Origin of the sequence: Rubripirellula tenax (genome assembly GCF_007860125.1) — a bacterium.
In the GTDB taxonomy this organism is placed as follows: domain Bacteria; phylum Planctomycetota; class Planctomycetia; order Pirellulales; family Pirellulaceae; genus Rubripirellula; species Rubripirellula tenax.
This window is the reverse complement of record NZ_SJPW01000003.1, coordinates 346,027-403,697: the sequence shown is the minus strand read 5'-3', so window position 1 is coordinate 403,697 and position 57,671 is coordinate 346,027. Positions and strand designations below refer to the sequence as shown.

The window sequence follows — 57,671 nt, the reverse complement described above, 5'->3', positions numbered from 1 at the left end:
GACGGCAAGCAAAATCAAAAAGAAGGTGCCGCTGAAAACTTGGGCACCGCACGTTAAGGATTGGCAAGCGGGCAATCCGACTTGGAAAGACGGGAAAGGAAAAGGTTTGATCGGTGCGGTCAACTATCTTTCGGGCAAAGGCTGTAACGCGTTTTCGTTTTTGACGTACAACGCAGGTGGCGATGGCGACAACGTGTGGCCGTTCATTCATCGCGATGACAAGCTGCATTACGATTGCAGCAAGTTGGACCAGTGGGGTGTCGTTTTCGATCACGGAACGGCCAAAGGGATGTACTTGCACTTCAAGTTGCAAGAAACCGAAAACGACGACAAGATCCCCGAGTCGCTCGATGGCGGCAACTTAGGCGTCCAGCGAAAACTGTATTGCCGTGAACTGATCGCACGTTACGCGCACAACTTGGCCTTGAATTGGAACATCAGCGAAGAGAACACTCAGACGACACAGCAAATCCGCGCGATGGTTGACTACATCGCTTCGCTGGATGCGTATCAGCACAATCGAGTGACGCACACGTTTCCGGGTGAACAGGACAAGCAGTACCAACCGCTGCTCGGTAAAGGCTCTGCGATGACTGGCGCGTCCTTACAAAACAGCGCCATCGCGGATACTCATTGGCAGGTTGTCAAATGGGTCGATGCATCGGCCGCCGCTGGCAAGCCGTGGATCGTCGCGTTTGATGAATCAGGCAGCGCCGCGCACGGGCAATGCCCCGATCTCGGATACCGTGGTTTTGATGGCCACGACAAAACGGGAAAGATGGCCTATACCCAGCACGAGATCCGCAAGCAAACGCTGTGGGGAACGTTGATGGGAGGTGGCGCTGGTGTCGAGTACTACTTTGGCTATCAGTTCGAAGAGAATGATTTGGTTTGCGAAGACTGGCGAAGCCGCGATCAGAGTTGGGACTACTGCCGAATTGCGATCAACTTCTTTCACGACAACCAGATTCCGTTCTGGGAAATGTCCAATCGCGATGCCTTGGTCGGAAATGCAAAGCATGAAAACACCAAGTACTGTCTGGCAAAGCCGAACGATACCTATGTGGTGTATCTGTCATCGGGAGGGTCGGCCGATTTGGATCTTTCCGATGCGACCGGGCAGTTCCGCGTCCAATGGTTCAATCCTCGCGTCGGCGGTGCGATGCAGTCGGGCTCAGTGACAAGTGTCGACGGTGGATCGTCGGTAAATGTCGGCCAACCGCCGAGCGACGCAACCGAGGACTGGATCGTCTTACTTCGTCGTTAGGTCGTTGTTGTAGGACACGCTCTGCAATTCGCACCTCGCGTCGGAATGAATCGCTCGTAACGATTGTCTCGTCGTCGATCCGTTTTTTCGTCACGATCGCTTAGTTTTTCGCAACCCCGGCCCTTTGCGTAGTCCATTCATTTTCGTTGGACTCACTCAAAGGGCACTCACCGGGGATCGCGATATGACTACCGAACGACCAAACACAGAACGCAAAGCACTGGCCGTCAACTTGGACGCCCGCCGCTACGGATCATTCGCCGAAATCGGCGCCGGCCAAGAAGTCGTTCGTTGGTTCTTTCGAGTCGGTGCCGCCGCCGGAACGATCGCAAAGAGCATGTCGGCTTATGACATGTCCGTCAGCGACGCGATCTATGGGCATTGCGAACGGTATGTTTGCCGCCAACGTTTGCAAGACATGCTGGACCGCGAACATGCGTTGAACCTCGAGCGGCTGAAAGAAAGTCGCGGCGACACAACGGCATTCTTCGCGTTCGCCGATACCGTTTCGGCTCGCAACTTCCACGGCACCAACGAGTGTCATGGTTGGATGGGCATTCGCTTCCAAGCTCACCCACGCGACCAAGATAGCCAAATCATCATCCACGTCCGGATGTTGGACACCGAAAACGCGTTGCAACAAGAAGCTCTCGGCATCGTCGGCGTGAACTTATTGTACGGTGCGTTCTTCCTGAACCACGAACCGGACCAATTGATCGAATCGCTGCTTGATAATCTGAGCACGCGACGCATCGAGATCGACATGATCGAGTTCTCGGGGATCGCGTTCCGTCACGTGGACAATCGGGTGATGAGCTTGCGATTGGTTCAACTAGGACTTAGCAGCGCAGCGATGTTCTCGGCCGATGGCGAAGTGTTGCAGCCGTCGGAAGTGTTGTACAAGAAGCCCATTTTGGTCGAACGCGGTAGTTTCCGCCCGGTCACGAACGTCAATGTCGACATGCTGGATGCTGCCAAGGCAAAGTTCGTTGAAGAAGAAGGCGTCGACGCCGATCAAGTGGTTTCGCTGGCCGAGATCACGATGCGAAACTTGAAAGCGAACGGGGATATCGATCTTCGGGACTTCCTCGCTCGAGTCGATATGTTGGCGGCTTGCGGGATGACCGTTCTGATTTCCGATTACTTCGAATACTATCGATTGGCCGCCTACTTGGCTCGCTACTCGAAAAAGAAGATCGGCATCACGATGGGCGCGGCCAGCCTTGTCGAGCTGTTCGACGAAAAGTATTACACCAGCCTCGATGGCGGAATCCTCGAATCGTTCGGTCGGTTGTTTAAGAACGATTTGAAGTTGTACATCTATCCGTTGCTCAACCGCGAAAGCGGCGATCTGACGACGGTGGATAACTTGAAGGTGGCCGAAGAGATTCGCACGCTCTATCGATACTTGGTCGACAAGGGTTGTATCGAACAGCTCGACACGCACGATCCGTCGCACCTATCGACGTTCTCTCGTGAAGTCCTGCGGCAAATCGAAAAAGGCGATCCGAATTGGGTTGACCACGTTCCAACCGAAGTCGCGGAACTGATTCAGAATCGCGGCTTCTTCGGCTATCGTAAACCGGCGGTCGCGAAGATCGCGGCGAAGCCAGTTGCCAAGTTAGTCGCGAAATCAACTCCGCCGCTCGAAATGGCTCAGGAATTGTTGGAGTCGATCGAGTCTTCATCGATCGGTTAGTCGCTGGTCGATCGGCACTGGTGCTAGTTCGGTGTCGTGAAACGCCACCAATACGCGCCGTCGTTCAGCGGGCCTACCGGCCGACCATCGACGCGGATCCAACCCGGATCCCAGAGGACGTAGTACTGTTTTCCTGGTTCCAGCATCGGCAACTCGCCAAGATCGACTTGCCGTTTGCCCTGCGACGGGTGAGTGGCGTCGGGATCCAGAGTCCAAATCGGCGTCGCTTCGTCGGGCTCGCAGTAGACGCGAATCGATCGATTCTCGGTGCCGCGAAAATCGATCGCGCCGGCAAATTCGATGCGAAGGCGTACCGATGTCGATTCGGTTACCGATCCGTTTGCCGGTGTCATCGCAACGAGGCTCGGGCAAGCCATCTTCAATCGGTGCCATCCCCAACCGTGTTGGACGCTCGATACGGGTTCGGTCGCGTTTGGAATACCGGATTCGTCGGCGAACGCTATCCATCGATCCGAAAGTTGTTTCAATCGATGGGGATGTTGAGCAGCCAAGTCGATTGACTCGCCGCGATCGGACCGCAGGTCGAACAATTGCCAGGGTCCGTTGTAAAGGCTGACGGCCTTCCATTCGTCGTCGATCCACGACCGCGAGAAGTCGTAGTACTCGAAGACCGGTTTTGATTCGCGATGGCCGTTCGGTTTCATCAAAGGAACAAGTGACGATCCCGCCAGCGGGCGAGTCGCATGACCGGCGAACTCAGCCGGGTAAGTCGCACCCGCCAATTCGATCAGCGTCGGGTACAAGTCAACGATGCTGGCTGCTGCATCCACACGGTCGCCTGAGTCTAGAGAGATGCCAGCGGGCCATTGGATCACCATCGGTACGGCGATCCCACCTTCATGGCAGGCGTGCTTGTAGTATCGAAATGGAGTTGCCTTCACCGCTGCCCATCCGTTGCTTGATGACGGGTTGCCATGGGGTTTCCACGCGATCTGTTTCTCGTCGCCGTCGATCGAACCGTTGCTGTAGTCGCCGCCGTTATCCGACAAAAAAATGACGATCGTGTCGTCTTCGATTCCCGCATCACGCACAAAAGTCGTTAGCTTCCCCACCGCGATGTCGACTTCGTCAACGGCGGCCGCGTAGGCGGCCATTCGCCCGGCTTCGATGCGACGTCGGTGATCGCTCAGTTGATCCCAGACACGAACTTCATTTCCAAGCGGCGTCATGGTCCACGCCGGATCAATCAATCCCATTTCGATCTGCTTCGCACGACGTTGCTGGCGAATCGCATCGTACCCAACGCCGTATCGGTTCTCGTATTTTTTTACCGTTGCTTCAGGAGCCTGGCATGGATGGTGGGGCGCATTCAACGCCACATACATCAAGAACGGCTTCTTCATCGCCACCGACTCTTTCATAAACTCGATGCTTTTGTCGGCAAAAGCAGTGGTCGAATAGAAATCGTTGGCAAAGTCGTTGAACGGTTGATCGTCCAAGAACCAATCGTTGCCGCCAATGAAACAGTCGGTCATGCCGCCGAGAAATCCGAATGATCGATCAAACAAGTCTTTCGATCTGGGGTCGGGTTCGCCGGCATGCCACTTTCCCGTCATCATCGTTCGATAGCCGGCTTGCTTCATCACCATCGGAAGCGGTGCGGCATGTGAGTACGCGTGTCCGCCGGCATAGTCCATCGGCATTCCCGCCATCAACGCAATCCGCGACGTGACGCACATCGGAGTCCCGCGAAAACGAGTGAACTGCAATCCTGCGTTAGCCATCGCATTGATGTTGGGTGTCGCAATCTCGCCACCGTAGCAACCGATATCGGAGTATCCCAAGTCATCCGCCAGAATCACCAAAATATTCGGCTGACCAGCGACCGCCAAACGGGCCGAGACCAGTGCGAAAAGAGCGATAGCGAAAATGGTTTGAGATCGTTTCATTTCGGTAGCCTTAGAAATCGTCAGATCAGTGGTGCCGACAAAGAATGTGATTCTATTTCCGAATCACCGATTCGGTAAAAATGGACTCGACGATGGATCGCCTAAGATACCGCCACACAAGGTGACCACTCAATTCGGGGAAGTCGACGTGATCGGGTTGCGTGAGTGTACTCCATTGCTTGGAATCCACATCTTTGCCAATGATTTCGCCTTGTCCTCGGTTCTGGTCGATGGAGACCTTCACGACATTGTCGATTCGAATTGCGGGGTGGCCATTCGCGGTAAACAATCGGTTGGCAATCAGTTGGACGCCTGAACCGGTCGCTTCCGATGTCGATCCAATGATTCGCAACGCCGCATTCTTTCGAGTGATAACGAAGTTGCCTTCGATTCTTAAACTGTTGGGGACAGCCCTCTGATGTTCGCGCGAATAGATTCCGCAACCACCGGCATCGGCAATGAAGTTGTTGCGAATGATCGAATCCGCAGCGGCCTGGATGCCGTGATCACCGGTGTTCCAGATCAAATTGTGCTCAATCAGGTTTTGCGTTCGGCCGGCAGTTCCATAGACCGTGATCCCCGGGTATTTGGTGTCGTGAATGACATTGCTGACGATCCGGTTTCCGTAGCTTCCCTGTTTGATCTCGACACCGTCGCCTTGGCTGATGTTGTCTCCGTCGAGGTGGTGGATGTAATTGTCTTCGATCAACGAGTCAGAGATGATCGCGGTCCCGTTGTTGCCTCCTAAATAAAACGCTTCGCCATGACCACCGGTATGGTGAATATGGTTGCCGCGAAACGTCATTCGTTTGTAGTCGCCGGCTTCGTGGTTGCATGTCACCGCGACTCCACCGATATCGTGAATATGCAAACCTTCCAGGACCACGTCACTGGGTTGTCGGCCCTGGTAAGGTCCGATGCGAATCCCAGATGATCCGCCGGTAATCTCAAATCCGACTAGTTGCAAATGTTGGGTGCCTTCCAAATTGAGCGTGTTTTGCTTGGCATCGGGACGTTTGAAGACGACGGTTTCGTGTGTGGCGCACCGGATCGTGATTGGTTTTCCCAAGACGCCACAATGTCGGATCACCAAGCGTCGTGCATCGCTGTAGACACCCTGTCGCAATACGACTTCGTCGCCTGGCGCAAGACGATCGCCCGAAAGTATGCTGAACCAGTCTCCGTCGGGACCAAGTTCGATCGTTGCGGAAAATGCCGCCGACGGCAGGTTCAATGCGATCAGTACGGCGAGGCTGATTTTGTTTAACAGCACGATCGTTTCCGGTAGTGAGTTGTCGATTATTAGGGCGAGCAGCCTTTTCAGCGCAGGCCATCGGGCCAGTACGACGGACTAGAACCCCGCGTGGTTGATTGTGTCGGCCCGATGCCGATTCCCTGGATACGGTTGCCTTCGTTGGTCGGCGACCGCCTTTCCCAGGTGCAGCGAATCACCGGTGTCGCGATCGAAAAAATCTGGTGTAATCTTCTCGGGAATATCGTCTCCTGTTTTTTCTCGCCACGTTCGAAGCGTGCTGAGAAGACGCGATTGGATCACAGCATATTTCGGATCGTCGGCCAAGTTGTGAATTTGGTGTGGATCGCCTGCGGTGTCATAGAGTTCGGTTTCGGGTCGCGGTGCTGCCAATACGTCCGCCTGGATCGGAGTCAAGGGTTCCGCCGAAGCGGCGGCGGATCGCAATGCTTGGTGCGTCGGGCTGCGAACCGAGTCGGCTGGTCCTTGCATCGCGAACTGTGGGCGGAAGTTTTTGATCAACAGCCACCGGCCATCTCGCACGCTACGCGCAAGCGACTCGTAATCATGCCAGTTGTGTTCCGAGAACGCATACGGACGAATGGTTGACGTCAGGTCTTCGAACAACGGTAGCATCGATTCGCCCTGAAAACTCTCCGGCTTCTCAGCACCCGCCAATTGTGTGATCGTGGGTGCGATGTCAATCACGCTGACCAGCGAGTCGCAGACGGCACCGGGCCGTTGAATTTTTGGCCCCGTGGCAATCAGGTACGTTTGCATCCCGTCGTCATGCAGTCGTGTCTTGGCTCGCGGAAACGGACGTCCGTTGTCGGCCAACACAAAGATGTACGTGTTATCGAAAACGCCTTCGACTTTCAGACGGTCAATTACCCGACCGACAAAGTGATCGAATCGAGTGACCTCGTTCAGGTACGATGCGAAATCCTCGCGAGTCTCTGGGGTGTCCACAAACGCCGGCGGCAGATGCAGACGGTCGGGTTCATGCATCGGGCCGTACGACGCTTCGTCCCACTGTTGGTCGCTATCCCAGTCGCGATGCGCGTCCAACGAGGCGAACCAAAAACAAAACGGTTGATTCACCGGACGCTGCTCGATCGCGTTGATCCAGTTCGCGTGACCACCCGAGTTGCCCTTGTTGTTGGGTTGAAAAACTTTGTCGAACGGCTCCGTCGGCGCGGCCACGGTCGCGGCGTCATCCCACGTCATGTGGTGTTTGCCGGCCAGGCACGTGAAGTATCCGTTGTCACGCAGGGTTCCGGTGAACGAAGGCAAGTGCCCCGAGATTGCTTGATGAAGTTCGGCGGCTTGTCCATTGTTGTGTGGGTAGCGCCCGGTGATGATGCTGCTGCGGCTCGGGCTGCAACTACTGGCCGTTAGAAACGCATTCGAAAAACGCAGGCCTTCCATCGCAAGAGCATTGATTCTGGGGGTGCGGGCATCCAGGCTGCCAAAACAGCCGAGATCGTTGTAGCTGACGTCATCGGCGATCAAGATCACAAAGTTAGGTCGCTCGGCGAGGGCAGTCGTCACGTTGAGCGTCAGTGTGCCGGCGAGCAGGTAGAGGCAAAAAGCAAATGGATGAGGTGTCATGAGAATCTCTTGAGATAATCGGAAAAATCTCGCACATTCACCGCTCGCAGAACGACAAACAATACAGAACAGGAAGCAGATTGGAACTCTAAACCCAGGCATCCAATGTGCCTTGTCTCTGTTTGACAATCAATGCACTTGTGAGGTCGCTCGTTAAATCAGGTCGCGTTACCGATGGCTTGGGCAACGTATTCCCCCCCAGGACATTCGAAGTGAAACGAGTGTTGTTGATTCTAGCTGGTTTGAATCGGCTGATTTGATTTAAAGGATCAAAGCGATCGCGATCATGATCAGCAGTGCCCCCAACAACCGCATCGCCTGAACGCTGCGCGGCGCATGGTATTCTTCTCGCGAAAAAAACTGTCCCACGAATACGACGGCAAGCACACTCCACAAACCCCGAGAGCTGTAGACCACGTTGGTTGCCGCGGCATGTCCCCAAGTTCCGATCGCGTACGTAAGGAAAACGGATTGTAAACCTGTTAGTGCCGCACCGGGTAGCAACCATCGCCATGTCGGCCGAGGAATATCACGGAAGCGACCTTCCAACATCGGAATCATGCCGAGTGAAAAAGTGGCGGACGAAATCATGACCAATGGCAGAAAAGTTGCTGCGCAAAACCGAGGAGCCCAGACTTGTACCGTCGAATCGAAAGTTGCGTACGCCACGGCGGCCGCAATCGAGGTGATCACCGTATAGCTCAGTTTTCCCATCGCGAAACGAGAGGCCTTCGATCCATCGTCTTTCGCTGACCCAGGAACGAGAGATTGCCCTCGAAAACTAAGGCAGGCGACTGCAACGACCGCCAGTCCCGCCGCAGGCCAGGTTCTCGCCGATGGCGACTGGTCGGTAAAACAAGCCAATAGTACAGCCACGAACAGAATCTTCAGCCCAAGCATCGGCGTCGCAACAGAAACGTCTCCGCGCGTCAGCGCCAAAACGACCAACGTTTGTCCAGCAGCAAAGAACCCTCCCGAAACCACGGGTTGCCACCACAGCGACCAGTCATGGACCGGTTCGCCCCACCACAGCATCGGCAAGAATATGATCGCGGTGACCCAATTGCAAAACAGAGTGGTACGCCACGGTCCAGGCTTCCAGTCGGTCGACCGCTTCAGCATTAGAATGCCGAGTGTGTACAGAAGTGCTGCCGTCATCGCGCACCAAAATGTGCCACTTGGGATCAATAGAAGTCTTTCTTGACAACAGGAAAGCGGACATTCGTTTTCGAAAGCGAGACCTTTGGCCGATCACGCTACGCCGTTTCGCCACAATGACGAAGTTTCATTCAGGAATTCCAATCACACACACGTTGTGGCTCAGGTCGCTGGCGTAGTATGTCTCTACCGGAGCGTCTGGCAATGGCGTCAGCTCACCGTTGATCCATCCGTTGAATCCGTAAGTGTCTGAATCCAGCGTTGTCCGTAAGAAGTCGGCTACGAGGATTCGTTCGTCGGATCATCCTCGTATCGTCTTCTCGCGTTTCGGCGGTACGTGGCGGGTGGCACGTCCATCTCGCGTCGAAAGGAAACGCTCATGTATTCTTGGTTCTGGAATCCACATCGCTGGGAGATTTCCGCCAGCGTCAACTCTGTTTCGACTAACAGTTGCCGAACTCGATCGATTCGACGTCGGACGATCTCTTGGTGAGGCGTGCGGCCGATGATGGATTGAAAGCGATGCTCGAGTACGCGGCGCGAAAGTGGGACGGTCTTGAGCACATCTTTGACGTTGATGCCGTCACAGCAATGATCGCGAATGAAGCGAACAACGCATGCGATTTCGGGATCGTCAATTGCCAGCACGTCCGTGGATTGGCGAGTCGCGACGCCGAGCGGTTCAAGAAGTTTGGCCAGTGGTTCGACTGTCCCTCCGTTCATCAGCACATCTAGCATGGCGGCTGCTTCGCGACCGGTTTGATGGGCGGCCGGAATGATGCTCGATAGCGGAGGTGTACACAGATCGCACAGGAGTTCGTCATTGTCGACGCCCAGCAACGCAATTTCCATCGGAACCTTGATGCCGTATTCACGGCAGACGTCCAAGACTTGTTGAGCCTTGATGTCGTAACAAGCCAAGATCCCGGTGGGCCGCGGCAATGCCAGCAGCCATTTCGCCATTCGAGTTCGCTCGCGTTTGAGGGAGAGAGTCTTGGTGGGTTTGGTGTTTGGTGTGAACACGCTGCAACAAAATCCCGCGTCGTTCACGAAACGTTCGAACGCCTGTTGTCGCTGAATCGACCACATGAATTCCAGTTCACCGCAGAAAGCAAAGTGTACGAATCCGCGTTCACGAAAATGTTCAAAGGCGATTCGTGCGATCGCAGTGTCATTGGTTTCGACCCAGGGAATCTTTTTAACCTTGCGAGCGGCACTGACGTCGACCAACGGGATCTTTAGTTTTCTAACAACGTTTGCGATCGCATCGTTCTCGATTCTCGCGATCAGTCCGTCGCCGTTCCAATCCTTCAGCCAGGCCGGCGGGGGAGCGCCGCGTTCTTGTTCGATCATGTAGATCGACCAGAGCTCGTGTTCGTGAATGTAGGAGGCGATGCCGCTTAAAAGTCCCCGCGCATAGGCATTCGAAGACTCGATCAGCAACGCAACTGATTTTTGTTTTTCCATTGCTTCGGAGTGTATTCGAAGGTGCCTGTCGCAGTGGTGAAAGTTCACATGAAGAGTTTGTAAATTCACATTTTTTTCGTGTTCGTTGAACCTATACTCAGCAAAAGCAAACGAGTCCGAGGTCGGGTGCGTTGCGTGTTGGCAACTTGTTTGTGTGGTCAGCACTCTGACCTCAACTAAAAAGGAATCCGCGATAATGAGCGACCGTAGAGTCAGAATGGCGATGGTGGGGTTGGGTTTTGGATCCGAATTCATACCGATCTATCACGCACACCCGGATGCCGAGGTGATCGCGGTGTGCCGTCGCAACGAAGTTGAAATGAACAAAACGGCGGATCGATTCGGCATCGCCAGTCGCTATACAGACTTTGACGCGTTGCTGGCGGACCCAAATGTGGACGCGGTCCACATCAACAGCCCGATCGGCGATCACGCGTGGATGTCTCTGCGTGCACTCGATGCGGGCAAGCATGTCATGTGTACGGTGCCCATGGCCACGACGATTGATGAATGCCGACAGATCGTCGAAAAGGTCGAAGAGACGGGTCTGAAGTACATGATGGCCGAAACGGTTGTCTACAGCCGTGAGTATTTGTTCATCAAGGAGATGTTCGAACGAGGCGAGCTCGGTGATATCCAACACTTGGCGGCATCGCATCCGCAAGACATGGATGGCTGGCCGGAATACTGGCAAAAGATGGTCCCGATGCACTACGCGACACACGTGGTCAGCCCCTGTCTGGGATTGGTCGACGGGCTTGCCGAATACGTCAGTTGCTTTGGTTCGGGCACCGTTCGCGAAGACATCGCCAAGAAATCGGGATGCAAGTTTGCGGTCGAAACTTGCCATATCAAGATCCAAGACATGGATCTGACAGCTCACATTTGGAGAACCCTGTATGACGTCGCGCGACAGTACCGCGAGAGCTTTGACGTGTACGGGACGAAGAAGAGTTTCGAGTGGACATTGATTGAAAACCAGCCTCACGTTCTGCACACCGCAAAGATGCCGGAACCCGAGATCGCACAACCGATCGAGGTGCCCGACTTTGCGGACCGCTTGCCCGAGCCCATTCGACGGTTCACACAGGCACAAGAAATCCACGATGCCGAGCACCTTTCATTCGTGCAAGGTGGTGGTCACGGAGGTTCGCATCCTCACCTGGTCAACGAGTTTGTGCGTGCGGTGTTGGACGACCGATCACCTCGCCCCGATGCAGTCACATCGGCCAACTGGACGTGCGTTGGTATCTGTGCGCACGAATCGGCAATCAGCGGTGGCCAAATCGTTCACCTGCCCGAGTTCACACTCAAGCGTAGTTCACGGGTCTAGAAACTGATTCCGCTGGCAGCAAGTGTTACCAACGGTTTGTCGGTTATATGGTCCATCCCGAGTTCCTGATTCACCGTCAGCCGAAGGCCGTAGGGTCTCGGGTGATGCGAGCAGACCTGTCCGCTCACGCGTCGCGGTTCACTCAATCGACTCGACGATCCATCTTTTTGCAGCTCTATCCACGGCGAACTCACCATGAAGTCTCTCATCGCTATCGTTTTCGTATTGCATTGCATCGCGATGTCTCATTCGCCATCGATCGGGCAGTGCGAGGACATTCGTGTTCTGTTCTTGGGCGACCGTGGCGCTCACCAGCCGAAGGTGCGTTTCGACGAATTGAAACCGATCTTCGACGCGCGTGGGATCAAAATGACATACACCGACGATGTGTCGGACGTCACCCTTGCCAAGCTGAAACAGTTCGATGTCTTCGCGCTGTATGCCAACGTCGACGAAATCGACAAAGCGGGTGCCGATGCGTTGTTGGCTTACGTTGCCGAAGGTGGCGGCTTTGTTCCGCTGCACTGTGCGACGTACTGTTTTCGCAATCAGCCTGAGTTGGTGGCCTTGATGGGTGCCCAGTTCAAACGTCATGGTACCGGTGTCTTTCGCGCCGAAGATGCCAAGTCGGGTCACACGTTGATGTCGGGCTTCGGCGGATTCAAAAGCTGGGACGAAACCTACGTGCATCATTTGCACAATGAAAAAGATCGAACGGTGCTGGAATACCGAGTCGATGCCGAAGGCCGTGAGCCGTGGACTTGGGTTCGCAATCAAGGCAGCGGCCGTGTCTTCTATACCGCGTGGGGACACGACGGTCGGACTTGGACCAATCCAGGTTTCCAAAACTTGGTCGAGCGAGGCGTTCGTTGGGCCGCTGGGGATGATCCAAAAGAAGCGGGCGATTATCAATCCGATCGCCCGTTCGGGGTCCCAGAAATCACCGCGATGCCCAAAGACTTGAAGCCGTTTGACTACGTCGACGTTGGTGGTCAAATTCCTAACTACACACCGTCAAAGACTTGGGGCGACCAAGGCGAACCGCTCAGCACGATGCAGAAGCCGATCGAACCGGCCGAGTCGCTCAAGCACATCGTGGTTCCGGAAGGTCTGCATGTCGAGTTGTTTGCGTCGGAGCCCGATTTGGGTGGCAAACCGATCTGTATGGCGTGGGATGAACGTGGACGGTTGTGGGTCGCCGAAACGGTCGACTATCCGAACGAATTACAGCCCCGCGAAACAGCACGTGACCGGATTCGAATTTGTGAAGACACCAACGGTGACGGCAAAGCGGACAAGTTCACGGTCTTCGCCGAACAACTGAGCATCCCCACCAGCATCGCTTTCTCGCGCGGCGGTGTCATCGTACAAAATGCGACCGAGACGTTGTATTTGAAGGACACCGATGGCGACGACAAGGCCGACCAACGGAGCGTGTTGGTTTCGAACTGGCAACTCGGTGACACGCACGGCGGCGTCAGCAATTTTCAATACGGCTTAGACAACTGGATTTGGGCGATGCAGGGTTACAACACCTCGCGACCCGTCGCCGACGGAAAGCAGCAACAGAGTTTCCGCATGGGTTTCTTTCGCATGAAGCCCGATGGCAGTGAAGTGGAATTCATTCGATCGACCAACAACAACACGTGGGGCCTCGGTATCAGCGAGGAAGGATTGATCTTCGGATCCACAGCCAACGGTAACCCCAGCATCTATATGCCGATTGCCAATCGCTATTATGAACAAGTTCGCGGCTGGGCGACATCGCTGACACTCTCTTCGATTGCTGACACGAACGATTTTCATCCGATCACGGATAAAGTACGTCAGGTCGACCACCACGGTGGTTACACGGCAGCGGCCGGGCATGCGATCTACACGGCTCGTGAATACCCACAAGAGTATTGGAACCGAGTCAGCTTTGTCTGCGGACCGACCGGTCACCTTGTCGGCTCGTTTGTTTTGGATTCCAGCGGAAGCGACTTTCGTTCCACAAGTCCGTTCAACTTGTTTGCCAGTGATGACGAGTGGACCGCACCGATTATGGCAGAGGTCGGACCCGACGGACAAGTTTGGGTGATTGACTGGTATAACTACATCGTCCAGCACAATCCGACACCCAAGGGATTCACGAAGGGCAAGGGAGCGGCGTACGAAACCGAATTGCGAGACAAAAAGCACGGCCGAATTTATCGTTTGGTCGCCAACAATTCCCAGCATCGCTCGACAACTGACCTGTCCAAGGCGACGCCGCAACAGTTGGTCGACTCGCTCGCCGATCCAACCATGATCGTTCGGAAACATGCCCAGCGGTTGCTGATCGAACGCGGCGCCGCCGACGTGGTGCCATCGTTGTTCGCTTTGATCCGATCCGAATCGGTCGACGCCATCGGTTTGAATGTGGGGGCCATTCACGCACTATGGACGCTGCATGGCTTGGGGCGGCTCGATGGAACGGATGCCGAAGCGAATGAAGTCGTCTTCGCTGCCCTGCGTCATCCTTCGGCTGGTGTGCGCCGTAACGCGTTGCAAGTTCTTCCACCGATCGACACTTCAATCGCTGCGATCAAGACAGCTAACTCCCATCGTGATGCGAACGCTCAAGTTCGTTTGGCGGCTGTGCTGGCGATCGCGGATTTGCCCGCCAGCGTTGGTGGCGCTAAGATTGTGGTCGACGTGATCGGTGATGCTGGTGCGATGGCCGATCGCTGGATTCCCGATGCTGTGACCAGTGCTGCGGCACGCAATAGCGGATACTTGCTGCAGTCATTGGCAAGCGTCGCTGATCCATCGCCTCGTGCGATCGAAGTCGTCGGTCGGGTCGCCGACCACTACGCTCGTGGCGAGAACGTTCTTGATGCCGCCGACTTGTTGGCCAGCGCCGCGGCGGCAGATCCGCGCATGCTTGACACGGTCGTCCGCGGCTTCGCGGTCGGGTTCGGATCGACAGTGAAAGCGTCCAAGCAGGTCATCTTGTCCGATGCCATCGAGACTCGTCTGGAAGATGCGCTTCCGCGAGTCGCATCCGGTACACGAGGTTTGATGGTCAAGTTGGTAACCGGTTGGGGCAGCAAGCGGTTTGCCAAGTACGGTCAAGAAATTTCCGACTCGATGCTCGCAACCGTTCGCGATGAATCGGCTTCGGACCAAGACCGGATCGACGCGGCGAAGCAGATTGTTGAGTTTATGCCCGAGGATGCTGGCGTTGTGGTGTCGTTGCTGGACGAAGTGACCGCTCGGACTCCGCCCGCCGTCGCATTCGGATTGATCGAAGTGATGGGGTCGAGTCGTTCGGATGCTGTCGGTGACGGGATTGTTGAGCGTTTCGCCGGGATGACGCCGGCACTGAAAAAGTCGGCAATCCTACAGCTGCTCAAACGTCCTGCCTCGACGCTCGCACTGCTGCGAGGAATCGAGGGCGGCAAAGCGACACTCACCGATCTTGCGCTCGACCAAAAACAGGCTCTCACATCGCATTCGGACGTAGCGATTCGTGACTTTGCGAAAACACTGCTTGAACAAGGCGGTTCGCTGCCCAGTGCTGATCGCATGAAGGTTTTGGAAGAGTTGTCGTTTGTCACGACGACGACGGGTGATCCGGTCAAAGGCAAGCTCGCCTTCACCACGCACTGCTCGAAGTGTCACATGCACTCGGGCGCCGGTGCGACGGTGGGGCCCGACTTGACGGGAATGGCGGTTCACCCGAAAGAAGAATTGTTGACGCACATTCTTGATCCGAACCGGAACGTCGAAGGCAACTTTCGCGCGTACAGTGTGCTGACTTTGGACGGCGTCATCATCAACGGAATGTTGGCTTCGGAGTCGAAAACATCGATTGAGCTCTTTGACACCGAAGGTAAAAAAATCAGCGTGTTGCGAGACGATATCGATGAGTTCCGAATGTCGAAAAACTCGATCATGCCGGAAGGGTTCGAGAAGACGATGAAGCCCGAGGAGCTTACCGACTTGCTGGAGTTTCTTGTCAAGCGAGGCAAGTTCGTGCCGATCGATTTGGGCAAGGTGGCAACACTTCCCAGCGATCGCAGTCTGTTTGTGAACAAGAACAACACATCGGAGCGACTGATCTTTTCAAATTGGTCGCCAAAAACGTTCGCGGGTGTCCCGTTTCAACTGATCGATCCACGTGACGGAACGGTTCCCAATGTGATTGTTTTGCAAGGCGCTAATGGAGAAATTTGTCGAGCCATGCCTAGGTCGGTGTCGGTACCCTTCAACGGTTCCGCGAAAGCGATCCATATGCTCAGCGGTGTCGGGGGGTGGGCGTTTCCGTTCAGCGAGAAGGACGTGGTCGCGATGACCGTTCGATTGCACTACACCGATGGCGAAACGGAAGACCACGACCTCCGCAACGGAAAGGAGTTCGCGGACTACATGCGCCGCGTCGACGTGCCCGGTTCGGAATTTGCGTTTGACTTGCGTGGCCAGCAAATCCGTTACCTCGCAATCCATCCCAAACGCAACGAATCAATCACTCAGATCGATTTCGTGAAAGGCCCCGACGTCATCGCCCCTGTGATCATGGCCGTCACGGCGGAGTGACGGTTCGTTTCGTAGAGGCGACGCGATACACAACCGCAAATGCCGCTCTTGGATCAGCCTTTGGGATGCAATTGCAGTGCATCGTCACAGTGCCGGTGGATTTCGCGGAACTGGTCGGCGGTCGATGGTTCTTGGATGGGGACGTCGTAGGTCGGAATCATCTCTTTCATCCGCGCGGCAGCGTCGGCCGGCGCGATCAAGTCGGGAAGACAGTCCTGAATCACTTTCAGCATCAGCGCGACCGATACCGAAGCACCTGGCGATGCACCCAAAAGCGCTGCGATGCTCTTGTCTTTGTCGGTTACAATTTCGGTGCCGTAGTGAACGATGCCCGCTTCGCCGTCTTCGCGTTTGATCGCTTGGACTCGAATGCCGGCGTCCATCAGTCGCCAATCCTTGGCATCAGCGGCGGGGTAAAACGTTCGCAGTAGCTTGATGCGACTGGCCATGCTTTGCGTGCCCTGCTGGATCAGATATTTCACCAGCGGCAGGTTGTAGGCACCGACTTTCAACAGCGATGCGATATTGTCGGGACGAATCGAGAATGGCAAGTCGGTCAGACTGCCCTCTTCCTTTAAGAAGCGTGTCGTCCACGCCGCGAAAGGGCCGAACAGCAAGGCTTTTTTGCCATCGATCACGCGAGTGTCTAAGTGAGGCACGGCCATCGTTGGCGCTTCTTCCTGGGCTTGTCCGTAAACCTTGGCTTGGTGTTTGGAAACGATCGTCGGATCGTCGCACACCATCCACTGGCCACCGATGGGAAAGCCGCCGAAGCCCTTGCTTTCATCGATGCCCGATTTCTGAAGCAGGTTCAAACTGCCACCTCCGGCGCCGATGAACACAAACTTGGCGGATGAGGTGGTTTGCTTTCCGGTGGCGACGTCCTTGACGGTAACATCCCAGCCTCGTTGGGTTCGTTTCAATCCGATGACGCGATGTCCGGTCGCGACATCGCACCCTTCTTGCTTTGCCATCCAACCGATCAACTTGCGAGACACCGAACCGAAGTTCACGTCGGTACCGCCCGCCATGTACGTTGCACTGATCGGACCTTCACCGCGGTTTTCAACCAACAGCGGTGCCCATTGGCGAATCTGTTCGGGGTCCGTCGAGTACTGCATCTCTTCAAAGAAGTGATGCTTCGACATCGCGGCGTGCCGGGCCTTTAAAAAGTCGACTTGCTTTTGACCATGGACGAAGCTGATGTGGGGGACCGGATTGATGAACTCGCTCGGTTGATCGATCATTCCCGATTCAACCGCGTATGCCCAAAACTGACGCGACTGTTCGAATTGTTCGAAGATCGAGACGGCGTTGGAAACGTCAACGGTACCATCGGCGTTTTGATTGGGCGTGTAACTGAGTTCGCAGATGCCGGCGTGACCCGTACCCGCATTATTCCAAGCGTTGGAACTCTCTTGAGTGAGTTCCTTCGACACTTCGTAAAGCTGGATCTTCAGACTCGGCTGTAAACACTTCAGCAACGCGCCCAGGTTTGCGGACATGACGCCGCTGCCGACCAGGATGACGTCGGGATTCTCGATAGACATATCAGTTTAAGTTAAAAGCAGATTTAAGTTCATCAATCACGGTGTCGGGCATGGTAGCGACTTCACCGATCGACTTGGCATTGATCACGGCTTCGGCCGTCGATTCCAGCACTTCCAAACGGTCGAACGTGTCCAGCACGCTTCGCCCCGTCACGATCACGCCGTCGTTTTCTAGCATAGCTGCCGGTGACGATTCGGAAACATACGTTGCCAATTCGTTTTCGTCGCGGTACTGGGTTCCATAGGGAACGCGTTTGACGTCACGAAGGAACACATAGCTTTCCGGAATCGTCCGGACATCGAACGTCGAATCGGTCACGCTGAACGCGGTCGCATTGACCGGGTGTGCAAACACGATGGCTTGGACGGCGGGATGCTTTTTGTAGATCGCTTGGTGAGCGCGTGCCGCACGGCTGGCAAGCTTGCCATATTCGCGGTTGTCACCGTTGACCAGAACGAGGTCGTCGATGTCCAGCAGTTCGCGGTCTTTTTGCGTCGGAGTGATCAGGAAAGAATCGGCGTCGACGCGTGCTGAAAAGCTGCCCTCGGTGCTGATCAACAATCGTTGCCGGCAGCCGCGACGCACAAATTCGCACAACTGTCGTCGCAGCTCTTGCTCGTTCGCCGATGCGGCTGGCGGATCGTAGGACTGGAAGTCGACTCCGCGATTGGCTGCTTGCTGAAGATGTTTGTCTTCCAAGAACCGAACGCCGCCCAGTTGGCTTGCTTTGACCAACGTCTTGCCAGCGAACTCGAACGCTTCGAAACGCTCGAATGCGCTGGCCAACGATTGGCCGCCGACGACAACACCGTGGTTTTCTAGGATGACGCTGTCACAACCTTCGGCGAACGTGGCGGCGATACTGGCCCCGAGCGCCTCGCTGCCCGGACACGCATAGGGTGCAAAGCCTAGCTTCCCGCATACCGAGTGGGCTTGGTGGAACAGCCGCGTGTTGGGCGTTTGGCGACAGATGCTGAACGCAACCAATGCGACCGGGTGGGCGTGAACGATCGCCCGAATGTCGGGACGAGCCTTATAGATCGCTTTGTGAAACGGAAATTCCGACGACGGCGGATGAAGTCCATCGACAGAACCGTCGGCGCGAACGCAGACGATGTCCTTGCGAGTCAGGGCGCCCTTGTCCACTCTCGCAGGCGAGATCCAGATGTTTCCTTCGTCGTCTCGGATCGAAAGGTTGCCACCGGACGTGGTCGTCATTCGGTAGCGGTAGATTCGGTCCATCGTCCGCATGATTTCGTCACGCGGGTGTACAAGATTTCGAAGAGGATTCATGAAGCGAGCGCAGTTGGAAGGGTAAGGCGATGAATCGAAAGCACTAGGCAAGGGGCCGAACGACCGACGTGCTACGGTAGTAGTCCATCAAAGTTTCGACGGACAGTACTCCGCCGCCCATCCCGCTCTTGTTGACTCCGCCGTAGGGGACGCCGTGGGCGAACACGTTGTGGGCGTTGATCCAACTGTTGCCAGCCGTCATTGACTCGGCGACGCGAGCGGCGCGTTCCATGTCCTTTGTCCAAACGCTGTTGGCCAACCCGTAATCGGTATCGTTGACCATTTCGATCGCTTCAGCCTCGGTCGAAAACTTGACCAGATAGGCGACCGGGCCAAAAATTTCTTCCCGCGCGGCGACGTTGTTCAGCGTTCCGCTCAGCAAAGCCGGTTGAATGTAATTGCCTTTGAATCCATCGACCGCTGCTTGGCCGCCGCCGACCAAGCACTCTGCGCCTTCGGCTTGTCCTTTTTCAAGATAGCTGAGGACTCGGGTGCATTGCTTGGGATTCACAACGGGACCCATTTGGCTGTTCGGGTCCAGCGGGTGACCGACGCGAACGTTCTTCATCAGATCGACACAGTAGCCCACGAATTCGTCGTAGATCTTTTCGTGAATCATCCAACGCGTCGCGTCACAACAGACTTGGCCAGAGTGAAACGTGATCGCGCCGACCAGTGCTTCGGCCGTCGCTTTTACATCCACGTCATCGAAAACGACCGCGGCACCCTTGCCACCGAGTTCTAGCTTGACGGGAACCAAATTTCGACCGCACGTTTCACCGACCAACTGGCCGACTTCGGGCGAACCGGTAAACGACATGCGTTTGATTTTGGTGTTGTTCGTCAATGCGGCACCGGCGGTGGCGCCGCGTCCGGTGACAACGTTGATCACGCCATCGGGAACACCCGCTTCTTTGGCCAGTTCGGCTAAGTAGATGGCCGACAGCGATGTGTCTTCGGCGGGCTTGATCACGACCGTGTTGCCGGCGGCCAGCGCGGGCGAAATCCCCCAACCGATCAGCAGGAACGGGAAGTTCCAGGGGAAGATGAACGCACACGCGCCCCAGGGTTGTTTGTAGGTCCATGCGTCGTGACCGGGGGCATCCAACTTAGTTCGCGTTTCGACTTTTCCGGAAAGTTTGACGAAGTAACGCAACGTGTCGACGAAGTTCTGGACGTCACCTTGTGCTTGAGCTTCGATCTTGCCCGCGTCGAGAGCTTCGATTTGAGCGATGATGGGTTTGTGTTTTTCAACGGCATCGGCCAAACGCAAAAGGATCTTGCTTCGTTCGTCCACCGATAGCGCCGACCAAGCGGGGAAAGCTTGATTGGCAATGTCGACCGCACGATCAATTTCAGATGCATCCAGATCGTGAATGTCGGCTAGCTTGTTGCCCGATCCAGGATCGATCGTTGCGACGGTCGCGCCGCTGGCCGCCGGAAACGGCTTGCCGCCGACGAATGCTGGTAACGAATCACGATTTAGAAACGCTTCGACTTCGGGAAGCAGTTGAACGCCGGATGCGATGGACATCGGTTGAACCTTTTCAATCTAGGGGTTGATCGAGTCGAGGGAGACAGAAGAGTCGTTTGTTTCGGCCACCCACTTACGAAGCGAGGCGATCAACTCAATCCGTTTGGCTTGGTGGGTTGAGTCGGTCGCTAGGTTTCGCATTTCGTGGGGATCGCTTTGCAGGTCGTATAGCTCGAGCGAGGGAACAAGACCGCCCAATTCTTGCGGATCCATTTCAGCCAGGATACGGTATTGGACCGGGAACCGTTGCTTCGTTCGGATGGTTTCGTCGTAAGTGCGATTGCCCCAAGTCTTGAACATCCGAGTATCGTCATTGACTTGCCGCCAGGCTTTTTCGACGTTTTCGCGGTAGATCAGTTTCCAACGGCCGTCAAACACGCTGCGTTCTTGAATGCCATCGTTGGGAAGGGGACCGCGGTTCGAAATTTCGGCGAAGACATGGGCTCGTTGTCCTGATTTTGCACCGCCGGTTACTGTGGCAAAATGCGAAATCCCGTCGATGCGGTAAGGAAATGCGTCGTCGTCATTTCCTCCGACGCGAACGGGACGGCCGCTTTGCTGCTCGATCAAATCGAACAACGTCGGCATTAAATCTAACTCGCTTGCCAGCGCGTCGGTGCGAACACCCGGAGGGATGCCTGGACCCGAAAACGACAGCGGAACGCGAAGCCCCAGATCGTAAAGCGTCATCTTCCCATGTTGGAACGTCGGACCGTGATCACTCATGTAAACGATGAATGTGTTTTCGAGTTCGCCCGATTCACGAAGGACGTCCATCGTCTGGCCAACCGCGACGTCGACGGCTTCGATGCCCGCTAGGTATTCGGCCCAGTCTTGGCGGACAACCGGCGTGTCGGGAAGGTAATCGGGCAACTGAACGTCGTCCGGGTTGACGCCGATCGGGTTCTTGTCGCTGTTGGGATAGGGGCGATGGGAGTACGGAATGTTGACCATCAAAAACCACGGTTGATCGTTCGCTTTGGCGTGATCGAGAAAGCTGCGAACTTCACCGACGCCGCCGTGCATGAATTCATCGAACGGAAATTTTTCGTTCGGCAGCACGTGCAGCTTGTGTGTCACGCCTTGGTAGTAACCGTTAGCCTTCAAGATTTCTGGTATCGTCAGAAACTGGTCACGAACACGATTGGTTTTTGCCAATCGCATGTTCCGCTCACCCGCAGAGACTTGGTCGGCCGGCTTATGAAAGTTGTGCGTGTTGTTCAGAATCCCGTTGGTGTGATTGTGCAGACTGGTATAGATCGCCGCCTTCGACGCCGAGCAAACCGGGTAAGCCACGAACGCATTGTCGAAGTACACGCCAGACGTTGCGATCGCATCCAGATTCGGTGTCGATAGACCCGGTGTGCCGATCATTCCCAAGTGCGCGCCTTGGTCCTCGCTAAGAATGAACAGCACATTGGGGCGTCCCTTGACATTGGGGCGTCCCTTGGTTGTTACGTTCGACGTGTCTTGGTTCGACGTGTCTTGGTTCGACGCACCGTCGGCTGACTTTTTGGTTTCCGGTTTCGGCGAAGGCAACTGATAAATCGTGATTGACTCGACCATCAGTTCGCCCTTGTTGGCGTATTGGTCGTACGTATCGAAGGGATCGAAACGAATCGACTTGATCGGTCCGTTGTCCGCGATCGCCAACAAGTAGGCGTTGACGGTTTCGGATGCCGATAGGTTTCGCTTGGTTTGATGTATCCCATCAAATCCGGCGCCCGGTTTCGCCCAGAAGAACTGGCTTGCCATACGGTTCTTCGGCATCGCCTTCATTTCGATAACCAGTCGGCCGGAGATTTCGTTGTCGAGCGTCGTCGCCATTTGCGAATCGTCACCGGCAGCGACCAAAAACGTTTTCCCGTCGCGATTTTGAATTTCAATGTTGCTGCGATGCGTCCACTTTGCCAAATCGACGGGATTGCTGAAGTCCCAGCGGGCAACTTGCTTCGCGTCGCTGACGTCGATCCCGTCGGGGTTGATCGAAGTGTCTTTGGGCTTCGTCGTTTTCAGCGTGACGTCGGCCTTGGCAATGCTGTTGGATGCGACGAACTCGTATCGCCCCGATGCAACGCTTAGTACCGCTTCGTTTGCATCGGCGCGCAGCAGTTTGATGTGCGGGTTGTCGCTGATCGACTTGCCGCCTTCTTTGATGCTGGCGGTATCACCGGTCGGCAGATAGACGGTTGCCGTCGTATTGGCCGGGATCGTCACGTTCAATCGGAAGTCACTATCGGCGAGTTTCCAACTGCTTTGGATTGGACCACGAATCGAATCGTACGACGCGTTGACCCAGTCGATCGGCGTGTGCATCGCGTTGCTGGCCGGTGCGGGCGGTTGCGGCCGGATGCTGATCGTTGCATATCCCGGTCCATCGGACTGAATGCCAGCCAACGTATGAAACATCCACTCGCAAACGGCACCGAATGCGTAGTGCGAGAACGAATTCATCGCCGCGTTGTGCCGGCCGAAAGCGTCTTCTTTGGTGTAACTGTCCCAGCGTTCCCAGATCGTTGTCGCGCCGTTGGAAATCTCGTAGCCCCACGACGGGAACTCACGCGACTGCAACAAAAACGTCGCTAAATCGTGTTGGCCCGATGCGGACAGAACGGGCAACAGCGGACGTGTGCCCAAGAAGCCGGTGGCCATGTGGTTGCCGTTGTCGGCCAGCATGTCGGCCAAGTGTTGCCCGGTCGCTTCGCGTTTGTCGTCGGGAATCAAGTCGGCGAATAACGCCAATGCTTGAGCGGTCTGTGTTTTGACGTTCACGCTGCCGTCATCATTGACGTACTTGGCCTGAAACGCCGCCTTGGTTTTCTCGAATTGATTTTGATAGGCGGCGGCTTCTTCGTCACGACCGATTGCGGCAGCCATTTCGGACATCATCTTGGCCGAGATCGCGTAGTAGATCGAATCGACGTAATCGAGCGGAGTTTCGGCGCCCTGGGCCAGCCAGTCGCCCCATGCGTTCCCGTGATTGATCCCCAGGTCATCAACCGATGTTTGGTTGCGCCAATCCATGAACTTGGTCATCGGTTCCCAGCACGTTTCGATCACGCGAGTGTCGCCGTAGGCTTGCCAAAGCGTCCACGGACAAATCACACCCGCGTCGGCCCATGCGGTGCCAAAGTCCCAGCCGTGTTGGAACGGGAACGGTGCGTAGCCGGGGAACGCGCCGCTGGGACGCTGCGACTCCATCAATTCGCGAAGCCACTTGGTATAGAACGCACCGATGTCCGCGTTGTAGGCGGCGGTGGCGACATAGGCTTGTGCGTCACCGGTCCATCCCATTCGTTCGTCGCGCTGGGGGCAATCGGTAGGTAAGTCCAAGAAGTTGGCGCGTTGTGTCCACAGCACGTTTTGAAACAAGCGATTGACCATCGAGTCGCTGCATTCAAACTCGCTGACCATCGGCGTGTCGCTGTGCATCACCAAACCGGTGACCGTGTCCAGCGAAGGCGTGCCCGGGAAATTTTCCAGTTCGACGAATTGGAATCCGTGGAACGTGAACCGCGGTTGGTAGATCTCACCATCGGGATCACCGCTGCACGTATAGAAGTCTGTCGCGCGTGCTTTGCGCAGATTCTCGGTCATCATTCGGCCGTCGGGATGAAGCATTTCGGCATAGCGAATGCGAACGCGTTGGCCGGCTGGTCCTTTGATCTTCAACCGAATCACGCCAGCAAAATTTTGGCCGAGGTCAAAGACGAAGACCCCTGGTTCTCGTTGGGTCACTTTCTTCGCTGAGATTTCTTCGGTCACACGCACCGGGACGCCGGGAAAGGCTTCTAGCTTTGGGCGTTTGAACCCAAATTCTTCTTCGGCACCCAAGTTGCGGATGCCCTGTCCTGGCTTCGTCGGGTTTCGCCGTTGATAGAAGGTCGCGGTGGGGTTGCCGTTGTCGCGAGCGAAGATGGCCGACTGCCAAGCCCCGTCGTCAAAGCCGGATTCTGTCCAGCCTTTCATTTCTTTTTCAGCATCATAGGCTTCACCCATCAACAGGTCGGCTTCTTGAATCGGGCCGTCCCCGGATACCTTCCAACTCTCGTCGGTACCGATCGTTTCACGGGAACCGTCGGTGTATTCGATTTCAAGCTGTGCCATCACCGAAGGCGTCTTGCCATACGTCGCCCGTCCGGTGCGTTCGGTGCCCATCGCGGTTAGCAATCCGAATCCGACATAACCGCTGTACCAGCCGTCGGCGACCCATGCACCGATGGCGTTGTCGCCGACACGAACCAAGTCCGTCACGTCATAGGTGTTGTAGTAAGCTCGCTTGCGATAGTCGGTCCATCCCGGTGCAAAGTAAGCGTCGCCAACACGTTTGCCGTTGAGATGGAGTTCATAGATACCCAGCGAGGTCGAATAGACGGTCGCGCGTGCGACCTGTTTGGCGGCGGCAAAGTCCTTTCGGTATTGCCGCGCCGCGGGAAGGTACAGATTCTCGACGTCGGTATGAATCGATGACTCGTCGCGATACGAAATGTAATCGGCGGACCAATCAGAGTCCGCCAACAAGCCCATCGACCAGAATGCGGGTTCGCTGGTCGTCGGTTCGGACCCGTCGTTGCCCCAGGTTTGCACTTTCCAAAAGCACCCCGTGCGCGAAAGCAGTGGCTTGCCGGCGTATGGAATGAACAGCGACTGATCCGATTCGACCTTTCCCGAATCCCAAAGATCTCCCTCGCCCGCTGCCAACTTTTCCGCCGACGAAGCCACGAGCACGCGATACGCCGTTTGGACTTGGCCGCGTTCGCGTGATTCCAGACGCCAATTCAAGCGAGGTGATGCAACGTCAATGCCGACCGGGTTTTCCCGATACTCACATCGAAGATGCGTCGGTTCGACGGCGAAGGCTTGGAGTGTCGCCAGAGATGCAAGGGAAAGGAAAATAAAAGAAAGGGTGGTTGGTTTCACGGTGCGCTGCATGGTGTGTCGAACGGCGGGAGGGGGAGGCGGGACAGGGCAGAGGTCCTTCAAGCTTTCGGGCTTTAGATTTGGACTTCAGCGTCGTCGATTTCGGGCTTGTTGCTCATCCAAAGTGGTGCCGCGATGAACCATCCGATCGTACCGGCCAAAGCGGCCCACTTCACGACGTTCAATTCAACGGTTCCGAAAAAGAACAGCACGCAAGGGAGGACGACGGCGGTTAACGAAACCAACGAAACGATTTTTGTGATTGCATTCATGGGAAGAATCTCTTCGAGAGTGGTTTGCGTTAGGAGACGACGGACGTGGTGTCGTTTTTCTGCATCACTTTGCTGAGCAGAAGGTAGATCACACCGCTTGCGATCCAACATGGAAGTACCGCATAGGCCGCGAACAATCCTTGCGCGAAAATCATGTAAATCCCGATCGCAACAGGAAGCAGCCAGGCGATCAGCACCGCGGCGTTGATCGCGATCTTGTTGTGGGCGGCATACTCGTCGCGGAGTCCGAAACGTTTCATGAAGTAGAAGTCGACAAAGATGATCGCACCCATCGGGCCCAGTACTGTTCCATAGGTTCCAACGAATCCCAGCAGTTGTGCGGACAGGTTGGGGAACGCGCCGGCGATGGTCGCGATTGCACCGGCAACCAAAGTCATTGCCGTTCGCGAGCTGCCGGGAATGACGCCCTGGAACGCGAGTCCCGCGCGATAGATCGTTGGGTTCGCGGTCGTCCAGCCAGCAATCACCACGCAAATGATTCCGGTCCAGCCGACTGATTGAAACGCAAGCAGTCCGGGATTGGCGGAAACCTTGCCGTCGCTACCGAGTGCCAACTCAGGTTGCAGTTTGATCAGCGCGGCCATCAAAAGTGCGGCCGCGATCCAGGCCATATAGTGGCCCAGGAACATGCCGATCGCAGGTGCCCATCCGGATGCCTTGCTGCGTGCAAAACGGAAGATCGAAAGGTCGGCCATTCCAAAGTGCATCGCCCCGTTGCACAGCCAGGCAAACACAACAATTTGCCAGAACCCAAACGTTTGCGGTCCGTTCTTTTCTTGCACGAACGCGATCGCGTCGGTCCAAAACTTCCCTTCGGTCAGTGAAGCCGACGTCGTCGCCCCCATCAGACCGAGCGACACGATCCCGCAAGCGGCGAAGACGCCGATCATCCAGGGTGCTGCGATATTGGCGAAGTGAGCAACGCGGTCATAGCCGCCCGCCGCAACGACTGCGATGACAACACCGACGATCGCAACGAGCGCGGTGAACGACCCGTTACTCAGTCCGAACATCGCCTCGGGCACGTCAAAGGTGATTCCAAACGGGACACCGACTGCGGATGCGGAAACCGTCACCATTGCACCGGCTAAAAAGCAGAACAGTAAACCGTTGATGACGTTGTAAAGTTTTACCAGCGACCCGCCCGCGATCCGTTCGAGCTGATAGTACAGCGTCATGCGTTTTGCGATCGCGATCGGCGTGACCAAAAAACGCCACGTCAATACGGCCAGAACGTTGCCCAGCAGTAGCCCCAGCAGCAAGTCTTGCAGACTGGCACCGGTTGCTAAAAACAACGGGCCGATCATGAATTCTGTACCCGCGGCATGCTCTCCCGCGTACATTCCCCAAAACTTGCCCGAACCCATCAGTGCTGAATCAGGTACCGGTTCGCGTTCAAATTCGCCGCCTGAATTGGACGTCTCATCACTCATGGGATCTCAATGATTGGAAAGAATAGAGAGGTAGCAAGTAAAGAAAAATATGAATGGCCGAACTAGACCGAAGCGGTGTGCGAGGCCCGGTGTGACAACACATCCGTTTCGTAATCGCGAACTTTTTCGAGCCACTGCGAACCAGCCGGTGCACCGGAGATTTCACAGTAGTGGTCCCAAACGGCGCCCAAGGGCATCATTTTTTGTTCTTCAAGAATCGCCAATCGGCCCGTGTAATCGCCATCGGCTTCGTATCGGCGCAACATTTCCGTCGGCTCAAGGAGCGCGGCCAGCACGGCCTTGAGCGCGTTGCGAGTCCCGATTGCCCAGGCGGCAACCCGGTTGATGCTGGCATCGAAGAAGTCCAATCCGATGTGGACCCGGTCTAGATAGTCGCCACGAACAATTTCTTGCATGATCGATTGCAGTTCGTCCGAAAACGTCACCACATGATCGCTGTCCCAACGCACGCCTCGGCTGACGTGCAACAGCAGTTCGTCGACATACAATAAGGTCGACGTGATCTTGTCCGAGATTACTTCGGTGGGATGGAAGTGACCGGCGTCCAAGCATAGGACTTTGTCGCGCGAGATCGCATAGCCCATGTAAAATTCGTGCGATCCGACGACGTAGCTTTCGGAACCGATGCCAAACAATTTGCATTCGACCGCATCCAACAAATAGGACTTGTCGATCGATTCAGCGAAGACGGCATCAAGCGACGCGGCCAGGCGTTCTCGCGGCGCCTTGCGATCGGCCGGCGTATCTTTGTAGCCGTCGGGAACCCAAACGTTGTTGACGCATGCGTTGCCTTGGGCCTTGCCCATCGCGGCGCCAATCTTGCGGCACGCGATTCCGTGGTCGACCCAGAAACGACGAATGCCGGCATCGGGGTGCGAGAGCGTGAATCCGTCGTTGGCTTTGGGATGCGAGAAGTAGCTGGGGTTGAAATCCAGGCTGATGCCGTTGCTTCCCGCCCAATCCATCCAACCTTGGAAGTGTTCGACACCAATCTCGTTTCGATCAACGGGCCCGTGGAATTCGCCGTACAACGCGTGCAGATTCAAACGATGTTTTCCCGGGATCAACGAATACGCCATCTCGAGGTCGGTTCGCAGTTCATCCGCAGTACGGGCCCGCCCGGGGTAGTTGCCGGTCACGGCCAGTCCGCTTCCTAACGCCGTGCCGTTGTCTTCAAAGCCAGCGACGTCGTCGCCCTGCCAACAGTGAACGGAAATGGCGACCGATTTGAGTCGTTGAAGGGCCTGTTCCACATCGACACCCATCGATGCGTATTTTTCGATCGCAAGCTCGTAAGCTTTTTGTGAGTTGGCCGAGTGTGTCATGCCGAAGGTCCGAGAAAGGAGGAAATTAGAATGCGAGTCATTGTATTGACGAAAAGACTCTTCCTTGGATGGTTGCCAATGTAGCCTCATCTGGGGACCGAAACCTTGACGATCGTGTCAGTTTATAGCACAATAATGCCAGTTCGCAGGGTGCGGCGATGGCTGTTGCGTTTCGCTTACTCGAACTTTACTGGCCGGTTCGTCGGCATTGGAGTGTTTTCTGGCCCATGCAGGTGTTGAAGAAAGAGGACTGGTTTCACAAAGACGGATTCCCGATCGTCGTCGAACGACGGGATCCACAGGAGCCGTTCGGTCTGCATTCGCATGAGTTTTCGGAGATCGTCATCATCACCGGTGGGCATGGTGTGCACATTACCGGCGAAGACTCTTACGAGGTGACGACGGGCGACACGTTTGTGATCGGCGGCGCGCGGCCTCACGACTATCTGAACATGGATCAACTGCGTTTGATCAATATTCTGTTCGACGCGGATGATTTGCCGATGGGGATGGGGGATCTGCAATCGTTGCCCGGTTATCACGCGCTCTTCACGCTCGAACCAGCGTGGCGCAAGCGGCACATGTTTAGCAGTCGGTTGCAGTTGTCGCCGCTCGACTTGGTTGCGGCGATGCGATTGGTGGACCAGCTTGACGCGGAACTGACCGAACGTGACCCAGGGTTTGGGGTCATGGCCACAACGGCGCTGCTTCAGTTGGCGACTTTCCTGTCGCGATGTTACAGCAAGTCGCGAAGTCCTCAGAGTAAATCGTTGCTAAGAGTCGCCGACGCGATCTCGCACATCGAGCGGCACTACGCCGATCCCATCACGCTTGACGAGTTGATTGATATTTCGGGGATGTCTCGCCGCAATTTTTTGCGTACGTTCGAATCGACGATGGGGTGCCCGCCGATCAAGTACTTGATTCAGTTGAGGGTTCGTCAAGCCTGTTTGATGCTGCAGCGAGGGGAACGAAGCGTCACTGATATCGCGCTGGCAGTGGGCTTCTCGGATAGCAACTATTTCAGCCGCCAGTTTCGGGTCTTCATGGGCGTGTCGCCTCGCGAATATCGAAATCGAAACGCGCCTGCAAGTTGATTCGAAGTGAGCACCCGAGCCATGCGGCGAACAAAATCGCCGCATGGGTAGGTTCATCAGGATCGCTGGAAGTCGCTTGCGGCGACTACTGGATTTCCAGCAGCTCGACTTCGAACACGAGCACTTCGTGAGGTCCGATTGCGCCCGGGGATCCGCGTTCGCCATAGGCCAGGTCCGAAGGGATGTAGAGCATCCACTTGTCGCCAACGTGCATTTTTTGCAGTGCCATCTGCCATCCCTTGATGACTTGATTAACGCGGAACGTTGCCGGTTCGCCACGTTTGACGGAGCTGTCAAAGACGGTACCGTCGATCAGTGTGCCGGTGTAGTGAACCTTGACGGTGTCGGTAGCCGCTGGTGACTCGCCGTCGCCCGCCTTGATGACCTTGTACTGCAGGCCGCCTTCGAGTGCTTCGACGCCTTCATCTTTGGCATTTTTGGCCAGGTAGTTGACGCCCTTGCTGCGCAACCGAGTTTCCAGAAGTTTCTGGATCTTCGCTTGAGTTTCGCGGAGTTCGTCATCGCTCATCGACGCTTCGGCTTTGTTGATCCCGTCCTTGAAACCGCCAAGCATTGCTTCGATATCAATGTCGCCGAGTTCGAATCCGTTTTGGCTCATCTGTTGGCCGACGGAGACTCCTAGGAAGTATCCGATTGATTGGGCTTCGTTGCGATCCACTTTTGGTGCGTCTTTCTCTTGGGCGTTCACGGCGGGGGCGATCAAAAGCGAGAACGACATCGCCAAACCGCCGACTAAACATCGTGGGGTCATCAGGGTATTCCTAATAGGGTTTGCATTCGATGACCGAATTTGGCTTTCGAATGGTGTTGGGTTGCGGATCGTCACGCTGAGGGTTGGATCCTGGGCAGGCAGAATAGCAGTGAATCGCTATCCGTTCACGACCCCCTGACTCGGTGACGGTGTCATCGAATTGTCGTGCACTAACGGCTAAGCGTCGAGGCGATGGCGATTCCGGCGACAATCACGCCCGCAAGGATTGCCAAGCGACTCCAGCTGATGGTTCGGCCTTCGACGCCTTCCATGCGGTTTCGGATTTCGTCGACCAGGATTCGACGACCACGCGACACGACGACACCATCGGCCGCAACGTCTCGCTGCATTTCCGCGGCGAGGTCGTGAGTGTGATAGGTCTCGTCGAGTTGCAGCATCGTTGCTTGAACCTTGCGCGCATTGAACGGGCGGTCTTCCGGGCGTTTTTCAAGCAATTGGTTGATGATTTCGTCCAGCTCGGGAGGGCAATCGGGGATCGAGTCGCGAACGCGAGGCGGCGCCGCCCGAAGGTGCTGTTCGAAAAGCTGGGCAAAGTTCTCGCCGCTGAAGGCCTTCTTGCCTACTAGCATCTCGTAGAGGCAGCAGCCGAGTGCGTACAGGTCGGCTTTTCCCGAGATCGACGTATCGCCTGTGATCTGTTCGGGGGCCATGTAGGCGTGCGTCCCGACGGTCATCCCGCTGGATGTCAGGTCGGCGTTATGGAGATCGCGAGCGATTCCGAAGTCGCCGAGTTTTAGTTCCCCTTCGCGAGTCAGGAACAGGTTGCCCGGCTTGAGGTCGCGATGGATCACTCCGTGGTTGTGGGCGTACTGCAATGCCGAGCAGATCTGGCGAGCCAGTTCGACCACAACCGGCCACGCGAATGCCCCGCGAGTCTCAAGTAGATCCCGGACTGTGCCGCCCTCGACCAGTTCCATCGAGTAGAAAAGTGTTCCCCCGTCATCACCGCCGCCGTGATAGGCGATGATGTTGGGGTGCCGCAGCCGCGAGAGGATCAGCATCTCGCGTTCAAATCGGGCGCGGATGTTGACGTCTTGGCTGACGCCAGGGTGCAGTTTCTTAAGTGCAACACGGTTCCCCGTCGCATTCTCTGTGGCAAGGTAGATCGTTCCAACCGTGCCAACGCCAAGCACAGGACCGAGTTCAAAATCAGTCAACGCGGGCGTTTGCATGGGCGAGCCTGGGAGACCGCAGAATGCGGAAGAAAGCGATGGGGCGGACAGTTTGCCAACCCATTGTAATCGATCTTGTGTGCCAAGCGTGAACGACCAGTCAGGCGATCGGTCTTGCTCCGCCCTTTTTTAAAGGCGGCGCAAGTCGAGGCTAGGGATTCGAGCAGCGTCCCGAATCCTCACTTAGGCTCGAATCTCCCGAGGGGAGAGTGAATTCGCTTTCGCTAGACGCCAGCGATTTTTTCGATGCGAACACGCGTGTGGATTTGACGGTGTCCGGTTCGCTTCTTGCTGTGTTTACGGCGGCGAAACTTTTGGACATAGATCTTTTTGTCCAATTTTGGGCCGATCACGGATGCAGTGACGGAAACGCCGCTGACCGTGGGAGCACCCAGCTTCATTCCGTCGTCGCCGCTGACGGCCAAAACTTTCTCGAACGTCAGGTTTTCACCCTGAGCGATGTCGCGGTAATCAACATCCAATTCCATGCCTGGTTGGACGCGATATTGGCGACCACCGTCAACGATGATGGCGTACATAGGACCCTCTGGTTTATCGAATTTGTCAGATGACTTGGTATCAAAATTGCTCGGCCATGATGGCGAGCCGCGTAGTTTAGCGATGCATCGCAATTGCGTACAGGGCTTCCAGCGTGAAATCAGGGGACAATTCGGCCGCTTGGCCGACGCCACCCTCCCTGCCCGATCATTCGGCCGATAGCAGGGTTTCAACGAGGAATCGGTCCGTCATTTGGGCCAGGTGCCATCCTTGGGAGGGGGTGGTGACGGCGTGGGCGGCACCCGGATAAATCATCATTTCGAAGTCAATTCCGGCGTTCTGTAGCGCTTCGGCCATCCGCAGCGTGTTGGACGGGTGGACGTTGTCGTCGACCTCGCCGTGAATCATCAGCAACCGGCCGTGCAGGTCTTTGGCTTTTTCGAGCGGCGAGCTGGCCGCGTAGCCATCCACATTATTGACCGGCAGCCCCATGTACCGTTCCGTATAGATCGAATCGTATTCCTTCCAATCGGTGACCGATCCACCGGCGATGCCCGCCGCAAACGATTTGCAGTGTGTCATCGCGTAGAGCGTCAAAAAACCACCGAAGCTCCATCCGCGAATCGCAAGCCGGTCCGTCGCCACCCACGGTTGTTGGTGAAGCCAAGCCACCGTCGTTTCCAGATCTTTCATCTCCACCGCGCCGAATCGTCCGCGAATGGTCCAGGTGTCGGCGATGCCACGGCCTCCGCTAGAACGATTGTCGACGACCAGCGTTGCGATTCCGCGGCGGGCGAGTAGTTCGCGGTACAACGTTTTGGTGCCACTCCATCGGCCCGACACGCTTGGCGATCGTGGGCCGCCGTACACTTCGATCACAACCGGAACGCGTTGGTCGTCGCTGGTTAACGTTGGCTTGACCAGCATCGCCGGCAGTTCCATTCCATCGGGTGTCGGGATCGTGAACAACTCAGGTGCAATGATGGGTGACTCTGTCTTAAGCGTCGATTCGGCCAGCTCGAACGACCGCCGCCCGTCGGCCGATCGCACGGTCATGCGAGGCGGATGATCGGGGCTGCTTGCCCGGTCGATAAACCATCGCCCATCGGGGCTGGGGTCGACGTCGTGCCAAGGCTGTGCCGTGTCGGTGATTCGAGTCGTTCCCGGCGCGGCATCGCCGGCCAGCATGGGGCTAAGCTCGATCCGATACAGGTGGTGTTCCATCCCGCCGCGTTGCTGGTCACCGCCGACAAGCACGTGCGTATTGTCGCCCGCGATTTTAAACATGTCGGCATCGAAGGATTCTGGCGAAATCGGACGCACAATCCCGCCATCGGCCGAAACATGGTAGAGCCGATTTCGTCCGCTGGGGACTTCGCTTTGCCAAAGAAAGCTGCCGTCATCGAACCACTGTGGCGGCGCGGGCGGCTCGACCCAAGCAGGGCTTTGTTCGCGAACGACCAAGTCGCTGTGGGTTTTTTCACCGTTGAGCAACATCGAATCCACCGAGCGTAGTTCTCGCCACGTTTGCAGTCGGTCGCTGACGCAGTAAAGCATGCGCGGAAGTTGTGGGTGCCACCAAACGCCGGTGATCAGTTTCTGTTCTTCGAGCGTTGATTCTTCGATCAGCCGCGCAGGCGGAACGTGGCCGTTCGCTGAATGACGCAAATCCCAAACGTAAAGTTTGGCCTGTGGGATGGCATCACCGGCTTTGGAGTAACGGCGAACGACGCCCGATCCGCGCGGACTTGATGCTGCCGACAATACGTAAGGTTCAATGCCGCTGATGTCGATTCGCAACATTGCCAGCCAGTCACCGTTGGGGCTGAACCAAAAACCGCGGTAGTTGCCGCGGCCGAAAATTTCTTCTTGGTAAGTCCAATCCAGTTCCCCGTCCAGCAGCGTATCGGTCGCGTCGTCGGTTAAACGCATGGTGATCCCCGACGTCACGTCAACGACAAACTGATCGCCGTCTCGCGTGTAGGCAACTCGGCGTGCGGTTGGGTCAAGGGTCGCGTTCTTCCAGTCGTTGCCGTCGCGGGTCAGCCAACGAGCCGGCTGGTTCGGCGAAGCCAACGCAATCGCTTTGCCGATTTTGATCAGTACCGCGTCGGTCGATCGATTCATTTTCGCGACGCTGCGGCGAGCAATTTTTTCCGCTTGATCGGGTTTGACCCCGTCTAGCGCCGTCAACTGGGTGGCCAGTCGAGAAACGACGGGCCAGGGTTTCTCGTTTGCGGTTTTGCCTTCGCTCGCTTCTAGATCGACCTGCATCCAAGTTTTGTCCCGTTGGATCAATAACTGTGGCGGCTTGTCATCGATCCAGTGGACGGCGGGCAGAGTTGTTGTGAAATCTTTCTTGTGGCTCGGATCCAACAACGACCGCAGCGTCAATTCGGGCGGGGATTTCGCTTTCGCGGGATCCGTGACGAGCGGCTCCTGTCCGGTCACGCTACGATCCGTTCCAATTCCTCCAACCACGATACCAACGAACAGAGTGGCCCCAAGCATCGTTCGACGAAGTGGTGGCAAGCAACGCTCAAACGGCGATCGCCTACAATGATCTGGCTTGAAAGTTCGCAACTGAATCACTCGCATCGAAAGAGTCTCTCTTGAAAAATTCACGCCGCATCTTCGGTTTTGGATTCTACCCGGTATTCGTTTTTGCGTTGACTGCCGGTCACGCCGTTTTGATATCGCAGCAGGGGTTTTCCCAAACACCCGCCCAACCACCAACCGCGGCGAAGCGTCCCAACATCGTGTGGATCATGTCGGAAGACAATTCAGCCGACTACCTGCGGCATTTTGATCAAGACGGCGCCGTCGCGCCCCGGATCGAAGCCATGGCATCGGCTGGTATTACGTTCGACCATGCTTTTTCGAACGCGCCTGTGTGTTCGGTTGCACGGACCACCTTGATCACGTCGTGTTACGGGCCACGCATCGGCACCCAATTTCATCGCCGTATTCGTACGGTCCCTATGCCGCCGGGTTTGCGAATGTTCCCTGCCTATTTGCGAGATGGCGGATACTACACCAGCAACCATTCCAAGGAAGACTACAACGCCGTCCGCGCCGGCGACGTTTGGGACGACTCGTCCAAGCGGGCGTCTTGGAAGAATCGGCCGTCGGACGCGACACCTTTCTTCCATGTCGAAACGTTCGCGGATTCGCACGAGAGTCGATTGCACTTTCCGGCGTCGGATGTCGAGAGCAAGCCGACCGAAACGGACCCAAGCTCGGTGGGGCTGCCGCCCTATTTCCCCGACCAGCCTGTGTTTCGATACTCGGTTGCCCGCTATCACGACCGGATGGCAGACATTGACCGATTGGTTGGCAAAGTGCTGGATGAATTGTCGACCGCCGGTCAGCTCGAAAACACCTTCGTCTTTTACTTCGGTGACCACGGTGGCGTTTTGCCTCGCTCGAAAGGATACGTGTTTGAATCCGGGTTGCATGTGCCGCTTGTCGTTCGTGTGCCAGAGAACTTCAAGGGACTTGTCGATCGCTCGCGTGGTGATCGCGCAGGTGGCTTTGTCGAGTTCGTTGATTTCGGTCCAACCGTTCTGAACTTGGCTGGCATCACGCCGCCCCAAGATGTTGACGGCAAGCCGTTTCTCGGTCCAGGCGTCGCGGCAAATGACGTCGATCGGCGTAATGAAGCATTTGGGTACGCCGATCGTTTCGATGAAAAATACGATCTGGTGCGAACGATTCGCGTCGGGAACCTTAAGTACGTTCGTAACTTTGAACCGTATTATCCCGATGGCATGCTGAACGCGTATCGGTACAGGATGGCTGCATACCAGCAGTGGCGGAAGCTTCACGAGGAGGGACGGCTGGATCCGGTTCAAGATCAGTTCTTCCAGCCCAAGCCGACCGAGGCGTTATACGACTTGGATTCGGATCCCGACGAAGTCAATAACCTCGCCGATGATCCGTCACATGCGGCGGACTTGGTCAGGCTACGCAACCGTTTGGTTGGCCGGTTGAAAGCGATGCCCGACCTCAGTTTCTTTCCGGAAGCGGTTTTGTCGGATGACGAGATTGGAAGCCCGACCGTCTTTGGGCAAGCCAACAAAGAAGCGATCGCGGATCTGATCGACATCGCCAACTTAGCCGCGATGCCCTGGGCCGAGGCCGAACCGAAGTTGCGGATCGCACTGGACAGCCAGGATCCTTGGTCGCGTTATTGGGCGTTGGCGGCGGCCGCAAGTTTTGGGAAAACAGCCGCGTCGTTACTGCCGCAAGCCACTGCCCGGCTTCAGGACTTGGAGCCGATCGTTGTGGCCCGGGCGGCCGAATTTGTTGCGATCGTCGGTGATCAAGACCCGCGACCGTATGTTATCAGGGCATTGGAACGTGCGACCAGCGAAGCCGAAGCATTGCAGATTTTGAACTCGGCGGTTTACTTGAACGACCACACCGATGGTCGATTTCCCATCCATTTTCGCGGCGTTATCATGTTGTTCAAAGTGGATCCGAAAAGCGACATACAGTTGCGGTTGGATCATCTCGGATCGTGATGGATTGGGTGTTGCTGAGCATTGTCTCGGCTGTTTGCTTAGGCTTCTATGACATCGCGAAGAAGTCTGCGGTCAAAGACAATGCGGTTCCCGTCGTCTTGTTATTCAACGTGATGACGGCAGCGATCGTATGGTTGCCGGCGATCCTGTGGTCGGCATTTTCGGGCGATGCCAGGGACGGAATCTTTTCCGCGTTGACGGACGTGTCGGCCCAAGATCACGTTCGATTGTTGCTGAAGTCGGTCTTGGTCGGCGCGTCGTGGACGGCCGCCTTCTTTGCGATGAAGCAATTGCCCATTTCGATCGCCACGCCGATTCGGGCAACCAGTCCGTTGTGGACGGTAGCGATCGCGGTGATCGCGATGCACGAACGGCCGTCGATGATGCAGTGGATGGGCATGGTCGTTATTCTGATCGCGTTCTTTTCGTTCTCGCGGATTGGGAAACGCGAAGGCATTCATTTCCACCGCAGCAAAGCGGTTGCGTTGATGGTGGTGGCGACACTGCTGGGCGCGATCAGTGCGATTTACGACAAGTACTTGTTGCAGACCGTCGCCATCCCGCCGGCCACGGTACAGGCGTGGTTTTCAATCTACTTAGTTCCCGTGATGATGCCGCTTGCGATCCGTTGGTACTTCGTTGATCGAACCAGAAAGCCGTTTCAGTGGAAGTGGTCGATCCCACTGATTGCGATCTTTCTGTTGGTTGCCGACTTCGTCTACTTCACCGCCGTTTCAGATCCCGAGGCGTTGATCTCTGTTATCTCGCCTGTGCGTCGTACGTCCGTGATCGTTTCCTTCGTTTTTGGGATTTTAAAACTGGGCGAAAAGAATTGGCGAGCCAAGTTGGTGTGCATCGCGGGCATCTTGGGAGGCGTCGTGCTTATCAGTCGTGGTTGAGTGCCCCGTTGCGTAAAATCAGCAGCTTATCAAGGTCGGCGCGACGGCTTCTCGACACATCGGACGACTGCAACGCCGGCTCGAAATCCGGCTTGCTTGATTCGGTACCGTGCAACTTCGCCGGCCACCCGGTAGTAGTCGGTCGAAAGTTTTAGAGGCGGGATGCGGGGTGTCAGTCCGCGTGAAGCCGCGATGATGGGGCCAGTGACTTCGTCGGAGTACACGTAGGACTTTGCGACCACTAATGATTCCTCGATCCACGTCTTGGGCAGTATCCACCTGTCTTTGCCCCCGCGTAGATACAGCTTCATCATGTCTGATCGAATGTCGCCAAGTGCGGCAACGCGAGATCGCACTTCGTTGGCCGATGGATAGCTTCCCAGCAAGTTGTCCCAAGCCGTGTGCAGGTTGCTGCCGTCGGCCAACTCGATCTGATTGCCGCCACGGTCACCTTTGGGAAATGCAGGAGCGTAAAGTGATCCGGCGTGGCAGGGTTGATGGCCGTCCGCGTAGAGATGCAGGACCCAGCACAGCGCGACGGCTCGCTCTTCATCCGACTTCGATGCATCCCCTAGCGTCTGGGTGCAAACCTCAATCGCTTGCGACAAATACAGGTCTTCCTCTTTCATGGTCGCACCGCGAGGTGGCGGGCCAACCGGGTTGGGTGGACGAACATTGCCGATCACGTAGCTGGCTCCCAATTCATAGTGCCACTTCGGACGGTCTTCGTTGGAGTCGCGAATGAAGTCCGGCCAACAACCGGCGATGCCGATCTGCCAGCGATGAATCGATTCCGGGTCATGAACGTTCTTGGGCGGCAAGAAGTGTTTGTTGAACTGGGGATGATGACGAAGGATTCGCATCACTTCGGAGCGAGTCTCAGCGTTCATCAAGTCATAAGCGATCACGCCCACCATGTGATGTCCGCTGGCTGACCATCCGAGTACCGGTCGGTTCATGATGATGAGCAACGCAAAGCAAGCGATGGCTGCAATCGCGTTGGGTCTTACGGCCACTTGGGTACTCGTTTGTCTAGGAACGAACGAATCCCTTCGGCGGCTGACTCGGTCGTGCATGCTGTCGCGCTGTCGGCGGCACCGGCGGTCAACTGCGTCATCAAAGTCTCGCCGATGCTTTCGTTCAGCAATCGCTTGGTCGCTTGCACGGCTTCGTAGGGACCATGAGAACATTTTTGGGCCGCGTCTTTGGCGGCGATCCAGATGTGTTCCGATGAAACGGGTGCGATCGTCAGATTCAGCCGGTACGCTTCGTCGGCATCGACCGATTCACTGGTCAATAGCATTCGAGACGCCGTTGCGCCGCCGGCACGAAACGTCAATAGTGCCGCCGTCGCACCGCCCACCAAGCCAACGCGAACGGCACCAGCGCCCAAGTGGGCACGAGTCGAGGGCACGATGATGTCGCAGGCCAACGCCAGCCCCAGTCCCGCGCCGATCGCCGATCCGTCAACGGCCGCGACAATGGGCTTGGGGAATCGAAGCATCTGTTCGAATAACTCCGTCAAATGCCACCAAGCGGCGTGCCACTGTCCGAGCGCCTCTTCGGTCGGCAAAGCTGCGATCTCGCCAAAGACACGCAAGTCGATTCCCGCGCAGAAGTGTTCCCCGGATCCGGCCAGCACCACGGCGCGGACTCGCTTTTCTTGGTGGACATCCGAGAAAGCCGTCTTCAGGTCGTCGATCAATTGTGGATTGAGCGAGTTTCGCATGCCCGCGCGGTCCATTAACAGCGTTGCGACGTTTTCGTGGATCTTCACGTCGACGTACTGCATGGCGGTGACTCCAAATCGGGGCGTTTGTTCTCCAGCGGCATTGCTAGCCGCCTTGTGGGCTTTGACGAAAGTTTAGCATCACGGGCACAGCCAGGAACCGACCACGACATCCATTTCCTTCGCGCATAAAAAAAGCCTCGGAAACTTTCGTTTCCGAGGCTCTCAGATTTTCAGACGCCCGCCTTTGGCGGGCAACGATTCAGACTACTGGCAGTTGGTGCAACCAGCACCTGTTGCCATCGGAGCCGATTCCGTCATGACTTCGCCGCCGTAGCTGCCGCCGTCCATGATGACTTCGCCGCTGCCGTAGCTGCTGCTGTCCATCATGACGCCAGTGCTCATTGCAGGTGCCGAGTTGTAAACCGGAACGGTTACAGTGGTCGGAACCGAAACGCACTTACGAACTTGAACAGCCTTCATCGACTGGACCGGGACACAAACCGAGTAGGTTTCCGGAACTTGTTCGGTGATGTTTTCATAAACAGTCACGTTGTAGTTACGGGTACGGGTTTGTGGCACGTTGACGGTGTAGGCAACTTCGCGTGAACGCTGTTGCGTTTCCATGCGTTGCTTGGTGACCGTGTTGGTGCGGGTTTCCGTCGTGTAGGTCGTCTTGGGAACCATGCGAGTGCGTGTTTCCAAGCGAGTCTTCGTCACAGGAACGCTGCGGGTACGGGTTTCGCTAACCATGGTGGTGTAAGGAACCGTACGCGTACGTTCTTCGCTGCGGTACTTGGTGACGTCGCGGCTACGTTGCTCTTGACGAGTACGTTGTTGCGAAACCATGCGAGTACGAGTTTCGGTCGACATCTCGGTGTAGTTGACCGTACGAGTGCGATCTTCGACGCGAGTACGGGTAACCGGAACCATACGTGACCGAGTTTCGGTCGACATCGTGGTCACAGGAACTTCGCGGGTGCGAGTTTCCAGGCGAGTCTTTTGAACCGATACCATGCGAGTGCGATTTTCGGTGCTCATCGTGGTCACAGGAACTTCGCGGGTGCGAGTTTCCAAGCGAGTGCGAGTAACAGGAACTTCGCGAGTCTTGGTTTCGGTGCGGTAGTTGGTGACAACATAGTCACGCGTACGCTGTTCCTGACGCGACTTTTGTACTTGAACAGTGCGACTGCGTTGTTCGGTACGGTACTTGGTCACGTTGACCATGCGAGTACGCGTTTCGGTACGGCAACGTTGGACAGGAACCATGCGGGTTTGAGTCTGCGTGGTGTAGCTGGTCGTTGTGTACGAGTAAGGAACTTGTTGCGATTGACGTTGGTAGGTCGTCGTTGGAACTTGCTCGGTGACCATGTTGGGCACATAGACTTGACGGTAAGAAACCGTTGGGCCACAAGCAGCGCCAGCACCCATGCCGCCGCCCGAGCTCATGCCCGAACCGCCGCAGCCGTCGTCGCAACCGCTGTTGCAGGTCGAAACACAGCAGCAACAACCGCAGCCGTTTCCGCTTCCCGAGCCAACAACGCCGCCCATCGATCCGCCGACGACACCGCCGCCATAGGACGCTCCGCCGCCGCTAACAACGGCTTGGCACTGGTAGCTGCCAAGGTCCTTCGTTACGGTTCGCATCGAAGTAACCGGAACACACTTGGTTTCGGTGCGATACGCAGTCTTGGTTTCTTGAACCGGAACTCGCACGGTGTAGTTTTGTGCGACTTGTTCGGTGTAAGGAACTTGGACGGTGTAGTTTTGAGCGACTTGCTCGGTGTAAGGAACCGTCACGCTGTACGGTTGCTCGAGGGTCTCGGTGTAAGGAACGTTGACCATGTAAGTTTGGGTCTTGGTTTCTTGGTAAGGAACCTGAACCGTGTAGCTTTGGGTCGACGTTTCGGTGTAAGGAACCGAGACTTGGTACGATTCGGTGCGGGTCGAGGTGACCGGTACTTGGACCGTGTAAGTTTGCTCGATTTGCTCGGTGTAAGGAACCGAAACTTGATACGACTCGGTGCGAGTCGAGGTTACCGGTACCGTCACTTGGTAAGTCTGTTCGACTTGCTCGGTGTAGGGAACGCTAACTTGGTAAGTTTCTTCACGAGTCTTTTGAACAGGAACTTGAACTTGGTAGCTCTGTTCGACTTGCTCGGTGTAAGGAACCGTAACGGTGTAGGCTTCTTGTTCGGTGTAAGGAACTGAAACGGTGTAGGTTTCAGTACGCTCTTCCGTCTTTGGAACCGACACTTGGTAGGTTTGTTCGACGGTTTCGGTGTAAGGGACCGAAACTTGGTACGACTCTTCGACCTGGGTCGTTACCGGAACTTGTACGGTGTAAGGCACTTCTTCGGTGTAAGGGACGCAGACCTGAACGTTGTACGATTCCGTACGAGTTTGGGTTTGCGGCACGTTGACCGTGTAAGTTTGTTGACGGGTTTGGACCTTGGCCACGCGGCGGGTCACGTTTCGCATACGCGTTTGCGTTTGCTGCTGATACGATGTGGTCGGAACCATTTGGGTTTCGGTCACATACTGCGACTGCATGACAGTTCGCGTTTCGTACGAAACGCTGGGACCACAAGCTCCGCCTGAGGCGCCGCTTCCGATACCATATGCACCGGCATCGCCGCTGCTGTAGACGACGCTGCCGCCGCCACTACCCATGGCGACGCCGCCACTTGTGACACAACCAGAGCCACTTTCGCAGCCTCCACATTCGCCACATCCTGCTTGGGCATTAACAGCGAACAACAACGCTGCAACGAGCCCGAAAACGGTTTTTAACACTTGTGCTCTCATCTTGGGGAACCCTCCGGAAACATCTCACAGCACGTGAGGCCACAGAAGAAATACGAGGAAGTTTTAACGGCTGCGTAAGCTAGGCGATTAAGGCTAGCGACTGCTCATGGTAAAGCCTGTACACCTAAAGTCAACAAGCACAGAAATGGTATTTCTGAAAAATGGCAAATTGTTAGCCGCGATTTTGGGTAACGGGTGCAGTTGTTTTGTGCGTGCGATCCGACGGGTCAGATGACTGCAATTCATTGTGATCCGAAGGCTTTTACCCGGATTCTCGTTCGGCGTGCGGGCTGCCAAAGCCAGTCTGCGATCGGTGACGAGTGAGGTCCAAAAGTCTTCGCGAGGCGGGTGCGCGACCCGTTGCCCAGCGGGAGAGCAGCTATTGAACACGAGGTCTTCCAGCGATTTGGGACGTAACAGAGGGATACCGGTGCGTGGGGCCGTTTGATTTTACCGGACATTCCATGAAGGTGAAGGATCCAGCCTCCAGCGGCATCGCAGAATCCGTGTTCGGCAGTGTCAGCCCATCTTGGAATGATTCGCGGTCACGGATAAGCCATCGAATCCGAATGACTGATGTTGGCGGTCGATGCGGTTTACTGGTTGGTATTTTTCCTTATTGGTCGGCTAAGGGCAGTGCTTCGTTCCGAGATGTTCGCGGCGTCGTCTCAGGTGCTTTCGTGCTATTGAAAATTCGCCGGTTGCATCGACGAAACGATGGACAGTCGAGTTAGGCTCGTTGGTTTGCCGATGCTGATAAGGGTCGAAAGCATCGCTTCTGTTTCGGGTTCGAAATTGGTCATTCATTTCGGATTGTCGGGTGAGAAGCTGTGACAGGAATCTGCTTTCGTCCTATGATGCTAAGAAATGAAACCGATGCGTTTACACATGCTTCGCGACCACGCGATAGCGGGAGTGGACCGATGAACCGATCGCCACAGGCGACGCAGGCAAATGCTAACCCTCGCAAATACATTTGCGTGGGCGATCCGCGGACTTTGCCTGGCGATATCGATCCGGACTCCATCATTGTCGTCGATACGTCCGTTGCCGTCGTCGACGAGCTCAGCGAAGCGAACGTGGATGGCGTTTGGATCGCTCGCGATCAGTTGCCCCAGTTAAGCGAGTTGCGGGGGATCGCACAAAGTGGCTTGATGTTGCGGGACATGCCCGAGGGGGTCGCGCTGCTTGATTCCGACATTCGCCTGCTGTGGGGGAACCGCCGGTTGATCGAGTGGGCCGGTCGGAAAGACACTGACATCACAGGCATGAATTTCTACGAGTTGTTGTCCAATCCGGAAATCATGGGGCCGGACTTCTGTCCATTCCACACGGCGCTGGCAACCGGCGAAGAAAGCAACAGCACCCTGCACACGGACCAGAACCGGTACTTTCAAGTTCACGCGGCACCGCTGGTCCAACCGAGTCATTCGCGGCAATTGATTGTCACCGTCAGTGACATCACCGAAGAAATTTTGCAGCAGCAGAAACTGGAGGCGATCCACAAGGCGGGCCGCGAGCTGGCGGATCTTCGTCCGACCGAAATCTTCATGATGGAAGTTGACGAGCGAATCGAATTGCTCAAAGAAAATATCCGTCACTATCTGAGTGACTTATTGAATTTCGAAGTCATTGAAATTCGCTTACTCGAACACGCGACGGGTAACCTGGTGCCGCTGCTAAGCGTCGGTATCGACCAGGACGCAGCCGATCGGCAGTTGTTTGCGCATCCACACGGTAACGGGGTCACGGGATACGTCGCGGCGAGTGGTTCGCCGTATGTGTGTCAGGATGTTGAGAACGATCCGCTGTTTATTCCCGGCGTCGTGACGTCACGAAGTTCGATCACGGCGCCGCTGATCCTACACGATCAAGTGCTTGGTACGATCAACGTCGAGAGTCCTGAATCAAACGCTTTCGGCGATAGCGATCTGCAGTTTTTGGAAATCTTCGCACGCGACGTGGCCTTCGCGCTGAACACGTTGGAATTGTTGGTCGCGCAGAAGGCCAACACGGCCCAACAGAGTTGTGATGCAATTCACAGCGCCGTTGCGATGCCCGTTGACGAAATTTTGAACGACGCCGTCAACGTGATGGAAGACTACATCGGGCACAGCCCCGAAGTCGTTGAAAGGTTGCAGCGGATCCTTCAAAACGCGCGAGATATCAAGCACACGATCCAGCAGGTCGGTCAAAAGATGACACCGTTGGAAGCCGTTCCCGTCGGCATTGAATCGTCTCAACACGCGGGACTTCGCGGCAAGCGAATTTTGGTCGTCGATGCCGACGAACCCGTGCGAGAGGACGCCCACCGTTTGCTTGAACGTTACGGCTGTGTTGTCGAAACCGCTCACAAGGGCGACGAAGCGGTTTGGATGGTCCGCAACAGCGGCGCCGCGGGACGTTACGACGTCATCATCAGCGACATTCGATTGCCCGATTACAGCGGGTATCAGTTGATGTTACGACTTGGCGATCTGATGGAGCATGTGCCGATGGTCTTGATGACCGGGTTTGGATACGACCCTGGGCACTCGATTGTGAAGGCCCGCCAGGCCGGGCTGCCACCGAAATGTGTGCTTTCGAAACCGTTCCGACTGGATCAGTTGATCGACGTGATCAAGACAAGGTTGGAAGTCGGCGGTGCGGCGGAATCAGAATCGGCAGCTCCGACAAACGAGTAGTCTTCGTATGTTACTTGCGTTGCTCTTCCATTTCTTGAATGTATTGCCGCAGCCGCTCGAGTTCGTCTTCAGTGCCCTTGAGCTTCAGCATGATTTCGACCCGTTTTAACAGTTCAATCTTGTTGACAGGCTTGCTCAAGAAATCATCCGTGCCTGCTGCAACGGCCCGTTCGTGATCGCCCAACTCGTTCAGCGCCGTCACCATCAGCACCATCACTCGGCGGAACTCGGGCGAGTCCTTCAGCCGTTTGCAGACTTCGAACCCGCTCAACTTCGGCATCATCACGTCAAGCAGCACTAGGTCGGGCTTGAACGATGCGACTTTGTCGAGCGTGTCCTGGCCGTCAACGGCGGTTTCGAGTTCGCAATCGACGCCGACGAGGTAGGCCTCCAGCAGTTCGCGGTTGGCGTCGTTGTCGTCGGCGATCAGAATTCGATTCATGGTTACCCTTCGTGCACCCGCGACGCCGCTCGCGGGATCCAACTGCATGGCAGTGGAAACGTGAAACCCGCGAGCGGCGTCGCGGGAGCCCATCGAGTTTTCCGTTAGCTCGCAGGCACCATCACCGCATCGCGGCCGGCCGGTACGGGGAACTGTTCACACATTTCTTTGATGTCGCCACGGATGCTTTCCAGCAGCGAGGCGTCGTCGGGGTTCGACAAGGCTTTCGCGATCCAACTGCCGACGCGTTTCATTTCTGCGGTGCCCATACCGCGAGTCGTCAGCGCCGGCGTGCCGATACGAATGCCCGATGGATCGGCCGGACGCCGCTGGTCAAACGGGATCATGTTCATGTTGACCGTGATGCCGCACTGGTCGAGCGCCTCTTCGGCTTTCTTGCCACCCAGACCCACGGCCGTCACGTCCACCAACATCAAGTGGTTGTCGGTGCCACCGCTGACCAATCGCAATCCGGCGGTCATCAAAGTCTCGGCAAGGGTCTTGGCGTTGTCCACGACCGCTTGGCCGTACGCCTTATAATCGGGACGAAGTGCTTCGCCAAAGCAAATCGCTTTCGCGGCAACCATGTGCATCAGCGGACCGCCTTGTGTGCCGGGGAACACATTGCGGTTGACCAGCTTCAAGTGCTCTTCCTTGCAAAGGATCAAGCCGCTGCGCGGTCCACGCAGCGTCTTGTGCGTCGTCGTGGTGACGTAGTCGGCGTAGGGCACGGGGCTGTTGTGGATGCCGGCGGCAACCAATCCGGCATAGTGCGCCATGTCGACCATCAGCTTCGCACCGACTTCGTTTGCGATCTCGGCAAACTTGTCGTGAGGGATCTCGCGAGGGTACGCGCTGGCACCCGCCACGATCAGTTTCGGCTTGTGCTCGCGAGCCATCTTGGCGATTTGGTCAAAGTCCAGCCGATGGTGTTCTTTATCGACGCCGTAGTTGATGAAGTTGTACAGCCGACCGCTGATGTTCAACTTCATCCCGTGGGTCAAGTGTCCACCTTGAGCCAAATCCAAGCCCAGGACGGTGTCACCGACCTCCAAGCACGACAAGTAAACGGCTGTGTTGGCCTGAGAGCCGGCGTGCGGCTGGACGTTGGCGGCTTCGGCGCCGAACAATTCCTTGGCTCGGTCGATCGCGATCGTTTCGACCACGTCAACGTGCTCGCATCCGCCGTAATATCGTTTGCCGGGATAGCCTTCGGCGTACTTGTTGGTTAGCACGCTGCTGGCGGCCTGCATGATCGCCACGCTGGTGTAATTTTCACTCGCGATCATCTCGAGGCCTTCCTGCTGGCGGACGGCTTCGGCTTCGATCGCCGCCCAAACGGCGGAGTCTTGTTGGGCCAGCGGATTCATTTGACGAGTCTCTTGGATCATGAAACTGGGTGGAAATGAGGAATAGGTGGGCGAATGGACGGTTTTTGGTTGCCTGGCCCAAGGCATGTGCTGGCGGATTCGAGGGCCGACGCAAGGGCGTCCAACAGGAACCATCCAGTGGGTTGGCGTGCCGAAGATTGTCGGCCTCACAGCGAAAACCGTCAATGTCGTCGCATTCATCACCGGCCAGAATCGTTTTATTCGTCACCGGCGAAAGCAACTCGCCGGGGTTTGACGCCTTGGTGTAAGATTAATCGGTTCGGATTTGGCAAACTTTGCCGAATAAACCGGGGCCCAATCGTTCGGGGGCCCGATGATCCGGGGGACTTCGGCGAAACGGTTCCGCCCACCCCTCCTCTCCCTATGAAAGCTCCAGTGCTCGGAATGAAATACTTGCCTCGCCTCTCTGCCGCCGTTTTGGCTCTGGTGTCATTCGCTGCCGCCACATCGGCCCGCGCCGCCGACCTGCCGTCCTTCGACAAGGTTTCCGAGGGCTACGAGCAGGTTGAGGTTTCCGACCAACAAGCAACCAAAGGGCTGTTTAACGTCTGGAAACGTGACAAAGACTCTCAGTTGATTGGCGAGTTGCCAAAAAACTTCGCCGGCAAGAACTATTTCATCGCCCTGACCGTCAGCAGCGGTGACCTGTACGCCGGTTTGCAATCGGGCGACTGGGTCGTCCAGTGGCGCCGCTATGACGATCGATTGGCCTTGATCGCGCCGAACCTGCGAACGCGCGCGACGGGCGATGCCGAAAGCAAAGCGTCGGTCAAACGACTGTTCACTGATACCGTCATGTTGGACGTTCCGATCTTGGCGATGGGCCCCAATGGCGGTCCCGTCATTGATATGGACGCGTTGTTGATCGGACACGCGACCAAGTTTTTCGGCCCGTCCGTTCGTGTCAGCAATCCACGCATCAACGAATTGAAGTCGGCCAAGGTCTTCCCCGAGAACGTCGAAATCGCGTTCGATATTGTCAATGGCGGACGCAACATCGACGGCAGCGGCAAGCTGCAAACCATTCACTATTCCTTTAGCGAAGTCCCCAGCACGTCGGGTGGCTACAAGCCGCGCGATGCGGACGAGCGAGTCGGTTACTTCACGACGACGTATTCCGATTTGTCGCAATACAAAGATGACGATACGCAAGTCCGATACATCAATCGGTGGCACTTAGAGAAACGCGACTCGAAACTTTCGCTTAGCCCGCCCAAAGAACCCATCCGTTTTTATGTCGAACACACCGCGCCGGTCCGATACCGTCGCTGGATCAAAGCCGGCGTCGACTACTGGAACAAAGCATTCGAAAAAGTCGGCATCGTTGACGCAATCGTGATCGAGTACCAAGACGCCCAGAGTGGCGTTCACATGGAAAAGGATCCCGAGGACGTTCGATACAACTTCATCCGTTGGCTGAACAACAACATCGGCACCGCGATCGGACCAAGCCGTGTGCATCCCGAAACCGGTGAGATCTTGGACGCCGACATTGTGCTGACCGACGGTTGGATTCGTCACTTCAATTTCAACTACGAAGACCTGATGCCCAAATTGGCGATGGAAGGCTTCTCGGCCGAAACGTTGTCATGGCTGGGCACGCACCCGACTTGGGATCCACGAGTCCGTATGGCACCGGCCGAGCAAGCGAACTTTCGACGCGCCGAATATGCTCGCCAAGCACAGCAGCCGATGGGCGGTTTCGCAATGGCCGGCGCCGACCCGGCGCTGTTGGGCGATGACGAATACGATGGTCTGTTCGGATCGGTCAGCCAGAAGAACGGTCTGTGTATGGCCGCATCCGGTCGCAGTCTTGATCTGGCGTTCGCGCGAATGGATTGGGGGCTGACCCTGATGGCGGACGAAGAAGCTGCCAAGAAAAAGAAGAAAGACGATGAAGACAAGGCCGACAAAGATGGCGAAAAAGCCGACGCATCGAAGAAAGATGGTGACGCCGAAGAAGACGATGCCGAAGAAGCTGACAAAGACGACGATTTGGATGACGAAGACGCCGACGATAAGGACGCGAAAAAAGTCGGTGACAAAGATGCCGATGACGAGAAGAAAGAAGACGAACACCTGCTCGACGGCATGCCAGAATGGTTCGTCGGGCCTCTGTTGGCCGACTTGGTCGCGCACGAAGTCGGGCACACACTCGGTTTGCGTCACAACTTCAAAGCATCGTCGCTGTACACCCTCGACGAAATCAACAGCGAAGCGTTGAAGGGTAAGAAGACCATCGCCTCATCGGTCATGGATTACACGCCGATCAACTATCGATACGATTCGGGCAACGCGCAAGGCGATTACGCGATGATCGACATCGGCCCGTATGACTTCTGGGCGATCGAATACGGTTACACGTTCAAGGACAAGGAACTGCCAAAGATCCTGAGTCGTTGTACGGAGCCCGAGCTGCAATACGCCACCGACGAAGACACCACGGGCCCAGACCCGCTGGCTCGCCGGTACGACTTTGCCAAAGATCCGCTCGCCTATGCAAACGAACAAATGAAGTTGGTCAAGCTTTACCGCGAACGAATCTTGGACAAGTTTGTCAAAGAGGGTGACACGTGGGGCAAGGCGCGACGTGGCTACGAGTTAACGTTGGGATTGCAAACGAAAGCGTCCAGCATGATGGCCAATTGGGTCGGCGGAGCATTTGTCTATCGTGACAAGAAAGGCGATCCCGGCGATCGTCCCCCGGTCGAAGTCGTGCCTGCCGACCAGCAACGTGCGGCGCTGAAGTTCGTGATCGATTCAGCATTCTTCGACGAGGCATACGGGTTAACGCCGAAATTGCTGGAACGAATGAGTGTTGATAAATGGATCGACGGCGGATTCCATTCGTCGATGTCATCGGAAGCAACGTGGCCAATCCACGACCGGATCTTGGGCGTCCAAGCATCGGCGCTAACATGGTTGATGAATCCGACGACCCTGCGCCGCGTTTACGACAACGAATTGCGTTTGCCCGAAGACGAGGACGCGCTGACGTTGCCCGAGTTGTTGGCCACGATCAATGCCGCTGTTTGGGGCGAACTGAAGAAAGAATGCCCCGAAGGTCGCAACGATCGCAAGCCGATGATTTCCAGCCTGCGTCGTAACTTACAACGCGAGCATATGCAGCGGTTGCTGGATTTGGTCCTGGAATCGTCGGACGATACGGCCGCGTACAAGCCGATCAGCAATCTGGCTCGCATGGAACTTCGCACGTTGACCGAAGACATCGACGCGTCGCTTGAAAAGTGTGGCGACAAGATGGACGCGTACACCAAGGCGCACCTTTCGGAAACGAAAGAGCGAATCGATCGGGCGCTCGAGGCCGGCTATACCTACAACGCAGCCTCGGCCCAGCAGCCTATGATGATGTTCATGCTTGGCAAAGAAGCCAAGTAACTGGCTGGTAGACGAACGATGCGTCCCGCGGTAACGTCCGCGGGACGCTCACTCTTCGGTGTTCGGTTGTTTGACCATCACGATCTTTTCGGCCTTTCTGCCGACCTCGGCATACATCCGATCGACCAAGTTTTGGTCGTAGATCGTGACTTCCTTGTCACCGATCTCGTAGTGAAACGGTCCACCATCAAACGCCGCGGTTTCTGATTGCGCCAGTCCCACATCGGCCAAGTCGGAGAGCGACTCCGGCCATTTGTCGAACTTCGATTGATAGTCGCCGATGGCAACGACCGTTCGTGTGAACCGGTGTTCGTTGGCCGTGCGCCGAAACGCACTGGCGAACGATTGGTAGGCTGGCGCGACCATGGCCATGATCCAATCGCTGTCCAGTGTGGCAAGCTGCATCCAGCGATCGATCGACGCGTTTTTCGATGAGTTGTTCGATGCCGAATCTGATGCCAAGCGATTGTTTGCCCGTTCGACATCTTCGACGTGTCGCGACGTCCCGGCACCGCGCACCAACGCCAACGAATGTTGATTCTCGACGATGGCCCGCAGCGTGCTGGGTGAAAACTGAAAGGGCATCGTTGGAATTCCCGTATGCCTCGCCATGCCACCGAGGTCGTTGGCAACGATCGCCGGCAAAATGCAAAGCATTTCTGCTTCCATCGATTGCTGCCAAGCGTCGTCCCAATCAATCGGCTTGGAAATGATCGTCGTCAGTTGCCGCCGCTCGTCGTCGGACCAAATGCCATTCGCCGTCGATTCCCGTACGTCGTTCAGCATGATCGAATAGCACGCGATGCGAACCAATTCGTCGACCAGGAACGACGACTGATAGTTTCGACCGAACAACCGATCGGACATCTCCAGCATCCTGATCGCTCGGGCGTTTTCGCCTTGATGGACTGCGTCCAAAAACGAGTAGTGCAAGACTCGGGCGACCGACCGCATTTGCTGGACTTCGTTCAGATTCGTCGTCGTTCCTTCAAACACAATCGGCACCCATATGGTTTCATCCGAATCCATCAACGGTTCGATTTGTTCCAGTATCGGCTTCGCATCGCTTGCATACCGTGACATGATCTCGGCGACCGGCCACGTTTGACCGGGGGGGACCAAGTCGTCGTAGCTTTCGTCACCATTGGACCACGCGAACGGTCCGCCGTACTTTGCGTTGTGCGCTTCCGAAGCAGCCAAAACGGCTTTCCAGGTCGCCGTCGATTCGTCGGATGTCCGTTCGTCGTACAAACGAGGCATCGTCGAATAATTGAGCGTCTTGCCCGGGCCGACGATGATCTCAACCGCTTCGTCCAGCTTCGCACGTTCGGATCGCCACTGCAGCATGCTGGCGGCAAACATTCCGCACAAAATCAAAAGCGGTAGCACAACGATCGCATAGTGCGCGGTGTCGCGGCCGGTTCGGTGGTGCCGGGTCATCGTTGAGATTCCTTCGCGGGTGTGGCGGATTCGGTCTTCATGCGTTCGATGTTTTCTTCCCACGGCATGCCCCAGAACTGGCCCGGCGAACGGACCGCGGTTCGAATCAATTCGATGGCCGCGTGCTTCCGGAATCGGGGTGCGTAGGGGCCGTACTCGAATGCAACGAAAGGTGACACTTGATAGGTATGCATCTCGCGCTGCCAATCGCTTTCGGTGGGATCTTCGCTCGCTCGCAGTGCTGTCGCGACGATCGCTTCGGAGCGTGCCCTTTGCACCCATGATGCCAGGTAGCTCGATTGAAGGGACAAGCCCATGTCGATCACGTTGCTGTCTTTCGAGTTTCGATTGCCGAACTCCTGAGTCGCCCACGAACCCAGAACACCCCCACGACGCGCCGCGTTTCGGGTCGCCTTGTCGGAAAGGTGATTGAGCGTGGTTCGATAGGCGTCGCTGGTTCGATGCGAATCCGCGTTGGATGCACTCAAGGCGTTTTCGATCCAGATTTCGATCACGTCCGCAAAGTCTTGGTCTCGCCACGTACTGTTCTTTCGTAGCGATCCAGCGATCTCGGCAGCCGCGATCAACCACGGTGAAAACGCCTCCCAATCATTGTCCGCATCGAATTGCAGTTGGACCAACATCAAATGGTCGAAAATTCGGTCAAGGTCCGACGCTTCCATGGTCCCCGGAACATCGGGGCGATTGCGAAGGTCGGCTATCGCCGGAATCAAATCGATCGGCTTGGTCGATGGCTGATCGAGCCATTTCAGAACGGTTTCGATGGGTACGGGGGAGTCTTGTTTGGCCCGGTCAAAGACCACGCTGTCCTTTCGGCCCAGTCGTATCGGGAAGGGATTCGCAACCGCCTTGCGGATCGATTGCCCCTCGGCCAACAGCGGCTTTCGCGTCGAGGTTGTCATGCCGGGGATCTGGCGGATTTGCCAAGCCACGCGTGCGATCGGCAGGCCGAATATCAACGCGGCCACAATCACGGCTAACACCATCGACATCGGTCGATCACGCTTGTCCATGAACTTGGGCATCAACCACCACGTGGCCAGCATCGGCAACAGGGATCCAATCACAAGAATCCAAATCGGAGTCCCAAGGGCAAATGCCGCCCATGCAAACCAACCCAACGTCATCGCCGCGACGATGGGGCTGACGATGAACGACAGCACCTTGGTGCGAAACAACTGGCTGGTCCACTGAGAAACCGAATACACGACCCCGCCCACCAGCGTCATCATCAACAGCGAAGGAACCAGTGGGGGTTGATGCCTCGAAGTGTCGTGCTGCATCCGCCACGATGCGAACACCATGTAAACGATCAAACAAAATGCCAACGTTGCCGACGGGACCGCGTGTCGGGCCAGATAGACCTTTGTGGGGGACACTCCCCGGTCGGCCAAGAAACGCAACCGGTCGGCCGACCCGTCATTCTGGAATACCAACACACCCAACCATGACATTGCCAGCATGCCGGCCAGCACCAGCAGTGGCGAGAATGATCGCAGCATGCTGTTGGACTGCATCGTTGCCGGAAGGGTGGGCACGATCAGTCCAGCCAAAACCAGTGCGATGGTAAGTCCCAACGCAAGCGGCGCCGATCGAATCGATTGCCAAATCATCGATGACCAGGATGAGCCGAGTTGTGGTGCCGAGGACCAGAATGATGAAGGTGGTGCTATCGCCGGATCTGGACGATCGAAATGTTCGCCGGCGGCTTGGGGCTGAAGCGTCTTCATCGCCGCACGGTAAGATCGCCATCCGATGATCCCCGTCAAAATCGCGGTGATCAGAAACGTCACTCCCTGCAAGTCCGCCGATCCGCTGGTGCGATTGCGGACAAAGTCGATTGTCCAGCGAAAGCCTTCGGTGAAAATCACCGGCAGCGCCGCCAGGAACATCACCAGCATGATCGCGTGAAATTGATCCTTCACTTTCCACGAAGCGTAGAATCCCGCCAGCATCAAATAGACGCTGTACAGAAGCCAGAACGGATAGCCGATCGGTGCATTTGATACGCCGGGCACGCTACCCAATCGCCAACGCGAAATTGCCGGTCCCGAGTAATCCGTCAATGACAAGCACACCGCGGCAAACGCCCACATCGCGACAAGTCCCCACGAAGCGACGATGATCTTCACTGCGACCCACTTGGTCGGTGCAAGCGGAAGCGACGACATCCAATCGATCGTTCGATGTTCGCGTTCCTGGCCGACCAGGACGGCGCCGGCACCGACGGCAAACAGCAGCGGGAAAACCAGCGGAACCAACCGTTCCAGGTCATTGATGGGGCCGTTCATCCTTAGCGTCACCTGGCTCGAAAAAGTGCTGATGACAAACAGCAGCACTGCGACGCCGATCAGCAAGCCAACAAGCGGAATCAGCATCCGGAACTCTTTCCACCACAACCAGCGGTTCCGGCTGACGAGAGAATCGATCACGTTCATTGAACCGCCTCCCTCACGGGGACGCTCGCTATCGACGGCTGCGCCGGTAACTCACCGGATGTACAGGCCACAAACGTTTCCTCCAGCGTCGCGACGCGGTGACGAACATCAACGACTCCGGGTGTTCTGCGCAGTTCGTCGATCATCGAAGGATCGAGATGGCGGACAAAAATTTGCCTCTGCGCCCCAGCCGTTTCTTCGCTCAGTACTTGTGCCGGTTCGGGCATCACCGCGATCGCCCGCAGCGGATCGTCGACGTCGACGACAACCTGCCAGATCGATTGACGAATTTCGGCAAGCGGACCGTGTAATACGATCTTGCCTCGATGCAAAATGGCGATCGTATCGGCGACACGTTCGACTTCACTGATTTGGTGGCTCGACAGAAATACCGTTCGTCCCGTCGCCGCTCGATCGATCATGCTCTCTAAGAAACTGCGACGCACCTTCGGATCCAATCCCGACGTCGGTTCATCCAAAATCAACAGCGCTGGGTCATGGGCAAGCGACAACGACAGGGCGACTTTGGCTCGTTGTCCCTTGCTTAGATGCTTGATCTTTTGATCCGCCGTGATTTCGTAGCGACGGATCGATTCCTCGTAACGCGTCAGAAACTCGCGATCGTAGAACGATGCCGCGAAGCCACCGATTTGGGCAACCGTCATCCAATCGTAAAGCGCCGGCGAATCCGACACATAACCGATGCTGCGCCGCACCGCGAGCGGGTCTTTTGATGGATCAACGCCAGCGACGGTACAGGCACCGCTGGAAGGCTTTTGAAATCCCGTCAGGATCCGAATCAGCGTGGTCTTGCCCGCGCCGTTTTCACCCAACAACGCGAACACCGTACCCGGTTCGATTTGCAGATCGACGCCGCGGAGGGCTTCACAGCGACGAAAGTGCATCGTCAATTGCTTGGCCGTGATGACTGGTTGCATGACGTTAGCCCTTCGTGCTGGGAGATTTCGTGTTGGGAGATGAGGAGTCGCCGTTGGCGTCGACGTGTACCATCGGCGTCGTTTTGGCCAGCTTCTTCAATTCGCTATCGATGATCGACTGGATCTTCGACGCATCGAGGCCGGCATTCCACGCTTCGGCTAGTGCTTCGCCGATCCGATCGGCAATCACACCGTCGCGGTCCCGCCGGCACAGCGCCGCGGCGCCGGTGGCGATCACCATCCCGCGACCGCGAAGTGGTTCGATGACCCCATCGTTTTGAAGTTCCGTAAAGGCCCGGGCGACAGTGTTGGGGTTGATGGCGAGTTGCCCGGACAAGACACGGCCGCTGGGCAAGAGTTGCCCTGGTCGCATCGATCCCGCCGCGATCGCCGCTTTGATTTGACGCACGATCTGCAAATAGATCGCGACGTCCGAATGAAAATCGATTGACAAAAACATGGCACCCTCGGGCAAGAGCCTCGGTCGCGTGGTTCACTAGTGCGATAGTACACCAGGCGCAGGAGCAAAGTCAATCGTTTTTGGGTACTTTTTTCTAGCCGTTTTGCCGTGGTAGCTAACGAGGCTTCGTCATCAGCAGTCGATAGTGGCCGGCGCCCAGAAAATCGTCGAGTCGTTCTCGCAATTCGGGCGTGATGTCGACTCTCGATTTATCGGCTTTCAAGTGAACCGACTCGCCGTCTTTCAGTTGGATCGTGAACAGCAGTTCTTGCGTTCCCGGGTAGCCTCGCACGATCTCTTTGAGCCGCGTGACGGTTGGTCCGTCGTGCTCGTTCTCGTTCAATCGAATTCGCATGCCGTGGGTGTAGCGAGTTTCAAGATCGGTGAACGGGATCAGTTCGTCGATGATCAGGTTGGCTTCATCCCCACCACCGCGACGGTCAACCTTTCCGCGGGCCAGCACGACGGCGTCGGGGATCACGCGGTCGCCCCAGTCGGCGAAACCTTTCGGCCACAGGATGCAGCGTATCGCGCCTTGCATGTCTTCCAAATCGAAGTTGGCATACTTCGACGGTTGCCCTGGTTTTGGGCTTTTGGTGTGAGCGATCTTGACGCTGCTGATCATGCCGCCGAGAACGACTTCCGCGCGATCTTTGACGTTCGCCAATTTGTCGGTCATGTGGGTGCGGAAGGTAGACAATCGCTGCTCAAACTCAGCAAGCGGGTGGCTTTCTAAGTAGAAGCCCAGGACTTCTTTCTCGGCAATCAGTTTCTCTCGCTCGGGCCACTCGTCGATTTCGGGCAATGGCGCCGGCGCCGCGTCGTTGGCTTCCACTTCTTCGTCATCGAACGCGCCGAACAGGCTCGTTTGTCCACTCTTTTTGTCGGCTTGCACCGCTGCGCCGGCTTGAACCGCGCGTTCGATGGCAGCGGCCAACTGGCTACGTTTGGCGCCAAAGCAGTCCATCGCGCCGGCTTTGACCAGCGTCAGGATCGCGCTCTTGTTGCAAGCCGCCGGGTCGACGCGTTCACAGAAATCGAAGATGTCCTTGAATGGGCCGTTCTTCAAGCGTTCTTCTTCGATCGAAATGGCCGTTGCACCGCCGCACCCCTTGATCGCAGACATCGCAAAGAAGACTTGTTTGCCTTCGACCGAAAAATCGGCCGCGCTCTTGTTCACACAGGGCGCCACGACCTCGATCTCCATCCGATCGCAGTCTTCCATGTGTTCGACCATCGCATCCTTGCGAACAAAGTTGCGTCCCGAAATGTCGCTCGACAATAATGCCGCCATGAACTCGACGGGATAGTGAGCTTTCAGGTAGGCGGTCTGATAAGCAACCAACGCGTACGCGGTGCTATGTGATTTATTGAAGCCGTAGCCCGCAAACTTGACGATCAGGTTCCAGATGTCGTTGGCGTCTTTTTCGGCCAAGCCGTTTTCGACTGCGCCGACGATGAAAGCTTCGTGGTTTTGGTTGATCAGAGATTCTTTCTTCTTGCTGATCGCCTTGATGCAAGTGTACGCGTTGGCCAGCGGGATCTTGCCCAAGCGGTTCAGAATCCGCATGACTTGTTCTTGGTAGACCATGATCGAGTTGGTCTCCTCCAGAACTTCCTTCAGCACCGGGTGCTTGTATTCGGGCTGTTGCCGACCGTGTTTGATGTTGACATAGTCATCGACCATGCCGCCTTCGAGCGGCCCGGGGCGGTACAGCGCCGCGGTCGCGATGATGTCGTTGAACTTGTCCGGCTTCATCCGACATAGCAGGTCACGGATGCCGCCCGATTCCAACTGGAAGACGCCCTTGGTTTCACCGCGCTGGAGCAGCGCGTACGATTCTTTGTCATCCAGCGGAAACTTCAGCGGGTCCACCACCTTGCCGGTCGTCTGCTCGATTAACTTCACCGTTCGCGACAAGATCGTCAGGTTGCGCAGTCCCAAGAAGTCCATCTTCAGCAGACCCGACGCTTCGACGTCGTTCATCGACCACTGTGTGATGACGTCCTGTTTACCGGGAACTCGCGTCAGGGGAACATATTCGGACAACGGTTTGTCCGCGATCACGACTGCCGCGGCGTGCGTGCCGATGTTGCGGGCGAGACCCTCGATCTTCATCGCCAAGTCGAGCAGTTCACGGATTTCCGGATCGCCGTCGTACGACATTTTCAAATCGGCACTCTTTTCGAGCGCCTTTTTGATCGTAATCTTCAGCTCGTCGGGGATCATCTCGGTGATTTGGTTCACTCGGCCCAGCGGCACCCCGAGGGCGCGGCCGACGTCCTTGATCGCCGCTTTCGCCGCCAAG

35 protein-coding genes (2 of these 35 only partly in view) are annotated in these 57,671 nt (G+C 56.3%); 9 read left to right on the top strand and 26 right to left on the bottom strand.

Annotated features, from left to right (window positions below; genetic code table 11):
* Nucleotides 1-1,267 carry the final stretch of a DUF5060 domain-containing protein gene (locus Poly51_RS12375; protein ID WP_146458492.1) on the top strand. Its footprint begins 1,823 nt before the window's first position, so only the last 1,267 of its 3,090 coding nucleotides appear in the window; its start codon lies beyond the left edge, outside the window; its stop codon occupies nt 1,265-1,267.
* 184 nt (nt 1,268-1,451) lie between these two features.
* Nucleotides 1,452-2,966 (top strand): TonB-dependent receptor, encoded by a 1,515-nt coding sequence (locus tag Poly51_RS12370; protein ID WP_146457900.1) that lies wholly within the window; start codon nt 1,452-1,454, stop codon nt 2,964-2,966.
* A 23-nt stretch (nt 2,967-2,989) separates the two neighbouring features.
* Here Poly51_RS12370 and Poly51_RS12365 read toward each other — a convergent pair whose 3' ends face one another.
* The 5 genes from Poly51_RS12365 to Poly51_RS12345 form a co-directional block, all read right to left on the bottom strand.
* Nucleotides 2,990-4,876 carry a sulfatase-like hydrolase/transferase gene (locus Poly51_RS12365; protein ID WP_146457898.1) on the bottom strand — a complete coding sequence of 629 codons (1,887 nt, stop codon included), beginning with the start codon at nt 4,874-4,876 and terminating at the stop codon, nt 2,990-2,992.
* A 52-nt stretch (nt 4,877-4,928) separates the two neighbouring features.
* Nucleotides 4,929-6,149, bottom strand: coding sequence for a right-handed parallel beta-helix repeat-containing protein (locus Poly51_RS12360; RefSeq protein ID WP_186775505.1), 1,221 nt, complete (start codon nt 6,147-6,149; stop codon nt 4,929-4,931).
* Nucleotides 6,150-6,227: 78 nt separating this feature from the next.
* Nucleotides 6,228-7,739 carry a sulfatase family protein gene (locus tag Poly51_RS12355; protein ID WP_186775504.1) on the bottom strand — a complete coding sequence of 504 codons (1,512 nt, stop codon included), beginning with the start codon at nt 7,737-7,739 and terminating at the stop codon, nt 6,228-6,230.
* Nucleotides 7,740-8,000: 261 nt separating this feature from the next.
* On the bottom strand, nt 8,001-8,897 hold the full coding sequence (locus Poly51_RS12350; RefSeq protein WP_146457891.1) for an EamA family transporter: 897 nt from the start codon (nt 8,895-8,897) through the stop codon (nt 8,001-8,003).
* A gap of 279 nt (nt 8,898-9,176) precedes the next feature.
* Entirely contained in the window at nt 9,177-10,364 is a 1,188-nt protein-coding gene (locus tag Poly51_RS12345) for a XylR family transcriptional regulator (RefSeq protein WP_146457889.1), read from the bottom strand.
* Nucleotides 10,365-10,560: 196 nt separating this feature from the next.
* Between Poly51_RS12345 and Poly51_RS12340 the strand changes: the two genes are divergently transcribed.
* Entirely contained in the window at nt 10,561-11,697 is a 1,137-nt protein-coding gene (locus Poly51_RS12340; protein ID WP_146457887.1) for a Gfo/Idh/MocA family protein, read from the top strand.
* A gap of 195 nt (nt 11,698-11,892) precedes the next feature.
* The gene (locus Poly51_RS12335) at nt 11,893-16,257 is read left to right on the top strand and encodes a PVC-type heme-binding CxxCH protein (RefSeq protein ID WP_146457885.1); all 4,365 of its coding nucleotides are present in this window, start codon (nt 11,893-11,895) and stop codon (nt 16,255-16,257) included.
* A gap of 53 nt (nt 16,258-16,310) precedes the next feature.
* On the opposite strand, the gene mqo is transcribed toward Poly51_RS12335, so the two are convergent.
* The 7 genes from mqo to Poly51_RS12300 form a co-directional block, all read right to left on the bottom strand.
* A complete protein-coding gene (gene mqo / locus Poly51_RS12330) occupies nt 16,311-17,807 on the bottom strand; it encodes a malate dehydrogenase (quinone) (protein ID WP_146457883.1) in 1,497 nt (498 codons plus the stop codon).
* A gap of 1 nt (nt 17,808) precedes the next feature.
* Nucleotides 17,809-19,101 carry a class II aldolase/adducin family protein gene (locus tag Poly51_RS12325; RefSeq protein WP_146457880.1) on the bottom strand — a complete coding sequence of 431 codons (1,293 nt, stop codon included), beginning with the start codon at nt 19,099-19,101 and terminating at the stop codon, nt 17,809-17,811.
* 43 nt (nt 19,102-19,144) lie between these two features.
* The gene (locus Poly51_RS12320) at nt 19,145-20,635 is read right to left on the bottom strand and encodes an aldehyde dehydrogenase family protein (RefSeq protein WP_146457878.1); all 1,491 of its coding nucleotides are present in this window, start codon (nt 20,633-20,635) and stop codon (nt 19,145-19,147) included.
* Nucleotides 20,636-20,653: 18 nt separating this feature from the next.
* The gene (locus Poly51_RS12315; protein ID WP_246114446.1) at nt 20,654-25,567 is read right to left on the bottom strand and encodes a family 78 glycoside hydrolase catalytic domain; all 4,914 of its coding nucleotides are present in this window, start codon (nt 25,565-25,567) and stop codon (nt 20,654-20,656) included.
* A gap of 62 nt (nt 25,568-25,629) precedes the next feature.
* Nucleotides 25,630-25,827, bottom strand: a complete 198-nt coding sequence (locus Poly51_RS12310) for a hypothetical protein (RefSeq protein ID WP_146457876.1) — start codon at nt 25,825-25,827, stop codon at nt 25,630-25,632.
* Nucleotides 25,828-25,856: 29 nt separating this feature from the next.
* Complete coding sequence (locus Poly51_RS12305) at nt 25,857-27,281, bottom strand: hypothetical protein (protein WP_146457873.1); 1,425 nt, start codon at nt 27,279-27,281, stop codon at nt 25,857-25,859.
* Between the two features lie 62 nt (nt 27,282-27,343).
* The gene (locus tag Poly51_RS12300) at nt 27,344-28,627 is read right to left on the bottom strand and encodes an L-rhamnose isomerase (RefSeq protein WP_146457870.1); all 1,284 of its coding nucleotides are present in this window, start codon (nt 28,625-28,627) and stop codon (nt 27,344-27,346) included.
* A gap of 227 nt (nt 28,628-28,854) precedes the next feature.
* Here Poly51_RS12300 and Poly51_RS12295 point away from each other — a divergent pair, with 227 nt between their 5' ends.
* Nucleotides 28,855-29,724 (top strand): helix-turn-helix domain-containing protein, encoded by an 870-nt coding sequence (locus tag Poly51_RS12295; RefSeq protein ID WP_146458491.1) that lies wholly within the window; start codon nt 28,855-28,857, stop codon nt 29,722-29,724.
* An 85-nt stretch (nt 29,725-29,809) separates the two neighbouring features.
* Here Poly51_RS12295 and Poly51_RS12290 read toward each other — a convergent pair whose 3' ends face one another.
* The 4 genes from Poly51_RS12290 to Poly51_RS12275 all read right to left on the bottom strand — a co-directional run bounded on the left by Poly51_RS12290 (nt 29,810) and on the right by Poly51_RS12275 (nt 34,698).
* Complete coding sequence (locus Poly51_RS12290; protein WP_246114444.1) at nt 29,810-30,496, bottom strand: FKBP-type peptidyl-prolyl cis-trans isomerase; 687 nt, start codon at nt 30,494-30,496, stop codon at nt 29,810-29,812.
* 170 nt (nt 30,497-30,666) lie between these two features.
* The gene (locus Poly51_RS12285) at nt 30,667-31,689 is read right to left on the bottom strand and encodes a serine/threonine protein kinase (protein WP_146457868.1); all 1,023 of its coding nucleotides are present in this window, start codon (nt 31,687-31,689) and stop codon (nt 30,667-30,669) included.
* A 224-nt stretch (nt 31,690-31,913) separates the two neighbouring features.
* Nucleotides 31,914-32,228, bottom strand: a complete 315-nt coding sequence (rplU, locus tag Poly51_RS12280; protein ID WP_146457866.1) for a 50S ribosomal protein L21 — start codon at nt 32,226-32,228, stop codon at nt 31,914-31,916.
* A gap of 166 nt (nt 32,229-32,394) precedes the next feature.
* On the bottom strand, nt 32,395-34,698 hold the full coding sequence (locus Poly51_RS12275) for a S9 family peptidase (protein ID WP_186775503.1): 2,304 nt from the start codon (nt 34,696-34,698) through the stop codon (nt 32,395-32,397).
* Between the two features lie 101 nt (nt 34,699-34,799).
* Here Poly51_RS12275 and Poly51_RS12270 point away from each other — a divergent pair, with 101 nt between their 5' ends.
* A complete protein-coding gene (locus Poly51_RS12270) occupies nt 34,800-36,713 on the top strand; it encodes a sulfatase family protein (protein ID WP_246114443.1) in 1,914 nt (637 codons plus the stop codon).
* The gene (locus Poly51_RS12265; protein ID WP_146457862.1) at nt 36,713-37,612 is read left to right on the top strand and encodes an EamA family transporter; all 900 of its coding nucleotides are present in this window, start codon (nt 36,713-36,715) and stop codon (nt 37,610-37,612) included. The genes Poly51_RS12270 and Poly51_RS12265 overlap by 1 nt, the downstream gene beginning before the upstream one ends.
* 29 nt (nt 37,613-37,641) lie before the next feature.
* Here Poly51_RS12265 and Poly51_RS12260 read toward each other — a convergent pair whose 3' ends face one another.
* The 3 genes from Poly51_RS12260 to Poly51_RS12250 all read right to left on the bottom strand — a co-directional run bounded on the left by Poly51_RS12260 (nt 37,642) and on the right by Poly51_RS12250 (nt 42,149).
* Nucleotides 37,642-38,628, bottom strand: a complete 987-nt coding sequence (locus Poly51_RS12260) for a S1/P1 nuclease (protein ID WP_186775502.1) — start codon at nt 38,626-38,628, stop codon at nt 37,642-37,644.
* Nucleotides 38,619-39,404: an enoyl-CoA hydratase/isomerase family protein gene (locus tag Poly51_RS12255; protein WP_146457858.1), complete on the bottom strand. Its 786-nt coding sequence runs from the start codon at nt 39,402-39,404 to the stop codon at nt 38,619-38,621. The genes Poly51_RS12260 and Poly51_RS12255 overlap by 10 nt, the downstream gene beginning before the upstream one ends.
* A gap of 204 nt (nt 39,405-39,608) precedes the next feature.
* Nucleotides 39,609-42,149, bottom strand: coding sequence for a hypothetical protein (locus tag Poly51_RS12250; RefSeq protein WP_146457856.1), 2,541 nt, complete (start codon nt 42,147-42,149; stop codon nt 39,609-39,611).
* A gap of 923 nt (nt 42,150-43,072) precedes the next feature.
* On the opposite strand from Poly51_RS12250, the gene Poly51_RS12245 reads away from it, so the two are divergent.
* A complete protein-coding gene (locus Poly51_RS12245) occupies nt 43,073-44,833 on the top strand; it encodes a hybrid sensor histidine kinase/response regulator (RefSeq protein WP_146457854.1) in 1,761 nt (586 codons plus the stop codon).
* A 10-nt stretch (nt 44,834-44,843) separates the two neighbouring features.
* Here Poly51_RS12245 and Poly51_RS12240 read toward each other — a convergent pair whose 3' ends face one another.
* Nucleotides 44,844-45,275, bottom strand: coding sequence for a response regulator (locus tag Poly51_RS12240; RefSeq protein ID WP_146457852.1), 432 nt, complete (start codon nt 45,273-45,275; stop codon nt 44,844-44,846).
* A gap of 104 nt (nt 45,276-45,379) precedes the next feature.
* Nucleotides 45,380-46,645 (bottom strand): serine hydroxymethyltransferase, encoded by a 1,266-nt coding sequence (locus tag Poly51_RS12235; protein ID WP_146458488.1) that lies wholly within the window; start codon nt 46,643-46,645, stop codon nt 45,380-45,382.
* Nucleotides 46,646-47,029: 384 nt separating this feature from the next.
* On the opposite strand from Poly51_RS12235, the gene Poly51_RS12230 reads away from it, so the two are divergent.
* A complete protein-coding gene (locus Poly51_RS12230; protein ID WP_390621778.1) occupies nt 47,030-50,065 on the top strand; it encodes a zinc-dependent metalloprotease in 3,036 nt (1,011 codons plus the stop codon).
* Nucleotides 50,066-50,113: 48 nt separating this feature from the next.
* Here Poly51_RS12230 and Poly51_RS12225 read toward each other — a convergent pair whose 3' ends face one another.
* The 5 genes from Poly51_RS12225 to dnaE all read right to left on the bottom strand — a co-directional run.
* Nucleotides 50,114-51,505, bottom strand: a complete 1,392-nt coding sequence (locus tag Poly51_RS12225; protein WP_146457850.1) for a hypothetical protein — start codon at nt 51,503-51,505, stop codon at nt 50,114-50,116.
* Entirely contained in the window at nt 51,502-53,964 is a 2,463-nt protein-coding gene (locus Poly51_RS12220; RefSeq protein ID WP_146457848.1) for an ABC transporter permease, read from the bottom strand. The genes Poly51_RS12225 and Poly51_RS12220 overlap by 4 nt, the downstream gene beginning before the upstream one ends.
* Nucleotides 53,961-54,902, bottom strand: coding sequence for an ABC transporter ATP-binding protein (locus tag Poly51_RS12215; RefSeq protein ID WP_146457846.1), 942 nt, complete (start codon nt 54,900-54,902; stop codon nt 53,961-53,963). Before Poly51_RS12215 ends, Poly51_RS12220 begins: the two co-directional genes overlap by 4 nt.
* Nucleotides 54,903-54,906: 4 nt before the next feature.
* On the bottom strand, nt 54,907-55,362 hold the full coding sequence (locus Poly51_RS12210; protein WP_146457844.1) for a GntR family transcriptional regulator: 456 nt from the start codon (nt 55,360-55,362) through the stop codon (nt 54,907-54,909).
* Nucleotides 55,363-55,477: 115 nt separating this feature from the next.
* On the bottom strand, nt 55,478-57,671 hold the 3' portion of the coding sequence (dnaE, locus tag Poly51_RS12205; protein ID WP_146457842.1) for a DNA polymerase III subunit alpha. It continues 1,373 nt past the right edge of the window; only the last 2,194 of its 3,567 coding nucleotides appear in the window; its start codon lies beyond the right edge, outside the window; its stop codon occupies nt 55,478-55,480.

What these genes read in the sequence shown, in the direction of transcription:
- Poly51_RS12370 (WP_146457900.1), top strand. Translation starts at nt 1,452, where the DNA reads ATGACTACCGAACGACCAAACACAGAACGCAAAGCACTGGCCGTCAAC.
- Poly51_RS12365 (WP_146457898.1), bottom strand. Translation starts at nt 4,876, where the DNA reads ATGAAACGATCTCAAACCATTTTCGCTATCGCTCTTTTCGCACTGGTC.
- Poly51_RS12355 (WP_186775504.1), bottom strand. Translation starts at nt 7,739, where the DNA reads ATGACACCTCATCCATTTGCTTTTTGCCTCTACCTGCTCGCCGGCACA.
- Poly51_RS12350 (WP_146457891.1), bottom strand. Translation starts at nt 8,897, where the DNA reads ATGACGGCAGCACTTCTGTACACACTCGGCATTCTAATGCTGAAGCGG.
- Poly51_RS12345 (WP_146457889.1), bottom strand. Translation starts at nt 10,364, where the DNA reads ATGGAAAAACAAAAATCAGTTGCGTTGCTGATCGAGTCTTCGAATGCC.
- Poly51_RS12340 (WP_146457887.1), top strand. Translation starts at nt 10,561, where the DNA reads ATGAGCGACCGTAGAGTCAGAATGGCGATGGTGGGGTTGGGTTTTGGA.
- Poly51_RS12335 (WP_146457885.1), top strand. Translation starts at nt 11,893, where the DNA reads ATGAAGTCTCTCATCGCTATCGTTTTCGTATTGCATTGCATCGCGATG.
- mqo (WP_146457883.1), bottom strand. Translation starts at nt 17,807, where the DNA reads ATGTCTATCGAGAATCCCGACGTCATCCTGGTCGGCAGCGGCGTCATG.
- Poly51_RS12325 (WP_146457880.1), bottom strand. Translation starts at nt 19,101, where the DNA reads ATGAATCCTCTTCGAAATCTTGTACACCCGCGTGACGAAATCATGCGG.
- Poly51_RS12320 (WP_146457878.1), bottom strand. Translation starts at nt 20,635, where the DNA reads ATGTCCATCGCATCCGGCGTTCAACTGCTTCCCGAAGTCGAAGCGTTT.
- Poly51_RS12315 (WP_246114446.1), bottom strand. Translation starts at nt 25,567, where the DNA reads ATGCAGCGCACCGTGAAACCAACCACCCTTTCTTTTATTTTCCTTTCC.
- Poly51_RS12310 (WP_146457876.1), bottom strand. Translation starts at nt 25,827, where the DNA reads ATGAATGCAATCACAAAAATCGTTTCGTTGGTTTCGTTAACCGCCGTC.
- Poly51_RS12305 (WP_146457873.1), bottom strand. Translation starts at nt 27,281, where the DNA reads ATGAGTGATGAGACGTCCAATTCAGGCGGCGAATTTGAACGCGAACCG.
- Poly51_RS12300 (WP_146457870.1), bottom strand. Translation starts at nt 28,627, where the DNA reads ATGACACACTCGGCCAACTCACAAAAAGCTTACGAGCTTGCGATCGAA.
- Poly51_RS12295 (WP_146458491.1), top strand. Translation starts at nt 28,855, where the DNA reads ATGCAGGTGTTGAAGAAAGAGGACTGGTTTCACAAAGACGGATTCCCG.
- Poly51_RS12290 (WP_246114444.1), bottom strand. Translation starts at nt 30,496, where the DNA reads ATGACCCCACGATGTTTAGTCGGCGGTTTGGCGATGTCGTTCTCGCTT.
- Poly51_RS12285 (WP_146457868.1), bottom strand. Translation starts at nt 31,689, where the DNA reads ATGCAAACGCCCGCGTTGACTGATTTTGAACTCGGTCCTGTGCTTGGC.
- rplU (WP_146457866.1), bottom strand. Translation starts at nt 32,228, where the DNA reads ATGTACGCCATCATCGTTGACGGTGGTCGCCAATATCGCGTCCAACCA.
- Poly51_RS12275 (WP_186775503.1), bottom strand. Translation starts at nt 34,698, where the DNA reads ATGCTTGGGGCCACTCTGTTCGTTGGTATCGTGGTTGGAGGAATTGGA.
- Poly51_RS12265 (WP_146457862.1), top strand. Translation starts at nt 36,713, where the DNA reads ATGGATTGGGTGTTGCTGAGCATTGTCTCGGCTGTTTGCTTAGGCTTC.
- Poly51_RS12255 (WP_146457858.1), bottom strand. Translation starts at nt 39,404, where the DNA reads ATGCAGTACGTCGACGTGAAGATCCACGAAAACGTCGCAACGCTGTTA.
- Poly51_RS12250 (WP_146457856.1), bottom strand. Translation starts at nt 42,149, where the DNA reads ATGAGAGCACAAGTGTTAAAAACCGTTTTCGGGCTCGTTGCAGCGTTG.
- Poly51_RS12245 (WP_146457854.1), top strand. Translation starts at nt 43,073, where the DNA reads ATGAACCGATCGCCACAGGCGACGCAGGCAAATGCTAACCCTCGCAAA.
- Poly51_RS12240 (WP_146457852.1), bottom strand. Translation starts at nt 45,275, where the DNA reads ATGAATCGAATTCTGATCGCCGACGACAACGACGCCAACCGCGAACTG.
- Poly51_RS12235 (WP_146458488.1), bottom strand. Translation starts at nt 46,645, where the DNA reads ATGAATCCGCTGGCCCAACAAGACTCCGCCGTTTGGGCGGCGATCGAA.
- Poly51_RS12230 (WP_390621778.1), top strand. Translation starts at nt 47,030, where the DNA reads ATGAAAGCTCCAGTGCTCGGAATGAAATACTTGCCTCGCCTCTCTGCC.
- Poly51_RS12225 (WP_146457850.1), bottom strand. Translation starts at nt 51,505, where the DNA reads ATGACCCGGCACCACCGAACCGGCCGCGACACCGCGCACTATGCGATC.
- Poly51_RS12220 (WP_146457848.1), bottom strand. Translation starts at nt 53,964, where the DNA reads ATGAACGTGATCGATTCTCTCGTCAGCCGGAACCGCTGGTTGTGGTGG.
- Poly51_RS12215 (WP_146457846.1), bottom strand. Translation starts at nt 54,902, where the DNA reads ATGCAACCAGTCATCACGGCCAAGCAATTGACGATGCACTTTCGTCGC.
- Poly51_RS12210 (WP_146457844.1), bottom strand. Translation starts at nt 55,362, where the DNA reads ATGTTTTTGTCAATCGATTTTCATTCGGACGTCGCGATCTATTTGCAG.